Here is a 57,671-nt window from a genome sequence, read left to right as displayed (position 1 = left end):
CTGGGGAAAATCACCGTCGATGCAGTGCTGGGCAAAGATTTACCGGTGGTGCTGGCGGTGGCTATTTTTTCCGCACTGGTGTACGTGGTGCTGAGCACGCTGGTGGACGTTCTCTATTTATTCATCGACCCGCGCCTGCGCGATACTGACGGGGAAGAAAACTCATGAGCCAGACGATTGCCGCGTTGCGGTTTACACGCCGTTATTCCGCCGGTTATGTGCTGGCGGTGTTGTATCTCTTTCTGGTGGTGCTGGCGGTGATTTTCCCCGCGTGGCTTACCCATTACGATCCGCTGAATGCCGATCCGGTCAATGCACAGCTGCCGCCCTCCGCTGAACACTGGCTGGGCACCGACCAGCTGGGGCGCGACGTGCTGGCGCGCATTATTTACGGCAGCCGTTATTCGCTGCTGATAAGCCTCGCGGCGATGGCCGTGGCGGTGAGCATCGGCAGCCTGCTCGGTTTGCTGGCCGGTCTGCTGAAAGGGCCGCTGGATGAACTGATCAGCCGCGCGACAGACGTCGTCTCCGCCTTCCCCGATTTGTTGCTGGCCCTGATGCTGATCGCCTTTACCGGCCCCGGCACCACCAATCTGATTTTTGCACTCGGCGTCGCTTCCGTACCGCGATTTACCCGCGTGGTGCGGGCCCAGACCTTCGTGGTGATGTCGTCGGGGTATGTGGAACAGGCGCGCACATTGGGCCTCAAACGTCATGTTTTGGTCTGGCGTCACGTTCTGCCTCATGCGATTGCCCATGTTCCGGCGCTGGCGACGCTCGGTTTAGGGACCGCGATTATCGGTACCGCCGGGCTGAGTTTTCTCGGCATGGGACCGCAGCCGCCAACCGCCGAATGGGGGCTGATGCTGGCCGAAGGGCGTAACTATCTGCGCAATGCCTGGTGGATCGGCGTCTGGCCGGGCGTGGCAATCACTCTGACCGTCATTTCGGTGAACACGCTGGGACGTTACTGGCAGGCTACTTTTGAAGGGAAACAACCATGAGCGGCGAACTTTTCATCGATATCCGTAATCTCTCGATCTTTTTCCCGTCGGCGGACGGCGAGAAAGCGGCAGTCAGCGGCCTGAATCTGCAACTAAAACGCGGGGAATCCCTCGCCTTTGTCGGCGAATCCGGCTCCGGAAAAACCGTCACCGCGCGCAGTTTGTTAGGTTTGCAGGATGCCAAAGCGCGCATCACCGCTGACAGGTTTGTGATCGACGGGCAAAACATGCTCGGCGCCAGCCAGCGCCGCTGGCGCAAAATTCGCGGCAGCCAGATTGGCTACGTGTTGCAGGACGCGCTGGTGTCACTCGATCCGCTGCGCCAGATTGGTCAGCAACTGCGCGACGCACTGACCGCCAACCGCAACGCCGACCTGCGTAAACTGAATGTACAGACCCTCGCGCTGCTCAAATCCGTCGGCATTCCCGATGCGCAAAACCGCCTGAGCACCTATCCGCATCAGCTCTCCGGCGGGCTGCGTCAGCGGGTGCTGATCGCCACCGCGCTGGCCGGTAATCCCGGTTTACTGATTGCAGATGAACCCACCACGGCGCTGGACATGACCGTGCAGAAACAGATTCTGGATCTGCTGCAACAGCGGCGCGACAAAGGTGAAAGCCTGCTGCTGATAAGCCATGATTTGTCGGTTGTCGGGCAACTGGCCGACCGGATACTGGTGATGCATCAGGGCAAGGTGGTCGAAGAAGGCACCGGCGAAAAACTGCTGAACGAGCCGGAGCATCCTTACACGCAACAACTGCTGGCCGCCGTGCCCAGCCCCGCCACGCGCGGACTGCGCCTTTCCGGTCAGCGCGGCATTCCGCTGCCCGCCAAGAATATCTCGCACGATGTGCCGGTGCTGGAAGCAACAAATTTATCCAAACAGTACGCCGGTAAAACGGTGGTGAATAACGTCAGCCTGCGGCTTGCAGCGGGAGAAACGCTGGGGATCGTCGGGGAATCGGGTTCGGGCAAAACCACGGTCGCGCGCATGGTGCTCGGGCTGGTCGAGCCCGGCTCGGGGACCATCACTATTCAGGGGCGACGCTGGAGCCAGACGCCGGAATCTGAGCGGCGGCTGCAACGCAAAGGCATCCAGCTGATTGCGCAGGATCCGCTGAGTTCCTTCGATCCGCGCTATAACGTGGAAAAAATCATCGGAGAGAGTCTGGACAGCGTCGGGGTTTATGGCGATGAACGCCAGAAACGTATCCGTCAGCTGCTGGAGGAAGTGCAGCTCGGCGCGAGTTTCCTGCGGCGTTATCCGCGCGATCTGTCCGGCGGACAGCGCCAGCGCATCGCCATCGCCCGCGCCTTTGCACCCAATCCAGCGCTTTTAGTGGCCGATGAACCGGTCAGCGCACTGGATGTCTCCATTCAGGCTCAGGTGCTGGATTTGCTGGCCGAGATGCAGGCGGAACACCGCACCGCCCTGCTGTTTATCTCACACGATTTAGGCGTGGTGCATCATCTGGCCGATCGCGTCGTGGTGATGAAAGACGGCAGCGTGGTGGAACAAGGGCAGGTCGATGATGTCTTCCACCGGCCTGCCCATCCCTGGACGCAGCAGCTGATCAACTCGCTGCCGGTGATGGGATCAGCGCGCAGCCTGACGGCGGCGCTTTAGCCCTTTTCCCGCCACATACGCCAGCGAAGCGCACAGCAGGTAGTACATCAGACCGACAAACAGGAAAATCTCCGCCGGGTAAATTTGCACCCGGTTATTTACCTGTCCGGCGACGGTGGTCAGCTCCGGCACGTTGACGATAAACGCCAGCGAGGTATCTTTGACCAGCGCGATAAACAATCCCAGATACGACGGCAACAGATTCGGCCACGCTTGCGGCAAAAGGATGTTGATAAGCACGCTGATTTTGCCAAGCCCCGATGCAATACCGGCTTCGGTTTGCCCGGCGGGTAAGGATTCAAGCCCCGAAAGCGTGGTGTGCATCACCGCCGCCGAGGTAAACCACGCCAGCGCCACAATTACCGTTAAGGGGCCTGGGATCGAACCGCCGAACACCACGGGCAGCAGGAAATAGAGCCAGAAGATGACAAAAATCAGCGGGATGCCGCGAATAAACGATGCCCACACAAACAGCACTTTGCGCGTCCAGCCGCCGAACCGCCATGCCAGCGCGGCCATCGCCACGCCCAGCAACAGCGCCAGCACACCCGCCGAGACGGCCATGATAAGCGTCAGTAATACGCCGCCCGGTTCGCCGTCCGCCAGTCTTCCCCACAGCATGTAGGTGAAGTTATCCTGCAAAACCGACCAGTCAAATTCCATCTTTTGGCGTCTCCGTTAACATGCCCTGCGGCCGCCGCTGTGGCCGTTTCGGACCCAAAAGCGTCATCAGCGCGCCGAGGATCAGGCCGAGCGCCAGATACAGCAATGTCCCGATCGCAAACCCTTCGAACGCATGGGCGTTATAGCTTTCTATCTGGCTGACCTGATAGGTCAGTTCGGCAAAACCAATGCCGGTCGCCAGCGAGGAGAGCTTCATCAGATTGAGGTACTGGCCGGTGATCGGCTGCCACGCGTTGGTCAGCGCCTGCGGAAGCAGGATGGACTGTAGCAGCGCCCACCGGCTGAAGCCCTGCGAGACTGCTGCCTCCGTCTGGCCTTTCGGCACGGAGTTCAGCCCCGCCTGCACTTCCTCAACCAGAAACGCGGCGGTAAACAGCGCCAGCCCCCAGGCCGCGCACAAAAATTCCGGCGTCAGCCATGCGATATTGCCCGGAAACACCGCCCAGGGATGGTTATCGCCGATGTAAAAGCGCCAGGTTTGCGGCAGTGCGCCGTAGGCCGCGAAATACCAGAACAACAGCTGCACCAGCAGCGGCGTATTGCGAAAGACGGAGACAAACACCGACACGCCGCCGTGCGCCACGCGCGAGTTGCTCAGCCGCAGCGCCAGCAGCAATACCACCAGCAACGTGGCCAGCACGCTGCCGATAATACTGACGTACAGCGTGGTCAGAAAGCCGGAGATGATCCACTGCAACGGCTGCCCGGTGAGGACGCCCGCCCAGTCCGGATGCCAGATCATAACGTCGCCTCTTTTTCAGGATGCAGCGGGAACAACACCTTTTGCAGGAACCGCTGCGCACGCGGATGCTTTGGCCGCAGGAAAAACTCTTCCGGCGCGGCCTGCTCAAGAATTTCGCCGCCGTCCATAAAAATCACCCGGTCAGCGATTTCACGGGCAAAACTCATTTCGTGCGTCACCACAATCATCGTGATGCCGCTTTTCGCCAGCTCCTGCATCACCAGCAGCACTTCGCCGATCATTTCCGGGTCGAGCGCCGACGTCGGTTCATCAAACAAAATGATGTTCGGATCAGTCACCAGCGCCCTGGCGATCGCCACGCGTTGCTGCTGCCCGCCGGAGAGTTGCTCCGGATAATGCAGTGCTTTGTCGCGTAAACCGACGCGGGTCAGCAGCGCCAGCGCTTTTTCGCGCGCTTCGCTTTTCTTCCAGCCATGCACTTTGATCAGCGCCAGACTGACGTTGTCCTGCGCAGTGAGGTGGGCGTAAAGGTTGAACTGCTGGAACACGAAGCCGATGTGCGTGCGCAACTGGCGCAGCGCCGCGCCGCTGAGGTTGCGGGTGGGCTGCTGATCAATAAGGATTTCCCCGCCGCTGACGGTTTCCAGCTGGTTGATGAGGCGGATCAGCGTCGATTTTCCGGAGCCGGAAGGCCCGCAGACCGCCACCACTTCCCCGCTCGCGACCTGTAAATCGACATTGCGGATCACCTCGTGATGACCAAAGGCTTTACTGACCTGCCGGAATTCCACCGCGACGGTTTTGTCAGGCGATGGATGTGAAAAAACCGCAGACGCCGCTGCGGTTGATAAAGTGTCTTGTTGCATGTGCCTGCCCTGAGTCAGTGACGCTTATTTCGCTTGAATCTTGAACAGACGCGGCTGCGGAGACTTAGTCTGCGGACCGAACCAGACGTTATAAATACTCACCGCCTGCCCGTTTTTCTCCAGATTCAGCAGCTCGTCATTCACCACTTTCAGCAGGCTGGTTTCGCCTTTTTTCACGCCAACGCCGATCTCTTCTTTACTCAGCAATTCAGGTAAGACTTTGTACTTGGCTTTGTCCGGCGCGCGTCCAGCAATCCGGCCAGAATGGTGCTGTCCTGGGTGATCGCCTGCACGTTACCGTTACGCAACGCCGACAGCGCCAGAGGAATGTCGTCATACGACAGCACGCGCGACTGCGGGAAGCGGTTATGCAATTCCTGCTCGCCGGTGGTGCCTTTCACCGCGCCGATACGCGCCGTGGCGTAAGCATCCAGCTTATCCGGTGAACCGGCTGGCACCAGGAACTGCTGACCGGTGACGAAGTAAGGAATAGAGAAATCGACAACTTTCGCGCGCTCCGGCGTGATAGTGATATCTGCAACGATCAGATCCGCTTTACCGGACTGCAACAGCGGAATACGGTTGGCCGGGTTGGTCGGCACCAGCTGAAGTTTCACGCCCAGCGTTTTCGCCAGGGCTTTAGCAAAATCGACGTCATAACCGACGATGTCATGAGTTTTGGCATCAACAGAACCAAACGGCGGATTGGAATCGAAAGTCGCCACTTTTACCACACCGGCTTTTTTGATATCCGCCAGTTGGTCCGCGTGAGCAGCAAAAGTGGTGATGCTGGTCAGCGCCAGAAAAAGACCGGCGGAAAGCGTGCTTTTCTTGAAGTTTAAAACGGTCATAGTTTTTCCTTATAAGTAGTCTTAAGAGGGCTCACGCCCTAAATATTCAACCTGACGGTAAATAGTGTTTTTCTTTTGTGGGTCAGAGAATTGCATAAGGAGACGAGCGGCTGCTACGAATATAAAAGTATAAATATGGGTGGAATCGATATAAGGAAAAATGATGGATAAATGGGTGGGCTTGAGGTCAAGGTCATGGACGACGGACCACACCAGACTAAGGGGCGTAAACGCGCCCTCAATAATCCTGCGTTATCCTCTGCTGTTGATAGCGCAGGTCGCTCATCACGAATGATTATCATTTAATAATCCACATCCCGAAATTTTATGCGTAATATAGGCATCGCCGCCACCATCCCAGAGAATCACGTGCCTGCTTTCGAGAAGTATTACACTGAATTATATCGGTTTATAAACCGGAAGTTGCGTGACCGTGAACATGCAGAAGACATGGCGCAGGAAACCTTCATCCGGGCGCTGACGGTCACCGCGCCTGTCCGCTCGCACCGCAGTCTGCTGTATCGCATCGCTAAAAATTTACTGGTCGATCACTATCGTCGCCCGGACATTTCATCCACTGATGCCTCGGAAGAAACGGATGCTGAGCATTTTGCTGCGCCCTCTTATCTTCAGCCTTACGAATTAATTGAAGAAAATCAGTATACTGAGCTGATGACTAACACTATAGAAGCCTTGCCGCCGCGATGTCGCGAAGCCTTTATCCTGCATCGCTTTGACGGGCTGTCACAAAAAGACGTCGCCCGCCAGATGGGGATTTCTACCAACATGGTAGAGAAGCATATTATTCGCGCCATGATGGCCTGCCGGACCAGTAATGACCTCTGGCAGCAGGAGCACAGCGGAAGGAACGCCAGCCACAAAAATAAGGATGGCCGCGATGAATAGCGCCATTAACGAGCTAATGTCGCCGGAAGAACAGGCCGTACGCTGGCTGACCCGGCAGCAGGACGGATTGTCCACCCGCGAGCAGCGGGAGTTTACCGCGTGGCTGGCGCAGGCGGATAACGCCGCGCACTATGCGTCCACGCAGCAGTTGTGGCAGCGTGTAGGGGAATTGCCGCAGGCAAACGTGTCGCGTTTGCGGGCTTCATTGCCAGCTGCGCCGCGAAAAATTCCACGCCGCGCCTTCTGGCAAAGTGCCGGTCTGGCCGCCTTACTGTGCGCTGTGCTGATCTGGCCAGCGTGGCAGATGTTCGCGCCACCGGTCATGACAACCGAACTGCATACAGGCCGCGGTGAATCTCAGCAGATCACCCTGCCCGACGGCACCGTGCTGAGCCTCGATGCCGAAACGCAATTGCAGGTCGTTTATTACCCGCAGCGGCGCGAAGTCACCCTGAGCAAAGGCCAGGTCTGGTTTCAGGTTCAGCATCTGGAAGATAAGCCGTTTGTGGTGCTGAGCGGCCCGTCGCGGGTGACCGTGCTGGGCACCCAGTTCAGCGTGCGCTATATCCCGCAATCGATGAGCGGTGAGGGTATCGACGTGGCAGTCAGCAGCGGAGCGGTGCGCGTTGGTCCGCGCGCCTGGCTGGAGAATCTCCGCTGGCGGGCCATGGCGCGGCTGGATATGAACGGCCATGACCGGCATCTGCTGGTACTGCGCGCCACCCAGCGGGTGACCAGCGATGCCCGCGGTAACCTGACCCGTCAGCAACCGCTCGCGCCGGACGCTGTCGCTGGCTGGCGGCAGTCGCGCATTAATTTCGACAACACACCGCTAAATCTGGCACTGGCTGAGTTCTCCCGCTACGGTGACGTGCCTTACACCCCGGCCTCCGCGGACGTTGCTGCCCTGCGCGTCAGCGGCAGTTTCAACGTACATCGCCCGGACAGCTTTGCCCAGGCGCTGCCAAAAGTGCTGCCGGTGAAAATCACTACGCAGGCGGGCGAAACGCAGATCCAGAAGCGCTGACCGGCCCCGGTAAAAAAAAAGTAAAAATATTCATAAGACGACGTCAGGGTTTTGGCGTCCGTCACGTCTTCAGAAAGGATAATGATTCTTATTTGATTTATTTCTGGGGAAAATTGCATGACCATGTTTACTTTTTATCAGGGTGCCCGCGTTAAATCTGGCCTTGCCGTACTGGCGTTAGGCATCGGTTCACCGTTCGCCCTGGCGCACGCCGCCGCTCTTCAGATCTCCCTTCCGGCACAGCCGCTGATCAAGTCGCTGAATGCGCTGTCGCAGCAGGCCGGTGTTCAGCTGATTGCCGCCCCTGACGCCGTTGCCAATAAAAACGCGCCCGCCCTGCAGGGCGATATGACGCTGGAAGCCGCGCTGGCCCGCCTGTTAGGCGGCAGCGGTTTAGGTTACAGCATCGAAAATGGCACCGTGGTGGTCGCGCCGCAGCCTGCCGGAGCCGATACCCTGACCGTCACCGGGCAATCCAGTCCCTATTCCAGTGTGCCGCAGCAAACCAGCTCCGCCACCAAAACAGACACGCCGCTGCTGGAAGTACCACAGTCGGTCTCGGTCGTGACCCGTGAACGCATGGATCAGCAGAACGTGCAAAGCGTCACTGAAGCGCTGCGTTATGTGCCGGGCGTCAAAACCGAAACCTACGGCGTCGACCCTAAAGGGTATGACTGGATTTACATCCGCGGATTCAACGCCCTGACGACCAACGATTATCGCGACGGTCTGCGCCAGCTCAACAACAGTTACAGCTATTTCCGCACCGAACCCTATGCGCTGGAGCGCATTGATATCGTGCGCGGGCCGTCGTCCACCTTGTTTGGGCTGGGTGATGCGGGCGGGATCGTCAACCGCGTCAGCAAACTGCCTTCCGCACAGGGCGTGCATGATGTGGAACTGGAACTGGGTAATTTCAACCGCCGTCAGGCGCAGTTCGATATGAGCGACAAAATTGACGACGACAGCCATTATCTGTATCGCGTTATCGGCGTTGCCCGCGACAGCGATACGCAGTTTCAGTATCGCGACGGCCCGGATGTGGAAGACAACCGCGTGTACCTCGCGCCCTCTTTTACCTGGTTACCGGATGCCGACACCAGCCTGACCGTGCGTGCCGATTACCTGCGTGACACTTCCGGCGGCACCATCGCCGTACTGACCAAACCGGGCGGAAAGGTCACCGATACCCTGCTGGGCGATTACAACTACAACCGTTTTCGTCAGGAGCAGTTTACCCTGGGCTATGAGCTGAGCCATCAGTTCAACGATATGTTCCAGTTCCGCCAGAATGTGCGTTACGGACAAACCGATACCATTTTGAATAACCTGCTGCCCGGCTCGGTGAATTTCACCACGGGCACGGTGTCGCGCAACGCGATTCGTTTCGATGAACACATGAACGCGTTCAATATCGATAACCAGTTGCAGGCCGATTTCTCTACCGCCTCCGTCACGCACCGCCTGTTAACCGGACTGGATTACAGCCGTCTTGACGGCAACGCCAAACGCTTCGGCGCGGTTGCTCCGTCGCTGGATATCTACAATCCGGTGTACGGCATGAATATCGCCGATCCGACCTACGCCCTGAACAATAATGACCAGACCACCGCGCAACTCGGCTTGTATATGCAGGATCAGATTTCACTGACGCCAAAATGGCTGCTGACCCTGGGCGGTCGCCACGATGACATCAGTATGCGCACGCAAAATAATCTCAATGACAATACCAGCTGGCTGGATAAAAGCGCCTGGACCGGTCGCGCCGGGCTGACCTATCTGGCCGACAACGGCCTCGCGCCGTACATCAGCTATGCCGAATCGTTCGTACCCAACAGCGGCACCGACAGCAAAAACCGCACGTTCGATCCCAGCAAGGCGCACCAGTATGAAGTCGGGGTGAAATATCAGCCGGACGCCAGCATGCTGCTGACGCTCGCCGCGTTTGATATCACCAAAAGCAACGTGCTGACCAACGAGATAGTCAACAACCTGATCACCGGTTATCAGGTGGCCTCCGGTGAAGTCCGCTCACGCGGGATCGAGGCCGAAAGCACGGTGAAACTGACGCAAAATCTCGATGTGCTGGCGTCGTACACTTATACAGAAACCGAAATCACCGCCAGTAATAATGGCGATCGCGGTAACGAGCAGGCCAACGTGCCGAAACATATGGCCTCAACCTGGCTGAATTACGGGTTTCATCAGGGTGTACTGGACGGCTTGATGCTAAGCACCGGTGTACGGTATGTCGGCAGTATGTATGGCGATAACGCCAATACTGTGCCGGTGAAAAACTTTGCACTGGTCGATGCAGGCGCGAAATATCAGGTGAATAAGCATGTTGCGGTGGGATTCAACATTCAGAACCTGCTGGATCATGACTATGTCGGCACCTGTGACGACGACACCAGCTGCTATCCGGGGCAAGAGCGCACGTTCATCGGCTCACTGAAATACAGCTTCTGATGTCAGGTCTGTTACTCAGTCGTCGTAACTGCCTGAAGGCGTTGCTGGCGCTGCCGTTGCTCAATGCACCGGCGGCGCTGGCCGCCGCATCAGCGCACCGCATCGTCGCCATCAACTGGCTGGCCGCGGAGGCGTTGCTGTCGCTGGGCATTCCCCCTCTGGCGGTCTCCGACGGTGGCTATTTTCGCCATCGCATCGCCACGCCAGTTTTACCGGCAACGGTTCAGGATATCGGCCCGTATTGGGAGCCGAATATCGAGATGATCGCCGCGCTCAGGCCGACGCTTATCCTGAGCGATATGCTCGCCCCCGCCATTCAGGACAGCCTGCGCCGCATTGCGCCGGTGCAGGTGGTTCCGGTCTATCCGCCCGCCGGTCCGCTCTGGCCGACGTTACTGGCCTTTTACCGCAGTCTGGGGCGACAACTCGGTGTAACGGCAAAAGTTGAGCAGCTTATCAACCACGCTAATCACGCCATCGCGCAATACAAACAACAGCTTAAACAGGCCGAAGGACAGCGGGTGCTGGTCGTCGTGCGCAGTCAGGACGGTAAATTCGTCACGGTCTACGGTGCGAACAGCCTGCCCGATGCGCTCCTCACGCAGCTCGGTTTGCGCAATGCCTGGACGCTGCCGGTGGGCGCGATGGGAACAGCCAACGTCGGCGTCGAGAGGTTGTTTTCCCTGCAGGCGGACTGGCTGTTTTACACTGAGTTGCCGACCACGCTGACCCGCGTTTCCCGCCTGCGCCAGCCTGACGGCCTGTGGCAGCAACTGCCGCTGGTGGCCGCTGGCCGCGCGCGAGAACTTTCACACTTCTTCCCGTTTGGCGGGCTCGCCACCGCCGTCAGTCTGGCGCAGCACATTGCGGCGGCGCCCGGAGAAGGTAATCGCCATGCATAAACCTTCCCGCTCTGTGTTTCCGTGGCTTTTCGCCCTGTTGCTGATGCTGATATGCGCGTTTTTGCTGTTCAGTAATCTTTCGCGGCTCCAGCATAACTCCGGGTCCACGGCCAGCCTGCTGATGCACTACAGTTTTCTGCCGCGTCTGGCGATCGGCATCCTTAGCGGAATGGCGCTGGCGCTTGCCGGACTGCTGTTTCAGCAGGTACTGCGTAATCCTCTGGCGGAACCGGCGACGCTCGGCATTGCCGCCGGTGCCAATCTGGCGATGTCTGCCAGCATCATTGTGTTCCCCGGCCTGCTGGTGTTCGGCCTCACGAACCTGGCGCTGGCGGGTGCCGCGCTGACCGCGCTGTTGCTCTATTTTCTGATTGCCCGCCAGGGGCTGGATCCGCTGAAAGTGATCCTCACCGGCATGGTAATAAGCCTGTACGGCAACGCCATCAACACGCTGATGGTGCTGTTCAATCACGATTATCTTAGCGATTTATTCAGCTGGCAGGCCGGTTCTCTCAGCCAGAGCGGCTGGCAGCCGACGCAGTTTTTGCTGCTGCCGGTGCTGGCGCTGATAGCGATGAGCGCCCTGCTGGCCAGGCCACTGATGCTCATCGGGATCTCAGACCAAAATGCCGGTGCGCTGGGCGTGCCGGTGGTGAAAGTGAGGATCGCCACCCTTGCCGTCGCCGTGGCGCTCAGTGCGCTGGTGACCAGCCAGATCGGGATCATTGGCTTTATCGGACTGGCCGCGCCAGCGCTTATCCGCCTGACCGGTGTTCGCTCGTTCCGGTTTCAGCTGCTGTTTGTGCCGCCGTGCGGCGCGTTGCTGCTGACGCTTGTCGATCAGCTGGCGCAGTTTCTCTCGCCTGCCGGAGGAGATTTGCCGACCGGAGCACTTTCGGGGTTACTCAGTGCGCCGCTGATGCTGATTTTGTTGTTCCGCCAGCGCAATCCGCTGATCACGCCCTCGCCTTTCGGCGCGCAGCCCGCCAGAGTGCTGACACGGGCACATCTGACAGCGCTGGTACTTATCCTCACCGGCGGCATCGCCGTCTCGCTGTTCCTCAACCGGTCGCCGGAGGCATCCGCGTTCTGGCCGCTTTTGGAATGGCGCTGGCCGCGAATGCTCGGGGCGCTCAGCGCAGGCGCGATGCTGGCGGTAGCAGGCGTGCTGATCCAGCGCCAGAGCGGCAATCCCCTTGCCAGTCCGGAGCTTCTCGGTATCAGCAGCGGTGCTTCGCTGATGGTGGTACTGATGGTCATTTTGCTCAATCAGCCGCTCTCAGATCTTTTTCCGGCGGCGCTGGCGGGCAGTTTACTGGCGACGTGCCTGCTGTTTATATTCGGACTGCGGTCGCGCTTTCAGCCACAGTCCATGGTGATGGTCGGGCTGTGTCTCACCAACCTGAGTATGGCGCTGAGCATGTTGCTGCTGATGAGCGGTGATCCGCGCGCGATGATGCTGCTCAACTGGAGTACTGGCTCCACGGCGGGCATCACGGCAAATCGCGCATTATGGGGTGCGGCGCAGGCACTGGTGCTTATCCCGCTGGCGTTGCTGCTGCACCGCTGGGTGCAACTGCTCAGCCTGGGACACCCCACCGCACGGGCACTGGGCGTCGGGCTGCGGCGCAGCAATATGCTGATTTTACTGCTCGCGGCGGCACTGACGGCGGGTGGCACGTTACTTATCGGCCCGCTGAGTTTTGTCGGGCTGATTGCGCCACAGCTGGCGCGCTACAGCGGTGCGTTCCATTTCCGTTCGCAGTGCCTGGTCGCGGCATTGTATGGGAGTTTGCTGATGGTGACAGCCGACTGGCTCGGTCGTAACATCGCCTGGCCCTGGCCGGTTTCCGCCGGACTGCTCTGCGCACTGATCGGCGCACCGTGGTTTTTATGGCTGCTGATGAAATCGGGGGGAAACAGGGACAGGTTTTAGGAAAATGCACAGACCCCGGCAGCCGGGGTCTCCCGACGTCAGTCGGCTTAAACTTCCAACGGTTTTTCGCTCACTTCGCCCGGTTCTTCAAACACTTCACCCGATAACAGGCCGATAATCATCATCATCACCACCGTCGCCATAAAATATCCGTGATCGTCAGACGCCGGTGCGAAAAAAGCGGTCAGGCGCGGGCGACAAGAAATATCGTACTCGCCGCCAGCGCGGAAATACCCAATACGTCGGTATAAAAATAGTTAATAAAGGAACCGACTAAACCGAAACTAAAACACTGCCCCAACCCGTAACCAAAATAAGACCCTAATTCCCTGGAAGGGATTTTCATTGAAATCGTCATTATTCATTGCCTCGCACATCCCTGTGCTGCCTGTTAAGAAGGATTATTTCATGCGTGTTAAACGGCGGACCAGATCCATTTCGGCACGACGGAATGGAATACCGTACTCATCCAGCACATCGTGGAACCAGAGATGGGCATAATCATGATTACCCTTACGCACCACCGGCCACGGCAGCGTGGTCTGGGTTTTACCGCGCACCAGCCCCCACTGATAGCAACCGGCGTTGAATGCGCAGAACAGCGGCAGTTGCTCTTCGAAAACACTGCCTACATGACGCGCCAGCCATTCGGTGCACAGCATCGGACGATTGAATTTTTGCCAGAAACGCAGCGCCTGAAGCAGTTTCGGCGTCGCCACATAGGCGTGGAAACTGATGATGTCCGAGAGTTCTGCCGCCGCGACGTCTATCGGATGGGTGAAAAATTCACTTTCCGGCTGATCCAGATCCTGTGAGAAATGCCATGCACCGACGGTCAGCGGTGCGACAGGATCTTCCTCCCTAGCCCACACAAATGCCTGGCGCATCAGCTCCAGCGCAAAAACTTCCAGCTTTTCGTCATACAACACTTCTTCCAGCCCGGTGGCGAAAGTGCCGCGATTCCCGGGTTCGTTGTACAAATCCCAAATCGCAATGCGCGGATCGGTGCGGAAATGGCGGATCACGTCACGTACATACCGTTCCACTTCCGGCCACATGTCGCGATTGCACACCACATCGCGCCCCGGACTGGCTGCCGCCTGACTGTTATGCTTGCCCGGTTCCGGCGCTTTTTGCGGCCCGAGGAAAGGCTCATCACCGGAGAAGCCGCAGTCATCCATCAGCGTCAACATGACTGCTATCTGATGTTTATCGGCGAGGCTCAGAAACTGTTCAATGCGTGCCAGCAAACCATCGCGATCCGCCTGCCAGACAATAAACGGCAGATTAATACGCAGCTGGTTATACCCCGCCGCGTGCGCCCAGCTGAGCTCCTGATCGATAGTCGGCACGTCAAACGTTTCTTTCTGCCAGAGTTCCGTCCAGTTAACGGCCGTGCGCGGCAGATAGTTGAATCCGCAAATCCAGCCTTGTTCTTTTCCCCATTCAGCCGCCTGCTGCTGGCTCCACTGCTCTTTCATGGTGATCTCCTGTTCGTTTTAAGAGGTAAAATGCAACAACTAATATTATTAGCTAATTTTTATTATCTACCTGCATTGCCTGCAAATCGCACGTTCAGGTTATGCAATTCGGATCACACTCTTTTTAAGCAACGCATGCGGCGGTCTGGCAAAATACGGGCTGTGATATAGTGCAAAGGAAGAGAAAAATGGGCGATGGGAAAAGGGAAATGGAGAAGAAAAACAAAGTGACGATGAGTGATATCGCGCGGGAAGCAGGCGTTTCCCAAGCGACGGTTTCACTGATATTAAACAACTCACGTTCCATAAAACTCAGTGAAGAAACCCGTCAGCGGGTGATCAGCACCGCCCTGACCCTTGGGTATAAAAAAATGCCCGCGCCGCATCGCGATAACGGTCAGGAAGAGATAGCCCTGCTGATTAACGTTATGCCGAGTTACGATCCCTTTGTCGATGCTCTGAGTGAAGCCCGCGAAGCGGCGTGGCGCCACGATACGCTGCTGACCCTCTATGATTACGGTGATGATCCGGAGCTGGCGGTGCGCATTATCCATCAGCTGAGTCAGCGTCGCTGTGCCGGTATTATCATCGCGTCGCCGGTGACGCAGGCGATTGATTTCTCAGTTTTTGCCCATCAGACTGAGCTTCCCGTCGTGCTGCTGAATGTTTACGACCGCGCTTTTCCGCTGCTGCCCACCTTCCTGCCCGACGACCGCGCCAACGCCTTGCAGATAACCCGCCATCTTATTGATCAGGGAGCGACCCGTATCGCCCACATCATGGGCGATCACTGGATGGAGGCGTGCGAAATGCGCCTCGAAGGCTATCGTCAGGCATTGTTACAGGCCGGAATGCCCTTTGATGAACAACGGGTGATGGCCACCAACTGGTCGCTGAACGAAACTTATCAGGCCACGCTGGCACTGATGAAACTCCCCGAACCGCCCGATGCTATTTTCTGTTCCAGCGACTGGATGACCCTGGGCTGTTATCAGGCACTGACCGAACTTCATCTGCGCATTCCGCAGGACATTCTGGTGGCCGGTTACGACGATCAGCGCATCGCCGATCAAATGACGCCGAAACTGACCAGCGTACAGCTGCCGTATATCGAACTGGGACGAATGGCGGTGGAGTATATTTGTTCCGGCGAAGACGCCGCCACACGCGTTCGGATGGCCGGAAGACTGAAGTTGCGGGCGAGTACGGCGGTTTAAAAACCTCGCCTTTATGCTGAAAAAAGCGGAGCTTTTTAAAATGAGTTTTCCCGGTTGCAGCCATTACTGCATGACCAGAATTAGTGTGAAATAGTAACAGGCAGACCGGCGTAATCCCGGCCTGCTTATTCACTGTATTCCTTACGCCAAATCCCCGCCGTTACTGGCAATGACCTTTTTATACCACCAGAACGATTGCTTCCTTTTTCTGTCCAGCGTGCCGTTTCCGCTGTCGTCGCGATCGACATAAACAAAGCCGTAGCGTTTGCTCATTTCGCCGGTGGAGGCAGAAACCAGATCGATGCATCCCCAGGAGGTATAGCCGATGACAGGAATACCGTCCCTGATCGCTTCGCCCATGGCATGGATGTGTTCGCGCAGGTAGCTGATACGGTAATCATCAATGATTTCGCCCTGTGCGTTAATCTCATCTTTCGCGCCAAGGCCGTTTTCAACCAGGAACAGCGGTTTCTGGTAGCGGTCATACATCATATTCATGGTGATGCGCAGGCCGAGTGGATCGATCCCCCAGCCCCATTCACTGACTTCGATGTGCGGGTTTTTCAGCGATTTAACGATATTGGCCGCGCTGCTGTTGTTGTCATTCATATCCGCCGAGGCGCAGCGGGAGGCGTAATAGCTGAATGACACAAAGTCGACGGTGTTTTTGAGGATCTGGTCGTCGCCCGCTTCTTTGGCAATGACGATACCCTTCTCAGCGAACACGCGTTTTGTATAAGACGGGTACGCGCCGCGTGCCTGTACGTCGATGAAAAACAGATTCTCGCGGTCTTTTTGCAGCGCCGCCCAGACATCTTCCGGTTTGCAGGTGCGCGGATAAAAATTACCGCCCGCTAACATGCAGCCGACCTGATTTTCAGGGTTCACTTCATGGGCGATTTTGGTGGCCAGTGCACTGGCGACAAGCTCGTGATGGGCGGCCTGATATTTGACCTGCTCCTGATGCTCACCCTCTTCGAACACCAGACCCGCGCCGGAGAACGGGCTGTGCAACAGGATATTGATTTCATTGAACGTCAGCCAGTACTTCACTAATCCGTCGAAGGCTTCAAAACAGGTGCGCGCATAGCGGGCGAAAAACTCGACCATTTTGCGATTGCGCCATGAGCCGTACTCAACCACCAGATGCATCGGGACATCGAAATGGCACAGAGTCACCAGCGGTTCGATGCCGTATTTTTTACATTCGGCAAAGACGTCGCGGTAAAAGGCGATACCCTCCGCGTTTGGCGTCATCTCGTCACCGTTCGGATACAGGCGGCTCCAGGCAATCGAGGTTCTGAACACGGTGAACCCCATTTCTGCCATCAGCGCGATGTCTTCTTTATAACGATGGTAAAAATCAATTGCCTGATGGCTCGGGTAGAACTCGTCTTCTTTGAGCTGAAAACGCTTTTCCTGCCCGGTTTTCACCGCCAGACGGTGCGCGCCGTGCGGTATCATGTCCACCGTCGTCAGGCCCTTTCCGCCTTCAAAACTGGCGCCTTCGGCCTGATTGGCGGCAATCGCGCCGCCCCATAAGAAACCGTCAGGGAATGGTGATGCTGCCATGAGAAAGTCCTCTTCTGTCTTCAATGTGTTTTTACTGCACTTTGCGCAGCGGCAAAGGGTGTGGAAATCGCGGCATCTGTTGCCTGGTCTTCTTTCGGCTGCGGCGTTTCGACCGGAATATCTTCAAAACCCAGCAGCAGCGTGGTGAAGAAGGAAATCACAATCGCCAGAATCATCACGCCAAATACCCAGACGATGCTCATCGGATTCGACGGGTCGAAGAACTGCACGCTGGTGAACAGCCCCGGTGACGCCATCGAATGGCTGGCAAGCCCGCCGAGACCGGCGACGCCGCCGCAGATAAATCCGCTGATGAGACAGGCGATCAGCGGGCGTTTAAGGCGCAACGCGACGCCGTACAGTGCCGGTTCTGAAATCCCGGCAATGATCGCCGAAGCCGCGGCGGCCAGAGCGGTCTGGCGCAGTTCGGGATTTTTAGTACGCCATGCTACGGCCAGCGAGGAGCCGCCGAGGGACAGATTCGCACCAATTTCCGACGGCATCACCATGCCCTCTTTGCCGGTTTCGGCGATGGTCTGAATGATGGTTGGCGTAAACACGCGGTGCATGCCGGTCATCACCAGCAGCGGCCACGCCGCGCCCATGATGGCGACCGAGAGCCAGCCGAGATAGCTATGAACGGTATACACCACCGCCGAAATCCCGGTGCCGATCCAGATGCCCAGCGGGCCAATAATCACAATCGCGATCGGTGCGGCAATCAGCATGATCAGCATCGGTTTAAGGAAGTTTTTAGTCACTACCGGCGTAATGCGATCAACCCATTTCTCGATGTAGGACAGCAGCCACGTCATACACAGCGCAGGAATGACGGTGTAGGTATATTTCACCGCCGTAATGGAAATGCCGATGAACTCAACTTTTTGCCCCTGCGCGGCTTTGGCCATCAGATCGATAAATGCCGGATGCAGCAGTACCCCGGCGATCGCAATCGCCAGCGACATATTGGTTTTGAATTTGACCGCCGCCGAGGCCGCGACCATCACCGGCAGGAAGAAGAACGCGCCGTCGCCGATGGTGTTGAGGATCACCAGCGTTGATGCGCCCTTCTCGAAGACGCCCGTCATATCGAGGATCATCGCCAGCAGTTTGACCATTGAACCGCCGATGATCGCCGGGATCAGCGGGGACATCGTGCCGATCAGCGCGTCGAGAATGCCCGCACCTATGCGTCGTAACGTGAGTTTGCTTTTAACCGGTACGCCGCTGGCGCCAGAGAGCCCTTCCGGCAACAGTTTAAGGACTTCGGCGTAGGCGTGAGACACGTTGTTGCCGACGATCACCTGACACTGTTGCTCATTGCGCACCACACCCATTACGCCGGTGATGGCTTTGAGTTTTTCGCCGTCAACCAGGGAGGCGTCGTTGAGAACAAAACGCAGACGGGTCATGCAGTGCGTAACCGCCGCGACGTTCCCTGCGCCGCCGATAGCACTGATAATCGACTGCGACATTGCTGCAAAATTCTTAGACATGAGGGTAACTCTCTCAGATTCATAGGGTTATGAACGATGCTGTTTGCGAAAATTGGCCGGAACGCGCTTTTGTAATGTGTTTCTGAAACGATAGGTAACCGGTTACATACGAGAATGTGCAGATCTGACGCCGACTTCAATAAAAAGTCACAACCCTGTTTCATTTTTGTGATGATGATCTCCATGCACAGGCTTAGCGCGGCGAAATCCGCGAAAATCCGCAGAAATGTGTAGAATGACGCAACATTTTTTCTCTTTCAGGTGTGCCTGATGTCGACAATGCAGGAAGTGGCGTCCAGAGCAGGCGTCTCCAAAGCCACGGTGTCCCGCGTGCTTTCCGGGAAAGGCTATGTGAGCCAGGAAACGAAAGATCAGGTGTTCAGGGCCATTGAAGAAACCGGCTATCGCCCGAATTTACTGGCGCGCAATCTGGCGACCAGTAAATCCATGTGTATCGGGCTGGTAGTGACCAATACGCTGTATAACGGCAATTATTTCAGCGAGTTAATCTCACAGGCGGCCAAGAAACTTGATGCCAACGGGCGTCAACTGATTCTGGTGGATGGCAAAAACAGCGCCGCTGAAGAGCAGGAAGCTATCGAGTTTTTGCATGATTTACGCTGCGACGGGATCATTATTTATCCGCGCTTTTTATCGGTCGATGAAATGGATCTGATCATCGATAAATATAAAAAGCCGGTGATGGTGGTGAACCGTAAATTGAGAAAACATCAGAGCCACTGCATATATTGCGATCATAAAGGCTCGAGTTATCAGGCAACGCAGGCACTGATCGCCCGCGGTCATCGGGATATTGCTTTTATTACCGGTTCGATGGATTCCCCGACGGCCATTGAACGCCTGTCTGGCTACAAAGACGCGTTAATCGCCGCCGGTCTGCCCGTGCGCGAATCACTGATCGTGCAGGGAAAATGGTCACCGGCCAGCGGCGCGGCGGCTGTCAGCGCTCTGCTTGCCGCAGACCACTCGTTCAGCGCCATCGTCGTCAGTAACGATGAAATGGCGATCGGCGCGATGAAGCAACTCAGCGATGCCGGAATTAAAGTGCCTGATGCGGTTTCGGTGATCGGGTTTGATAATATTCCGACCGCGCCGTTTTTAATTCCCGCACTCTCCAGCGTAAAAGATCCGGTGAGTGATATGGTCAGTGAAGTCATTAATCAGATTATTTCGATGCTCGACGGCGGATATTTATCAGAAAAAAATCAGTTTACCTCTGACCTTATTTTGCGGGATTCAGTGGCAGACGGACCCTTTTATTCCCCCGATAAAAACCGCGCCTGACCCGGTCTAAGCACTTCCCCGATAAATAGCCGCACTCTGTTGCGGCTTAGTCTTTTCTGGCCGCCAGTCCCCTTCTTTCCTCAGCGCAAAATCCTTAAGCTTTTTGTGCCATCACATTAAAGCTCCTGAGACAGCTGCCGATAACCATTACGCCTATTTAAACCCAAAAGTGGAATTTAACTTAAGGCCGATCTTTTTGCTAAAAACGCTTAATTTTAAGCATCTTAGAAGCAAAATTTGACGAACTAAGAATTATCTTATGCTAACGTTTCATCACACATCACAGCAAAAATGCGTCGGGAACAGACGCACTATTCAGCCGGACTCTGATTTGGGAGGACCCCGCACAGAGGCGGCCAGCTAGCAGGCAAATTAAAATGAACGAAGATTCTGACGTACTGTATCGGTTGCTGGTTCAACGCGTTGAAGATTACGCAATTTATATGCTGAAACCCGATGGCACCGTGGCGAACTGGAATGCCGGTGCGCAGCGAGCCAAAGGTTATGCGCCTGAGGAAGTGGTCGGGAAACATTTCTCCTGTTTTTACACTGAAGAAGATAAAAAGAGCGGCTGGCCACAGCACGGGCTGGAAACAGCGCGCGAAACTGGCCGTTATGAATCTGAAGGCTGGCGTCAGCGCAAAGACGGCTCGCGTTTTTGGGCGCACGTCATCATCGAAGCCCTGCGCGAAGCCGGTCAGATCATCGGGTTTGCCAAGATAACCCGTGACGTCACCGAGCGTCGTGAAAACGAACAGGCGCTGATGTACGCCAAAGATCTGGCCGAATCGAACAGCGAGCAGCTCTCCGCCCTCACCCAGTTTCTCAATACCGTGATCGCCAATATTCCTTCGTCGGTGATCGTCGAAAATGCGGTATCGCGGGAAATTCTGCTGGTGAATCGTCAGGCTGAGCGTCTGCTCGGGATTTCGCGCGAAGAAATGCTTGGTAAGCGCCCTCAGGACTGTATGGGCGTCGGCCTGAGTTCGTTTATCAATAAACAGTCAGACGAATGTCTGCGCGCCGAAGGCGTGCATAAAAGTGAGCAGCAGTTGCTGACTGCCATCGGTGACCGCACGCTGCAAACCACCAGTTCGGTGATCCGCGGGCACGATCCACAAACCAGCTACGTAATGATGATTGCCGATGACGTGACCGATCAGCACGCAGCGCACGCGCGCATTCACCACATGGCGCATCACGACAACCTGACCAGCCTGCCCAACCGTATTCTGTTCAGCCAGCGCCTGAGCGAAGCCTTGCAGCAAGACAGCTACACCCGCACCCACACCGCCACGCTGTGTCTGGATCTCGACAACTTCAAAAACGTCAACGATGCGCTCGGCCATCAGGTCGGCGACGAGTTGCTGCGCGCGATTGCCAAACGTCTGCGCATGACGCTGCGTGATGACGATACGCTGGCGCGCATTGGCGGGGATGAGTTCGCCGTGGTACTGCCGGGTCTGAAAGATATCGCTGCCGCGCATCAGATCTCAAAACGCCTGATAGAGTCCGTGCGTCCGCCGGTGATGGTCGACGGCCATTCGCTGTCGGTCGGCCTGAGCATCGGCATTGCATTGGCGGATTCACCGGACAACACGCCGGATCAGCTGCTGCGCTGTGCAGACATGGCGCTGTATGAGGCCAAACGCAATGGCCGCAACCGTTATGAGGATTTTCGCATTGAGATGGACGCCGCCGCGCGCAAACGCCGTCTGGTGGAACTGGATTTACGCGATGCGATTACCTGTAATCAGCTGCGTCTTTACTATCAGCCGATCACAGATGCCAAACATGATGCAGTGATCGGTTATGAAGCGCTGATGCGCTGGCACCATCCGCAAAACGGGCTGATCATGCCGATCGATTTTATTCCCATTGCCGAAGAAACAGGGCTGATCCACAGTCTGGGATCGTTCGCGCTGCATGAAGCCTGCCGCGAAGCGACCACCTGGGCGGGGAACCAGACCGTTGCGGTGAACCTCTCGCCGATCCAGTTCAAAAACAGCGGTCTGGTCTCGGTTGTCGAATCCGCACTGGCCTCGTCAGGGCTGTCGCCGGAAAGGCTGGAAGTGGAAATCACCGAATCGGTATTACTGGATAACACGCTCGGCAACGTCGGCACGCTGCGTAAACTTAAGGCACTGGGCGTGCGCATTGCGCTGGATGATTTTGGCACCGGTTATTCATCGCTGAGCTATCTGCGGTCGTTCCCGTTCGACAAAATCAAAATTGACCGATCGTTTATCAATGATATGCAGGACAGCCCGGAAGCGCTGGCGATTATCCGCGCCATCACCGGCATGAGCCGCAGTCTGGCTATTCAGACCACTGCCGAAGGCGTGGAAACCGACGAGCAGTTCAGGCGTCTGAAAGAAGAAGGGTGTTCATTGTTCCAGGGGTATTTTTTTGGACGGCCTCAGCCCTCAGAATCCCGCCTGCTTGGCTTTGCACCTGTCTGATGCTATTCAGTAGACCAGAAATCGGTAAGACCCGATCGGGGAATAAAGGGGTGTTTTGCGGTTTAATTCAGGCGATTAGCCTTTCTTAAATCGCGTAACGCGCCCGGATAAAAGGAAAAAAGCCCGCTTCACGGTTAACGCGAAGCGGGCTTTTGGCTTTCAGAACCGCATCAGATCATTGGCAAGTTTAGCCCGTTGCGCTCTGCGCAGGCTGCCGCCTGTTCATAGCCGGCATCGGCATGACGCATTACGCCGGTCGCCGGATCGTTCCACAATACGCGCGCCAGACGGGCATCCGCCTCTTTGGTGCCATCTGCCACAATCACCATACCCGCATGTTGTGAAAAGCCCATACCGACGCCGCCGCCGTGATGCAGGCTGACCCAGGTCGCGCCGCCTGCGGTGTTAAGCAAAGCATTGAGCAGCGGCCAGTCGGAAACCGCGTCGGAACCGTCTTTCATCGCTTCGGTTTCCCGGTTGGGAGAGGCAACGGAGCCGGTGTCCAGATGGTCGCGGCCAATCACCACCGGCGCTTTCAGCTCACCGTTGCGCACCATTTCGTTGAACGCCAGCCCGGCGATATGACGCTCGCCCAGCCCCAGCCAGCAGATACGCGCCGGTAGCCCCTGAAACGCAATGCGCTCGCGCGCCATGTCCAGCCAGTTGATCAGGTTGGCGTTATCCGGGAACAGCTCTTTCAGTTTGGCGTCGGTTTTGTAGATATCTTCCGGATCGCCGGAAAGTGCCACCCAGCGGAACGGGCCTTTACCTTCGCAAAAGAGCGGACGGATATACGCCGGAACAAAGCCGGGAAAATCAAAAGCGTTGGCCACACCCTGGTCTTTCGCCACTTGCCGGATATTGTTACCGTAATCGACGGTCGGGATGCCCATGGCGTGGAAATCGAGCATCGCCAGCACGTGTTTGGCCATCGAGGCTTTGGCCGCGTTGATAACTGACTGCGGGTCAGACTGACGCGCTGCCTGCCATTTTTCTACGCTCCAGCCTTCTGGCAGATAGCCGTTCAGCGGATCGTGCGCGGAAGTCTGGTCGGTGACGATATCCGGGCGCAGGCCACCTTCTTTCGCGCGCGCCACCAGCTGCGGCATCAGCTCGGCCGCATTGCCCAGCAGGCCAACGGAAATCGCTTTTTTCTCGGCGCAGGCTTTCTCGATCAGCGCCAGCGCTTCATCAATGCTGTGCGCTTTATGGTCGAGGTACCGGGTACGGATACGAAAATCAATACGCGATTCCTGACATTCAATCGCCAGCACGCAGGCTCCGGCCAGCACACCGGCCAGCGGTTGCGCACCGCCCATGCCGCCCAGACCGGCGGTCAAAATCCACTTGCCGCGCAGGTCGCTGTTGTAATGCTGACGCCCCGCTTCAGCGAAGGTTTCGTAAGTGCCCTGCACGATGCCCTGAGCACCGATGTAAATCCACGAACCGGCGGTCATCTGGCCGTACATCATCAGCCCGGCTTTATCCAGCTCGTGGAAATGTTCCCAGTTCGCCCAATGCGGCACCAGATTGGAATTGGCGATCAGCACCCGCGGCGCGTCGGTGTGAGTGCGAAATACGCCGACCGGTTTGCCGGACTGCACCAGCAGCGTTTCGTCTTCGCGAAGCCCGCGCAGGCTGGTGAGAATGGCTTCAAACGCCGGCCAGTTGCGCGCCGCTTTGCCTATTCCGCCGTACACCACCAAATCGTCCGGGCGCTCGGCGACGTCCGGATCGAGATTGTTTTGCAGCATGCGGTAGGCCGCTTCGATCAGCCAGTTCTGGCAACTGATTTCTGTGCCGTGCGGGGCACGAACAACGCGGGCAACGGCAGTTTTTTGTGGAGCGTTCATTTTCGGTTCCTTTATCGGGTCAGGAGAATCAGGCAAAACTCGGCAACAGCGCTTCAACCGCCGCTGGCCAGCGTTCACGGGTGGCCCACAGGCGCATCATTTCAACGTCCGGTGCCATCAGGCGGTCATGTTCAAGGAACGGCACATCGGCGCGGATGGATTTCAGCTCGTTTTCCAGTACCGGCGAACTTTGCAGCGGACGGTGGAAATCAATGCCCTGCGCGGCGGCCATTGCCTCAATGCCCACCACGACGCTGGTGTTAAAGCACATGTCGCCCAGACGGCGCGCGGCGTAGGTCGCCATTGAGACGTGATCTTCCTGGTTGGCCGAGGTCGGCAGGCTGTCCACGCTGCCCGGATGCGCGAGGGATTTATTCTCAGAGGCCAGCGCGGCGGCGGTCACCTGCGCAATCATAAAGCCGGAGTTCACGCCACCGTCGTTGACCAGGAATGGCGGCAGGCCGGAAAGCCCGGTATCAAGCAGCAATGCCATCCGGCGCTCGGAAATCGCGCCGATTTCAGCAATCGCCAGGGCGAGGATATCAGCAGCAAAGGCCACCGGCTCGGCGTGGAAATTGCCACCGGAAATCACATCGCCGTTTTCGGCGAACACCAGTGGATTATCGGATGCCGCATTGGCTTCGATACGTAAAATACGGGCGGCGTGATGAAGGTTATCCAGACACGCGCCCATGACTTGCGGCACGCAGCGGATGGAATACGGATCCTGCACGCGGCCACAGTTTGAATGCGACGTGACAATGTCACTGCCTGCCAGCAATTCGGACACCGCCGCCGCCACGGCGATTTGCCCCACCTGACCGCGAGCCTGATGGATGCGTGCATCCAGCGGTTTCACCGAGCCTTTGATGGCTTCCAGCGACAGTGCGCCCGCCACCAGACCTGCCGCAAAAACGCGTTCGGCTTCAAACAACCCGGACAGCGCCAGCGAGGTTGAGACCTGCGTGCCGTTGAGCAACGCCAGCCCTTCTTTCGGACCCAGCTCAAACGGTGTCAGCCCGACCGTTTTCAGTCCTTCCACCGCTGACACTTTCTCCCCCTTAACCGTCACCTGACCTTCGCCTATCAGCATCAGGGAAAGATGCGCCAGCGGCGCTAAATCGCCGGACGCGCCCACGGAACCTTTCTCAGGAATACACGGATAAACACTGGCGTTGAATAAGGCGATCAGCGCATCGATCACTTCAATGCTGATACCGGAATGCCCGCGCGAGAGGCTCAGCACTTTGGTGGCCATCACCAGACGCACCACGTTATCGGCCAGATCCTTGCCAATGCCGACGCTGTGCGACAGCACCAGATTGCGCTGCAATTCAGCCAGCCTTTCCGCCGGAATGCGCGTTTGCGCCAGTTTGCCGAAGCCGGTATTAATGCCGTAAACCACTTTGCCGGATTCGACGATGCGCGTGACCGTCTCCTGAGAAGCCTGAACATCTGCCCGCGCGTGCTCCGCCAACTCGAGGCGGACGTTACCCTGATAAATCTGGCGCAGCGTCGGTAGATCAACCTGACCCGGTTGCAGATGGCAAAGGGTTAATTCTGAGGATGAAGAAGCCATAATCTATTCCTGTATAGACAAGTTAAGCTAAACGTAAACCCGAACAAAATCTGTCGGGCTGTTGTTTGCGACCGTTAATCCGTAATGACTGACGCCCAAAGCAGCAGGCCGTCAGGGTGTTCTGTGCTGACGATAACCGGGTTTATCTCCAGAGTTGCCGTCCAGTAAAAGCCGTCGCCCTGCCCGATTTGCGCGCCGTCCGGCAGTTGCCAGTCACCACTCAGGACGTAAATCACGCCGCCGTTTTCAGGCAAAACCGCCAGCGTTTGGCGGGCAGAAATCACCTTCGCACGACAGACAGTTCGGCGGGTCATGATGTTGAAATCAGTGGTGACGCCGCCGTGCAGCCGGGCGCTCACCGACTCTTCACCACGAAACGAATAGGGTTCCCCAACACGGCTGAGGGAATGGCGGATGTCCGGCGAAGCCAGCAAATGAACGCCCTCACCGCTGAGTAACGTTATCGAACGGTCAATGCCGGGGAAAACCGAGAACGGGCCGTCCTGTGCAATGGTCGCGATGCTGGCGCGCCAGTCAAAATTCGCGCTTCCTGCCGGAACGCTGATGATTTCGCGTGTTTCGCCGCCGCCGTTGTGCCACGGGCTGACCGGCAGCCCCATCAGGCTAAATGGCTGCCAGCCGTTCATGCGCCACCCTCCGCCAGCTGATTCAGTACTTTCAGGAAATCTGCCGCCGCGGCCTGTTGCTGTTCATGCTGGCCTTCGACAATGCGCGCGATACCGCCGACATAAACATCGCGGATTTGCCCGCTGTGACCGGCAAACAACCAGCGGTTAAGAATTTCGCTATTTTTGGCCGCTGCAAGATAGGGATCGCGGCCATCCAGCACCAGCCAGTCGGCACGATAGCCCGCGGCCAGCTTGCCAGTCGCGACGCCGCATGCCTGTGCGCCGCCCTGTAAGGCGTGGGAATAGAGCACATCGCCGACGGAATGCTGATTCTGATGCGGCAGCGTCAGGCGGTTGCGACGCTGATCGCGCAGACGCTGGCCGTATTCGAACCAGCGCAGTTCTTCCACTACGTTGAGCGAGACGTGGCTGTCGGAACCAATCCCCCATCGGCCGTTGTGCCCGAGATATTCCACGCCGGGGAAAATACCGTCGCCTAAGTTAGCTTCGGTGGTCGGACATAATCCCGCTACCGCGCCGCTTTTCGCCATGCTGGCTAATTCAAAACGGTCGGCGTGCGTGGCATGGATCAGGCACCAGCGGCTATCAATATCCAGATTGTCATACAGCCAGGTGATGGGCCGCTGGCCGCTCCAGCCGAGGCAATCGTTCACCTCTTTTTGCTGTTCGGCGATGTGAATATGCACGGGAGAATTTTTGTCGCCCGCCGCCAGCACCTCGCGCATTTGCGAGAGCGTCACGGCACGCAGTGAATGGAAGCACAGACCGGCGTTTTGAAAAGGTTTTCCGCCAATCTGCTGGCGGATCACCTCCTGCTGTTGCAGATAGCTATCGACGTTCTGAATAAAGCGTTTTTGCCCGTCCTGCGCGGGCTGCGCGCCAAATCCGGCGTAGCTGTACAGCACCGGCAGCAGCGTCAGGCCGATGCCCGCCTGCTCCGCCGCCGCGCTCAGCTGTGCGGTCATTTCGCCGCGATCGGCATACGGCTTCCCGCTGATGTCGTTATGCAGATAGTGGAATTCGGCGACCTGCGTATAACCGCCTTTGAGCATCTCGATATACAGCTGACGGGCGATGATGCCTGTCTGCTCAGGCGTAAGGCGCTGCACCATGCGATACATCAGGTCGCGCCACGTCCAGAAGCTGTCCTGCGGATTTCCGGCAACTTCCGCCAGCCCGGCCATCACCCGCTGAAAAGCGTGCGAATGCAGATTCGGCATGCCCGGCACCACCGGCCCGGACAGCGGGATACAGCCCTGCGGGTCGCCACCCGGCGTCACCGCCGTCAGCATTCCGGCAGCGTCAACCTCCAGACGAACATCGTGCGCCCAGCCGTCGGCAAGTAACGCGCGTGAAGCAAAATAAGCAGCCATGACTTCGTTCCTGAATCAACATGGGGAAACATAAATGCAATTTTTGATAAACAACTGCTACTGTTTTAATCAACTTGTCTATACATATACATATGCCTGATTGCGCTGTAAACTTGCAACAGGAATTTTTTTGATTTTTGTTTCCGCCGTCCTCTTTTCGTTTGCCTGCCCGTGGGGGACACTACGGGGCTGTGAACGGATAACAATTCAGCAAGATCAACGAGCGAGGTACGAGACATGTCGGAGCCGACACCACTTTTTCATTCTGGTGCAGCGCAACAGGGAGTGTCCCAGCAGACATTGTCCGAACTGGCGGCCGCAATGAGCGACACCCCCGCCCCTATCTATCAGCGCGTGAAACAGGCGATCGTCAGCCAGATCCGTGCAGGCGTGTGGAAACCGCACCAGCGCGTGCCTTCCGAGAGCGAGCTGACCAACGAGCTGGGCGTCAGCCGCATGACCATCAACCGCGCGCTGCGGGAGCTGACCAGCGAAGGTTTTCTGATCCGCATGCAGGGTGTTGGCACCTTCGTGGCCGAAGCCAAGGCCTATACGCCGATGCTGGAAGTTCACAACATCGCCGATGAAATCGCTGCGCGCGGCCATCAGCACGACAGCAAAATTCTGCTGTGCGAAGCCCGGCTGGCGGATGCCGCACAGGCGCAGCAGATGGACGTTGCCCTCGGGCAAATCCTGTTTTATTCACAAATCGTGCATTACGAAAACCATGTGCCGGTACAAATCGAAGAGCGTTTTGTGAATCCGGAAATGGCCCCGGATTATCTGCAAGAAGTGCTGAACAAGCAGTCGCCCTACACCTATCTGATGACCATCGCACCGCTGACCGCCGGTGAGCATCGCGTGGAAGCCGTCAGCGCCAGCGACGAGCAACGCGAACTGTTGCAGCTTAGCGAGCACGAGCCTTGTCTGCTGATCCACCGCCGTACCTGGAGCGGCAGCCGCGTGGTTACGTCGGCGCGGTTGATCTACGCCGGTTCCCGTTATCAGCTGTTCGGACGCTTCACCAGTCACGGTTAAGACCCTTTTCGCTTGCCGGTTTTCGGGTTATGCGCTAGGTTGACTTTAGTTGTCTATACAAGATCAACCTTGTCCGGAGCCCGTCATGCCCTTAACGCTGTCCCCGCATTTCTCTTCTGAACCCTCCTCGCAATGTGACAGCGTCTGGCGCGGCGCCACACTGGTCACCATGCGGGACGGGAAATACAACCTGATCGAAAACGGTGCGATTGCCGTCAGCGGCGGCCAGATCCTGTGGATCGGCCCTGATGCTGACTGCCCGGATTACCCGCATGCCATCGAACATGAATTCGACGGCGGGATCATCACGCCGGGGCTGGTCGACTGCCACACACATCTGGTGTTTGGCGGTAACCGCAGCGCCGAATTTGAACAGCGACTGAACGGCGTGAGTTATGCAGAGATTGCCGCGGCGGGCGGCGGAATTTTATCGACGGTTAACGCCACCCGCGCCGCCAGCGAGGATGAACTGCTGGCGCAGGCATTATTCCGCCTGCAACCGCTGCTGGCAGAAGGTATCACCTGCGTGGAGATTAAATCAGGCTACGGTCTGAGCGTGGAAAGCGAAATTAAAATGCTGCGGGTAATCCGCAGGCTCGGCCATATGCTGCCGGTCGAGGTGAAATCCACTTGCCTTGCCGCCCATGCGCTGCCGCCTGAATTCAAAGACCGGCCAGATGATTATATTCAGCTAATTTGTGACACCCTGCTGCCGGCGATTGCGCAGGAAAACCTCGCGGACGCCGTGGATGCATTTTGCGAACATCTGGCGTTTTCGCCAGAACAGGTCGACCGTGTGTTCAATGCCGCAAAATCCCTCGGCCTGCCGGTAAAACTCCACGCCGAACAGCTCTCCTCCCTGCACGGCAGCGCGCTGGCCGCACGCCATCACGCGCTGTCTGCCGACCATCTGGAATACGCCACCGAAGATGATGCCAAAGCGATGGCCGCCAGTGGCACCGTCGCGGTGTTGCTGCCCGGCGCATATTATCTGCTGCGCGAAACGCAGTGCCCGCCGGTGGAACACTTCCGCACTCACGGCGTGCCGATGGCGCTGGCCAGCGATGCCAATCCGGGGACATCTCCGGCGCTTTCCCTGCGCTTAATGCTGAATATGGGCTGTACGCTGTTTCGCCTGACGCCGGAAGAAGCGCTGGCCGGTGTGACCTGTCACGGCGCACGGGCGCTGGGGTTGCAGGATTCCCACGGCACGCTGGAAGCGGGCAAGGTCGCCGATTTTATTCACTGGCCGCTGTCGCGTCCGGCGGAACTGGTTTACTGGCTGGGCGGACAATTGCCCTGCACCGTTATTTTTCGTGGTCACCTGCGTGGAGAAGTTCGTTTATGAGCCTTTCAGCTAATTCTGTTATTGCCGAACCGTTACATTTCGTCCGGGGAACTGCCCCGTTGCTGATCAGCATTCCTCACGCCGGAACGCACCTGACGCCGGAGGTCGCCAGCGGACTGACCGACGCCGCGCTGCCGCTCTCAGACACCGACTGGCACATTCCGCAACTGTATGATTTTGCCCGTGCGCTCGGGGCCAGCATTCTGGTCGGGCAATATTCGCGCTTTGTGATTGATCTCAACCGTCCTGCGGACGATACCCCGCTCTACGCTACTGCGACGACCGGCCTGTTCCCCGATACCTTGTTTGATGGCCGCCCGACGTTTAAAGCCGGGATGGAGCCGACCGTGGTTCAGCGCCAGCAGTATCTGGAGCAAATCTGGCAGCCGTATCACCAGACCATTGCGTCAGAACTTGCGCGGATGAAAGAGGCATTCGGCTACGCGCTGCTTTTTGATGCACATTCTATTGCCTCACAAATCCCGCGTCTGTTCGATGGCAAACTGCCGGATCTCAATCTCGGTACCAAAGGTGGCGCGAGCTGTTCGCCCGGTTTAAGCGGCGTGGTGGAAGGCGTTTGCCTGCAACAGACGCGCTTTAGCCACGTACTTAACGGGCGTTTCAAAGGCGGCTACATCACCCGTGAATATGGTCAGCCGGATATCCATCAGCACGCGGTTCAGCTGGAACTGGCGCAGGTGAATTACATGGAAGAAATCGAGCCATTCGCCTATGACGAAGAGAAAGCCCGTGAACTGCAAAGTATCCTGAAACCACTGCTGGCAGGCATGCTGGCGTGGGGCGAACAGCAATATAAGCAATAAAACAGTCATACGATGATCCGGTGCCGGTTCCCCGCCTGCACCGTCAAATCTCTACATTCACAAACCTGTCATGTCTGCGTCACACACTCTCTTTAGGCTCAGCTGCACCAATAAGTCCCAAAGAGGATAGTACCGTCATGAACATTCCAGCTTTTACAGGCGGGAATGCGCCCCCGCGCATTGCTTCTCCTCCCGCTATCGCCCTCCATCAGGTGTCTCATTTTTTCGGGAGCACACCGGTACTCAATCACGTCAATCTGACTGTCCCCAAAGGCACGATCCTCGCCCTGCTCGGCCCCTCGGGCTGCGGCAAAAGCACGTTGCTGAAAATGCTCGCGGGTTTACTGCACCCCGCCTCCGGGCAGATCAGCTTCGACGGCGAAATCGTTGCCAGCGGCACCTTCAGCCTGCCCCCGGAGCGACGCAATCTCGGCATGGCCTTCCAGGATTACGCGCTGTGGCCGCACATGAGCGTGCGGCAAAATGTCGCGTTTCCGCTGCAAATGCGCGGAGTGCGTGGCGCGCTTTTGCAGGAAAAAGTGATGGCTGCGCTCGATCGCGTCGGGCTGGCAGATTTCGCATCACGACGCCCTTCTGAACTTTCCGGTGGTCAGCAACAACGTGTGGCGCTGGCACGGGCGATTGTCGCTGAGCCACGCATTCTGTTGTTCGACGAACCGCTCTCCAATCTTGACCGCGATCTGCGCGAAAGCCTGTGTGAAGAGATGGCGACACTGTTGCGCCAGCTCGGCACCACGGCGGTGTACGTCACCCATGACCGGCACGAAGCGCGCGCACTGGCGCACAAGATTGCGCATATGGATCAGGGCGCGATCGCCCGTATTGACCTGAATGATGCTTCCGTTGTTTCCCCTTTTGTTGCTTAACCTCTGATGGAATTGACTCAATGACTCGCACACATTTATCCAGAACCAAAACAGGTGTAATGACTGCAATGACTCTTTCTCTCGCAATGGCAGCGGGCAGCGCACAGGCGCTGACGCTTTATACCGCCGGGCCGGGTTCGCTGGCCAAAAAACTGGCGGCGGGCTATGAAAAACAGACTGGCGTAAAAGTCGATGTGTTTCAGGCCACCACCGGCAAAGTGATGGCGCGACTCGAAGCCGAACAGGCCAATCCGCGCGCCGACGTGCTGATATCAGCGTCATGGGATACCGCGACCGATCTCAAACAGCGCGGCTGGTTGCTGGAATATCAGAGCCCGAACGCGGCGCAGGTTCCGGCGCAGTTCAAGACGCCGTATTACGTGGCGCAAGGCATTTCCGCGCTGGGGATTGTGTGGAACACCAAAAGCGGGACGTCTGAGCCGAAAGACTGGGGTGACCTGACCAAACCCGAGTTCAAGGACAAAGTCACCACGCCGGATCCCTCCCTGTCCGGCGCCTCACTGGATCTGCTAATCGGGTTGCAGAATGCCCACGCGCAGCAGGCGTGGAAATTGTTTGATGACCTGAAAGCCAACGGCATGATCATCGCCGGGCCGAACGCGCAGGCGCTGACGCCGGTGTTACAGGGCGCGAAAGCGGCGGTGTTCGGCGCGGTGGATTACGTCTCATACGCCAGCATGCAGGACGGTGAATCCGTCAAAGTAATTTTCCCGCAGAGCGGCACTGTGATCGCCCCGCGCCCGATGATGATCCTTAAATCCAGCCAGCAGCAAAAAGAGGCTAAAGCCTTTATCGATTACGCCCTGTCGCCGGAAGGCCAGCAGCTGGTAGCCGAAGCCTGGCTGATGCCTGCCCGCACGGACATCGATGCCAAACGTCCGCTGTTTAAATCCCTGAAACTGCTGCCGGAAGACCCGAAAGCGTCCGCCTCACGCAAAGACGTTCTCGATCGTTTCGCTAAACTCTTCGCCCAGCCATAACCGCCCGCCGGGCTGCGCACGTGCTGTGCAGCCCGTTCTGAGAACCGAATCATGAATAAGAACGCTTTTCTGCCGGGCGTGACCGGCCTTGCGCTGCTGTTGCTGGTCGCCGTGCCGGTCAGCTTTGTGGTGTTGCAGGCGATTTTCCCGCATCTGGACACCAGCAATTATTCTGCACCATTCACTGCCTTTTCCCGTGTGTTCACCGAACCGCAGATGCTGGCTCTGGTCGCAACAACGTTAAAAGTCGGGCTGGGCGTGGCGTTGTGCAGTGCTCTTATCGGCGTGCCACTCGGTGCATTGCGCGGGCTGTTCCGGCTGCCGGGTGCTGCACTGTGGGACGTGCTGTTTCTGGTACCGTTTTTGCTGCCGCCGTATATCGCCGCGCTGTCGTGGATGCTGGCGTTACAGACCAACGGTTATGTGCAACAGCTCTTGCCGTGGTTACATCTCAACGCGTTTTTATTCTCGCTGCCGGGCATGATTGCGGTGATGACGCTAAATATTTTCCCGGTGGTCTATTTCGCGGTTTCGCGCAGCATGGCTGCCAGCGGCAGTCGGCTGGCGGATGTCGCGCGGATCCACGGCGCGGGCGCAGTTCAGGCCTTTATCCGCATCACCCTGCCAATGGCGTTACCGGCGATGGCGTCGAGTTTACTGCTGGCATTTACGCTGTCGATTGAGGAATACGGCGTGCCCGGCGCGCTGGGGTCGCGCAGCGGTATTCTGATGCTGACGACCGGTATCGAGCAGCGGCTGGCAGACTGGCCAATAGATTTGCCGGGCGCGGCGGTGCTTTCGCTGGTGCTGGTGGCGATGGCGTTATGCGCTTACAGCGTGCAGCGCGCGGTGCTGGCGGGGAAAAATGTCGAAAGTCTGACCGGCAAACCGGCGGACGTCACACCAAAGCCGCTGTCCGGCTGGACGTTTCCGGTGCTGGCGCTGTTTTCACTGGTGGCGCTGATTGCCGTCGCGCTGCCGCTGGCATCTATGCTGGCAACGGCATTTTCCGGCACGCTGTCAGGCGGACTGGCGTTTTCCAATCTGACACTTCGGCACTTCGCGGCGCTGTTTGACGTCCACGGTGACGCGCTGAGTGCGCTTTCTACCAGCCTCAGTCTGGCGTCAGCGACCGCGCTGATTGCTGGCGCAACCGGATTTCTGGCGTCGTGGCTGGTGGTGGTGCGGAAAATTCGCGGCGCGGCCATGATCGACGGGCTTTCACTGCTGCCCGCCGCTCTGCCGGGCATTGTGGTCGGCGTCGGGCTGATTCTGGCGTGGAACCGCAGTTTCTGGCCGGTCACGCCTTACAACACCTGGGGGATCTTGCTGCTGGCCTACTGCTGCCTGCTGCTGCCTTATCCGGTGCGCTACGTCAGTGCGGCGCTGAAACAGATTGGCGGCAATCTGGATGCCGCCGCCCGCGTTCACGGCGCATCGGCGGCGCAGACGTTGCGGCTGATCCTGCTGCCGCTGGTGCTACCGAGTTTGCTGGCCTCAATGATGATGGTGTTTGCGGTCGCGTCGCGCGAACTGGTGACTTCCCTGCTGCTTTCTCCGGCGGGCGTGCAGACGGTGTCGGTGTTTGTCTGGCGACAGTTTGAACAGGGCTCGGTGGGTGATGGGATGGCGATGGCGTCGGTCGCCGTATTACTGAGCCTGACGCTGATGTTAGCCGCGTTCAGGCTTTCGCAACGCCAGGCATGAATTAACTTTCGCGCTGAGGTTCTGCGTGCGGGCGGTCACCTGCCGGGATCAATAAACCGGCACCGACGGCCAGCACGGAAATCACCGCCGACACCACAAACACCCAGTGCAGCGAGGCCGCCACGCTGTTAGTGAGCGCGCCGAGCTGGTCATTACCCATCGCGCTGCGGGTGGCTTTCTCCATCAGTTGCTGCACCGGATCGGCAATCTCCGGCAAACGGTATTGCAAATTGAGGTTAAGCGTCGCGCCGAGTAATGCAGTACCGATGGCGGAGCCGAGCATCCGCGTAAACAGCGTGGATGCCGTGGCAATCCCGCGGATTGCAGGGCCGACACTGTTTTGCACTGAGACGATAAACGTGGTGTTACACAGCCCCATTCCCGCACCAATCGAAAACGCCGCCAGACGCGCAACCCACAGGCCCGACGTCGGTGAAAGCAACAGTAACGCCAGGCTGCCGCCGACCAGCAAAATCCCGCCGAACACCGCGGTGGCGCGGTAAGAGGTCGCCTGCATCAGACGGCTGCTGAGCATACTTGCCAGCGGCCAGCCGATGGACATCAGCGCCAGCGTGGTTCCCGCCTGAAGCGGCGTGCCGCCGAGCACGCCCTGCACGTAGGTCGGCAAAAATGCGCTAATTCCCATCATGGTCGCGCCGATAATCAGGCCGCCGATATTCCCGGCGATAATCACCTTGCTTTGCCACAGCTCCAGCGGGAACAGCGGCTCCGGCGTCCGTCGTTCCTGCCGGATAAGCAACAGCGCGCTGCATACCGCCAGCGCAATCAGCCCCAGCGCCCAGTAACCGAGCACTTCGGCCTGCAACAGCGCCAGCAGCAATGCGGCCACTGAAAGCGTCAGATATCCGGTTCCCGCCAGATCCAGCTGATGTTGTTTACGCTGGCCGTCCGGCGGCAGGTATTTGATCAGAATGCCCATCGCCAACAGCCCGATCGGCACGTTAACCCAGAACACCACCGCCCAGTGAAAATGCGAAACGATAAACGCGCCCATCAGCGGGCCGACGATCGCCGAAACGCCCCACACGCTTGATAGATAACCTTGCGCTTTGGCGCGCTCCTGCGGGCCGTAAACATTGGCGATAAGCGTGGTGGCAATCGGCGTGATTGCCCCGGCACCCAGCCCCTGCAAGGCGCGAAAACCGATCATCCAGCCGAGCGAAGGCGCAAAACCACACAGCACCGAGCCAATCAAAAACAGCGTAGTGCCGATGAAAAACATCTTCCGGCAACCGTACAAATCCGCCAGTCTGCCATACACAGGCACGGTGATCGCCTGCGTCAGTAAATAGACTGCAAATACCCAGCCAAGCAGCGAGAAACCGCCGAGATCGCCAATAATGGTCGGCATCGCGGTCGCGACAATCGTCACTTCTACGGCGGCCATAAACATCGACAACATGCAGGCGATGAGGATCAGCGGGCGGTGAGCATTTTTAACGACGGGTGAGTGTTCAGATGAGTGCGTAACGGCCATGTTCTCTTTTTTCTTCAGATTGATGCATTAAAGCTAATCCTGAATTATAGACAAAAAAAACGGCTCCTGGCGAAGAAGCCGGAACCGTTTAATCGGTGTCGAACGTGGCGACGCAGCCAATCAGGCTTTGGTCAGCGTTTTCAGATTAAAACTCGAGAGATCGATAAACTTCGCCATATCGCGGCTTTCTGCCCGTGGCAGATAAGGAATTTCACCGAGCAGCGGCGCGGAAATATTCGCGGTAAGCGCTTCGATAGTCTCCTGATAATGAGCAAGGCATGGATTAATTCGGTTTGCCACCCAGCCTAACAACGGTAATCCGTCGGCAATAATGGCCTGCGCGGTTAATAACGCGTGGCTGACACAGCCTTCCTGAATACCGACAACCAGCACTACCGGCATATTTTGCTGGCGTACCCAGTCGGAATATAAAAGATGTGGAGTAATCAAGGTTCTCCAGCCGTCACATCCTTCAACCACTACCGAATCAGCCTCTTCACGCATAAAATTGAGGCCGTCTGTCATTATTTCAAACACGTTTTTCGGTATTTCACTGGCATAAATATCTTCATCTGTTAATGCCAGCGGCGTTATTTTCTTAAAAGGATAAGCAATAGAAGATGACTGCTGAAGAGTTACCGCATCTTTATTTCGAACCCCGTCGGCCAGCTCCTGGCTGCCAGTCGCGATAGGTTTATAGCCCAGAACGCAGCGATCCTGCGCGGCTAAAGCCTGAAGCAAGGCACGTGTGACAATGGTTTTACCTACACGAGCGTCCGTACCCGTGACGAAAAAGTGCGTTAACATGGAATTCAGGCTCCGGGATCTCTCCGTTTTATTGAAAGATAGTCTCCGGAAAAACACGCCCAGAGACAAAGTAACGACGGAAAGTCTAGGCGATGCGAGATGCGAGCAGTTTGCGTTAGCGCAATGTTTTGTTTACCAGCGCGAGAAAGCTTATTCCGATTTATTTTAAATCAGTTTTTAACGTTATAAGAAACTTAGCCTTGTAAGAGTTTTATCAGCAATGACCCGCTGTACAGCGCGTCTTTAACTAATGCCGCGCCAGGCATAGTCCCCTGATTATAAAATTGCGTGGATTCGAGTTTGATATTTTCGCTATATGCGGGAAGGGATTGCTGTTGAATACAAGACATTATTGCCGGATGAAGAATATCCTGCGATAAATTAAGCGGCGAACCGATCAGCACTTTTTCAGGATTGAACAGATTGACCATGATCGCCAACATCCGCCCGACGCTCTGCCCCACGCCGATGATGACGTCACGCGCCAGCTGGTCGCCACGGTTAGCCGCATCACACACCGCTTCGATGGTCAGTGATACCCCGTGCAATAAACTCGCGGGGGCTGAAGCGGTCAGTCGCTGACGCACCAGTTCCAGAATGCTGTCGGTACTGGCGACGGTTTCCAGACAGCCGTGATTGCCGCAATAACAGCGTTTACCATAAGGATCGACCTGCGTATGGCCGATTTCCACCACGCTGCTGCTGCCGGCGTGCAAAACGCGTCCGCTGGTAATAACCCCCGCGCCGACGTTGTGATCGATAACAATTTGCACCACGTTTTTGCAGCCGCGCGATGCGCCGTACAGGGCTTCCGCCAGCGTCCACGCGCTGATGTCATGCTGCACGTAGACCGGCAAGCCCGTATGGGCGGAAAGAGTATCGCCGAGCGGCATATCGAACACATCGTGATAAAACGGCATACGGTGAACGATGCCGCGCCGCGCGTCGATCATCCCCGGCAGGGTAATGGCGATGGCAGTAAGGCGTTCAAGTTTGCGCTGATGGCGGATAAAGAACTGATCGATTTCTACGATGATGCGCTGCATCAGCGACTGCGGAGCCTCTTCGGGCAGTGGCAACACTTCTTCCACCACCAGTTTACTGCTCAGATCGCGTAACCCCAGCGTGATAGAACCGAGGCTGATGCGGGCAGAAAGATAGTGCCAGGCTTGCGTGTCGAGCGCTAAACCGATTGCCGGACGCCCGCGACTGCCGGGATCCTGAAACTCCGTTTCCAGCACCAGGTGCGCCTGAATCAGTTCACGGACAATTTTGGTGATACTGGCAGGTGCCAGCTGGGCTTTTTTGGAAAGCTCAATGCGCGAAATGGGACCAAACTGATCGATCAGGCGATACACAGCACCGACGTTAGTTTGTTTGATTTGATCAATATGGCCGGGCTGCCCATCGGGGATCACTCAAGGAACTCCTGTTATTTTCGCGCTTCAAAATAAAGATTAGAGGCTTATGGTGGAGTTTTTGCTATATGTCGTCAACTATTTGATTCGTTATGTGATTTGGTGCACACATTGCGCGAAAACACGTTCGGAATTGACTGGAAATACAGCAGCTTTTATCTTATGTCAAACGCCGTCCTCTTCCATCATCAGTTCCATAAACGCCCTGGTCGCCGCCGTCATCGGCCTTTCGGCGTGATTCACCAGCCAGAGTTCTGTGGTGCCTTGCATATTCCCGAAGCGTAAATACCTCACGCCGTCGACCTGAATGCGCAGATAGGACGCCGGTAAAATCGACACGCCCAGCCCCGCTGCCACCAGCCCGATAATGGTCAGCGGCTCGCCCACTTCCTGTGTGATATACGGTGTGATCCCCTGTGCTTTCAGCTGGTCGAGGATATCGTCGTACAACGAGGTGCCGACATCTTTGGAGAAAAACACGAACGGCTGATCGGCCAGATGCTGAAACGTCAATTCACCCGCGGCCAAATCATTTAGCGGATTGTCTTTATGTACCACGGCAATCAGCGGCTCCGACCATATCAGCTGATGCGCCAGCTGCGGCGGAAGATCGCCGTTGCGCATAATCCCCAAATCCAGTTTGCCTTCCAGCAGCGGGTCGATCTGCTGCTTGCTGTTGAGCTGTTCAATACGAATATTCACGTCGGGATAGGTTAAGCGGAAACGGTGCAGCGTGCGCGAAACCCGGCGTAAAAATGGTGCCGAGGAGGTCAGTCCGAGCGTCAGATTGCCGGACTCACCGCGATGGATCCGCGCTGCCTGCTCTGAGGCTTCTTCTACCCGCTGCAAAATTTGCCGCGCTTCGTGCAGAAATGCCACGCCCGCCTGCGTCAGCCGAACCGTGCGGTTACTGCGATAAAACAACGCCGCACCGACGTGCGCCTCCAGCGCCTGTATTTGTTGGCTCAGCGGCGGCTGAGAGATGTGCAGCCGCTCCGCCGCCCGCCCGAAATGCAGCTCGTCAGCGACGGCAATAAAATAACGCAGATGACGCAGTTCTATGTGGCTCATGGCGCGGGTGTAACTCCGATTGATATCTTATAAATATCGTTTTCATGAAATTAATATATTAGACAATATAAAGCCCACTGTTAAAATTTTCATACATTTTCAAATAGTTTTTATTATTACCTTCGTTAAGGATTTACAGTGAAAACCACCCAGCGGAATGCCGCTGCACCATCCGGATCGCCCTTTGACAAAAGTCTGATCAACGACGACGAACTCAATCCTGACACCCCCGTCGCCCGCACTCATCCAAAATCGCCCTTTATCAAACGTGGTACACCGCAGTTTATCCGGGTAACACTCGCCCTGTTCTCCGCGGGTCTCGCGACCTTTGCGCTGCTGTACTGCGTACAGCCGATCCTGCCCGTGTTGTCTCATGATTTCGGCGTGTCACCGGCGACCAGCAGCCTCTCGCTGTCGTTATCTACCGGACTGATGGCTATTGGTCTGCTGTTTACCGGGCCGGTTTCGGATGCGGTCGGGCGGAAATCGGTGATGGTGGTAGCGCTGCTTCTCGCGGCAGGCTGTACGCTGGTCTGTTCTTTTATGCAAAGCTGGGATGCCATTCTCGTCATGCGCGCCCTGATTGGCCTTTCGCTCAGCGGCGTTGCGGCGGTGGCAATGACCTATCTGAGCGAAGAAATTCACCCGAGCGTGGTGGCCTTCTCGATGGGGTTATACATCAGCGGCAACTCCATTGGCGGCATGAGCGGGCGTCTGGTCAGCGGTGTACTGACCGATTTCTTCTCATGGCGCATCGCGATTGCGGTAGTCGGCCTCTTCGCGCTGGCGGCGGCCATTATGTTCTGGCGAATCCTTCCGCCTTCCCGGCATTTCCGCGCCAGCTCGCTGAAACCGCGCAAGTTGCTCATTAACTTTAAACTGCACTGGCGCGACAGCGGCCTGCCTTTGTTGTTCGTTGAAGGTTTTCTGCTGATGGGCAGCTTCGTGACGATGTTTAATTACATCGGCTATCGCCTGCTCGGCACGCCCTACAACATGAGTCAGGCCATCGTCGGGATTTTGTCAGTGGTGTATCTGATGGGCACCTACAGTTCGCCGAAAGCGGGCGTGCTGACCGGCGTCTATGGCCGTGGCCCGGTACTGATCGGCGCAATCATCATCATGCTGGCCGGTATTCTGCTCACTGCCTTTTCGCCGGTCTGGCTGATTTTCATCGGGATGATCCTGGTCACCGGCGGCTTCTTCGCCGCCCACTCCGTCGCCAGCGGCTGGATAGGCAGGCGCGCACGCCGTGCGAAAGGACAAGCTTCCTCTCTGTATCTGTTCTGTTATTACGCCGGTTCGAGTGTGGCCGGCACGCTGGGGGGATTCTTCTGGCATGCGTACGGGTGGAATGGGATCACGGTGTTTATTAGTTTGATGCTGGTGGTGGGTGTAGGCGTAGGGGTTAGGTTGATGAGGCTGGCGGAGGCTAAACCGGCATAATTTTTATTGGGCGGGCTGCCCAGTGGCCTGCTGTTGAAAATCAACTTCCATGTCAAAACCGTGGGTTGCCACCCACACGGGCCTTAAGGGGGAGGCCGGGAGGGGGTATCGCTGGTAATACCTTTGTAAATGTACACTTCGACATATTCATTTACGTTAATACCCCACCCCAACCCTCCCCTTCGCAGGGGAGGGAGCAAACAAAATTGTCTTTGAGTTTTTAGCGGCCTCTGCAAAAAATCAATTTTCCCCTTGTTTCGCCAGCCGCCTCTGACTCCCCCCCTCAAACACCTGCACCCTCCCGGTATCAATCGTCACCCACACTCTGTCCCCCGGCGCAGCCCCCGATCTCACCATGCTGTAAACGCTCAGTTTTTCACCCCCCAATGTCCCGTGAATAAGCTCACTCAGACCGGTCGGTTCAATCAAGGTCACATCCAGCGGCAGCGCGCCGGGCGCGTCTGGCGTGCAGAGCACAATCGCCTCGGGGCGAACGCCGTAAATGACTTTGGCGCCGCTTTGCAGGCCGGTAATGGACGGATCTACCGGCAGCGTCAGGGTGGGATTGATACGCAGCTGCGGGGCGGAATCGCCCATCTCTATCGTGCCGTCGATAAAGTTCATCGATGGCGAACCGATAAAACTGGCGACGAATTTATTGGCGGGCGTGTCGTATAGCTCAAGCGGCGTGCCGACCTGTTGGATAAGGCCGTGGTTGAGCACCACAATGCGATCGGCAAGCGTCATGGCTTCGACCTGATCGTGGGTCACGTAAACAATCGTGTTACGCATTCTCTGATGCAGACTTTTAATTTCAATGCGCATCTGGCCGCGCAACTGGGCGTCGAGGTTGGAGAGCGGTTCGTCGAACAGGAACACCTGCGGTTCGCGCACAATCGCCCTGCCCATCGCCACGCGCTGACGCTGCCCGCCGGAAAGCTCTTTCGGGCGGCGATGCAATAACGCGGTCAGGCCGAGAATGTCGGCGGCTTTATTCACGGCGGCGTCGATTTCCGCTTTCGGGCGCTTTTGCACTTCCAGGCTGAACCCCATGTTGCGCGCCACCGTCATGTGTGGATAGAGCGCGTAACTCTGGAACACCATCGAGATATCCCGGTCTTTCGGCGCAACCTGATTCATCAGCCGCGTACCGATGTGGATGTCCCCCGCCGTCGCCAGCTCCAGTCCGGCGATGGTGCGCAGTAAGGTGGATTTACCGCAGCCGGACGGGCCGACCAACACCACAAACTCGCCGTCTTTGATGGTCAGGTTGATGTGCCGCAGCACTTCGACATTGTCGTAACGTTTTTGGAGATCGGAAATCGTAATCTGAGCCATAAAATTATCCTTTTACCGCACCGGCAGTCAGCCCCTGAACCAGGTAACGCTGAATAAACGCAAAGAACAGACAGGCAGGGATCAGCGCCAGCACCGCCGCCGCCATCATGTCGCCCCAGGAAACCGCAAACTTCGACACAAAACTCAGCAAACCCACCGGGAAGGTCATCACGTCATTTTTGTTGATTAACATCAGCGAGAACAACAGTTCGCTCCACGCCGCGGTAAACACAAATCCCAGCGTGGCGGCCATGCCCGGCAAGGTCAGCGGGATGATGACTTTACGCAGCGCCATAAAACGGCTGCACCCTTCCAGCATCGCTGACTCTTCGAGATCTTTCGGAATGCTGTCGAAAAATGACTGCATAAGAAAGGTCGCGAACGGCACGTTAAACGCGGTGTAGATCAGAATTAACCCCAGCAGGCTGTTGGTCAGCCCGAGCGGTGCCATCACTTTGTAAATCGGCGCGAGGATCATCACCAGCGGGAACATCTGGGTGAACAGCAGCAGCGCCGCCATCACCGTTTTGCCTTTAAAGCTGAAGCGGGAAAACGCAAAACCCGCACCAGCGGCAATCACCGTGGTCAGGAATGCCGTGCCGAATGAGACAATCAGGCTGTTAAAGAAATACAGCGGAAACTGGCTTTCGGTAAACACGCGCTGAAAATGCACCAGCGTCATCTCACCCGGCCACATCTTGACGCCTTCGCTGTAGAGCAGTTTGTCCGGCGTGATCGAGATTTTGATCAGCCAGTAAATCGGGAACAGTGAGAAGATCAGGTAGAACAGGATCCCCAGCCGGTGGCCGCCTTTGCGCAGCCAGAGTCCTAATGACAATGCATTCATGTGGCGCTCCTTTATTTCAATAACTGATGGCGGATGCGCAGAAGAACCAGCGCGTAAAGCGTCATCAGCACCAGCAGGAAGACCGCCATCGCCGAGGCATAGCCAAAGTCGAGTTTGCGGTAGGCTGTCGTGAAAATGAAACTCGAGAGAATCGATGTTGAATTCGCCGGACCGCCGTCGGTCATCACCACAATCAGGTCAGCGAAATTGGCGATCCAGATGGTACGCAGCATCACCGTGATGGCAATCATCGGTGCCAGAAACGGCAGCGTTACTTTGCAAAATTGCTGCCAGCCGGACGCACCGTCCATCGCCGCGGCTTCGTATAAATCTTTCGGGATCGACTGCAACGCCGCCAGCAAGGTGATCGCAAAGAACGGAATGCCGAACCAGACGTTGGCGACCACCGGCCCGTACAGCGCCAGTTGCGGATCGGACAGAATGTTGTAAGGCTCGGAAATAATGTGCAGATCGGTCAGCCAGTACGGCAACACGCCGATCACCGGGTTGAGCAACCACGCCCAGGTCAGGCCGGAGAGAAATGCCGGTACTGCCCACGGCAGAAACACCAGTGCCTGGACCCAGCCGCGTCCGGCGAATTCGCGGTTAAGCAGCAACGCCAGCCCGAGACCCAGCGCGAACTGCAGGACTAAGGACGTCAGCGTCCAGTTGAAGGTGTGACGCAGCGCGGCGTAGAAATGCCGGTCGTCAAACATGGTGCGAAAATTATCCAGCCCGACCCAGCCGGTGTCGGAAGGGTTAAGCAGCTGAATATTCTGGAACGCATAGGAAATGCCGATCGCCATCGGAACAAAAATAAACAGCGCGATCAGCACCAGCGTCGGGCTGAGGTACACCCAGGGTTCCAGCAGCGCCCGCAAACGGGGAAAGCGCGGCGCGGCAGCGGTGTCTGGTGGTGAAACTTCCAACATCATGACGCGTCTCCAACAAAGTGAAATTTGCGCTCCGGCAGCAGTTGCCGGAGCCGGTGAACCTTACTTCTGCGCGGCCAGCCACGCTTTTTGTTCTTTGGTCAGGTACTTCGCCCAGTCTTTCACCATGCTTTCGGTGTCGTTCTGGCCGAGCAGCGTTTCCTGCGAACTGTCTTTGACGATGACCGAGTTAAAATAGCCCCAGCCTTTGAGGTGCGTCGGCATGGTCAGCGGAATGTAATCCGGGCTGTTCAGCTCGGCAAACCAGCCGGCAAACTGTGGTGCGTGGTAATAAGCGTCCTGCTCCGCGCCTTTATAAATCGGCAACGTGCCAACAAATTTCGACCACGTCAGGTTGTTCTCTTTGTTACTGAGAAATGAGATCAGATCCCATCCCTGATCCTGATTTTTGCTTTGTTTGAACATTGACCAGCCGGTATAACCGATGGTCGGATAGGCTTTGCCGTTCGGCCCGAGCGGCATCGGCGCGACCGAGAAATCGTCCGGATTCATGCTGTTTTTGATGGCAATTAACGCATCGGGATCCTGATCGAGCATCGCGCACTTGCCGGAGTAGAAGCTGGAGACGATTTCATTGAAGCCCCAATTGACGCTGTCTTTCGGCGCATAGCCTTTCTGATACATGTCCACCAGGAACTGCGCGCCCTTAATAGCGCCCGGTTGCGTCAGCGTACTGTTGCCCTCTTTGTCGAAGAACTCCGGCGAGCCGTTCATCGCCGCCATAAACATCATCCACGCGTTGGTGCCGCCGACGCCACCGCGCATACAGTAGCCGCTGATGCCGTTGCCGAGGGCGCTAATTTTCCTGGCATCGGCCATAAACTCATTCATCGTTTTCGGCGCTTCGGTAAGCCCGGCCTGCTGGAAGAGTTTCTTGTTCCAGAACATTGCCCGCAGGTAGAAACCATACGGAACCATCGTTGCCGTGCCGCCGGAAGAGCGCGCCATGGTCAGCGTTTTGTCGGTTAAGTCTGGCGTGCCGTTCCAGCTTTTCAGACGCGGTTCAAGATCCGCCAGCATGCCGTTACTGGCGTACAACCCCTGCCAGGTGTCCGGCATTTCCACCACGTCCGGGTATTGCCCGCTCTGGATCATGGTGCCCAGTTTTTCAAACGCCTGCCCCCACGGCAGCGACACCACTTCAATCTCAACGTCCGGATGTTGCGCTTTGTAGGCGGTGAGCATTTTTTGCAGCATTTCGGTACGCGCCGGGCTGGTGATCACTTCCACCAGCGTCAGTTTGGTGGCGGCGAAGCTGGCGCAGGAAAACAGGCTGACGCTTAAAGCCAGCAGGCTGAGCACATGACGTTTCGGGTGTCGCATAATCTTGATTCTCCACGGAGCTAAGGGTCGGATCACAGGAACAGTCTTTGAGAAAAATCTTCAGAAACAGGCGCTTTCAATGGCGTTTTTCAGGTCGCGCCACAAATCTTCGGTATCTTCCAGGCCGATGGAAATGCGGATCACCCGCGGCGATACGCCGAAATCAATCGCCGAATTGAATTCACCCGCCTGATTGAGCACGGAGACAGCCGGCATCACCAGGCTTTCGAAACCGCCCCAGCTGACGCCCATGCGGAATAACTTAAGCGCGTTGCAGAACGCAGGAATGTCGATGCCGTCGCCGAGTTCGAAGGAAAACAGGCCGCTGTAGCCGGTGAGGGTCGACGTCGGCAGCGGGTCTAAACCGGGATGATTGACCCTGGTGATGCGCGAATAACCTTGCAGGCGGTGCGCCAGCTGGAGTGCGCTTTCATGATGCTGACGCATCCGCAGCGGCAATGTGCGCAGGCCGCGCAGCAGCAGCCAGGCTTCATTGGCGGAAAGTTTGCCCCCCAAAAACGGGCTGATATTACGGCTGATGGCGCTGATGCGTTCAGCGCCGGAGATAACCAGTCCGGCCACCACGTCGCTGTGTCCGCTGATGTATTTGGACGCAGAGTGGATAACCAGATCGATACCCGCCGCCAGCGGTTTCTGGAAAATCGGCGACGCCCAGCTGTTGTCGATCATCGTCACCACACCGTATTTTTTCGCTAATTCAGCAATCGCCCGCAGATTTTGTTCGCCCATCACCCAGCTGTTCGGGCTTTCGAGATACAGCAGCTTCGCGCCCTGCATCGCGTCTTCCAGAACGGCCAGCGAACTGCCGTCGACAAACTGAGATTCAATTTGAAAACGGGTGCAGAACCCGCGCAGGAAACGGTAGGTATCCGGATAAACGTGATTGACGCACACCACTTTGTCGCCGGGACCGGCCACGCTGAGAATGGCGTTACTGATCGCCGCCATGCCGCTGCCGAACGCAAGACAGGCTTCGCCGCCCTCCAGCTGCGCCACCTTTTTCTGCAATTCCACCACCGTCGGGTTATCGACGCGGGAATAGAGCGCGTGGTCGCTGTCGCCGCGAAAACGGGCGATCATGCTGTCATAATCGGTGAAACTGAAAAGTGACGACTGGTAAATCGGCGGCGAGATCGCCCCGCGGTCGTGCCGCGCGTCGTGGACTAAACGGGTACTTTCCGACAATTCATCGTGCTGGCTTTTATCATCTTGCTGCATTGATCACTTCCTTCATGTCGCGTTCAGTTATGTTCAGAATGTCGTTGCTCAGCCTGCGTGCGGTTTCCGGCTCACGGCGCGCGATGGCTTCAAATAACGTGCGGTGCAGCGGGAACGAATCGCTAAACAGCGCCTGTTCCGGCGGCGATTCGAAAAAGGCATGCAGCAGGTCGTAGATACCGCCGACCATCTGCAACAGCAGCGGATTGTGCGCGGCGGTGTAAATTGCGGCGTGAAACTGCCAGTCTTCAGCCCCGGCGGAGCCGACGCTCAGGTGGACTTTTTCCATCACATCCAGCTTATGTTCGATGAACAGCAAATCGCTCTCCGTCGCGCGCACCGCCGCCAGCGCCGAGGCTTCGCATTCGATGATCCGGCGCACTTCCAGCGCGTGCAGCATGGTCGCGGAATCATTTTTGAAGCGCAGCGACAGAAAGCTGTCGTTGGCAGTGACTTCCGATTGCAGGAAAGTTCCGCTGCCCTTTTTACGCAGGATTATTCCCAGTGCTTCCCAGCGTTTGAGTGCCTCACGCACCGTGTTGCGGCTGACCGCCAGCCCTTCGGCCAGTACGCGCTCCGGCGGTAATTTCTCCCCCACGCGGGTGCCGGACTGCGCCACATACCGGGTCAGCGCATCCAGCACCAGCGTGTCACTCTGCTGTGGCGCGATCGGGTGCAATAAATTCAGTTCACCGTGCATCTGTGTCTCCGCGCATCTGCCAAAATTGGCCCAACAACTCAACCTGTGGACCACTTTGCAATTTGTCTGCCAGTTTTGCGCGCAGAGTTTAACCGCATGATTTATAGGCACATTGCTTGTTTTACATTCAAAACGGACGTGAACGGAAAAGATCGTCGTGGTGCAATTTGCAGGCGAAACGGGCGTGAAACGTGCAGGCGTTGTTCCGGCGTGGCGCATTCCGCCAATGGTAATGAGAGGTCAGGTCGATTGACGCGCATCGGCGCAAATGATAATTGTTATCATGTGAATTCATTTTGACAGGCAGGTTGTTATGTCACCGAATACTGAGTCCGCCGCGGCGTCATGTTGCATTGTGGGCGGCGGCCCGGCGGGTTTAATGCTGGGCTATTTGCTGGCACGTAAGGGCATTGACGTGACGGTGCTGGAAAAACACCGGGATTTCCTGCGTGATTTTCGCGGCGACACTATTCACCCTTCGACGCTGGACATTATCTGGCAGCTCGGCTTTCTCGATGAATTTCTGAAACTGCCGCATCAGCGCGCCGAAAAGCTCTACGGTGAAATCAACGGCAAGGAAACCACGCTGGCGGATTTCAGCCATCTTCCGACGCAGTGCAAATTCATTGCGTTTATGCCGCAGTGGGATTTCCTGAACTTCATAGCCGGTAAAGCCGCCGTGCTGCCCAATTTCCGTTTGATCCACAACGCGCAGGTGTTGTCCTTGCAGGAAGATAACGGCAAGGTCACCGGCGTGATGGCTGAGGTGGATGGCGAACAACAGGCTTTTCATGCAGATCTGGTGGTCGGCTGTGACGGGCGAAATTCTATTGTGCGTGAACAGGCTGGCATGGAAATCCGCCGCTTCGGCGCACCGCGCGACGTGCTGTGGCTGAAAATCAACAAGCGCCCGGACGACCCTGAGTGGTCAATGGGGCATCGCGGGCCGAAGAAAAACTTCATCATGATCGACCGCGGCGATTACTGGCAGTGCGGCTACTCGATCGCAAAGGACAGCCTCGACGCCCTCAAGGCGCAGGGCATTCCGCCATTTATCGATTTGCTGGCCGAGGTTTCGCCGTTCGGGCGTGCGCGTTTGCAGGAAGATATCGCCAGCTGGGACGACGTGCGCCTTCTGGTGATCCGCATTGACCGCCTCAAAGAATGGGCAAAACCTGGCCTGCTGTGCATCGGCGATGCGGCGCACGCGATGTCGCCGATTGGCGGCGTGGGCGTAAATCTGGCAATTCAGGACGCGGTGGCGACAGCCAATATTATTACGCAGCCGCTGAAATCCGGGGCGCTGACGTTGCGGCATCTGAAACGCATTCAGCGCCGCCGGACGTTTCCGACGTGGGCGACACAGTCATTGCAGATTATGATCAGTCGTGCGGGGCAGAAGAAAAGAACTAAACCCCCATCCCGAATGGAGGCGTGGCTGCGCGGGCGAAAATTTATTCCGTTCTTGTTTGGCAGGCTGATAGGCGTTGGGTTTTATCGGGAAATCCCGAAACTTTGAGATTTTGCAAAAGATGGCACTTTGCTCCTCCCCCTGCGAAGGGGAGGGAGCGGCCCGCGTACTGATGCCAGCCCCCCATCACATTTCCCAATTCCCCACCCCCTTTCAATCCCAATCATTGATGGGCGTCATAACACGCACCGCATTTATTGTTCACAGTGCCCGCCTTTGTCCAAATTTAACTTCCGGGGAGTCTGTGTATGTGGGAATTGCTGATCGGGCTGATGGTCGCCGTGTTTGTCGGGCGATACATCATCAAAGGGTATTCACCAACCGGCGTGCTGATGGTAGGCGGGTTGTTGTTGCTGGTGATAAGCGCGCTGATGGGCCACAGCGTACTGCCGGAGGGCGCGAAGAGCACCGGCTGGAATACGACGGATATCGTCGAGTACGTCAAAATTCTGCTGATGAGCCGCGGTGGCGATCTCGGCATGATGATCATGATGCTGTGCGGTTTCGCGGCTTACATGACGCATATTGGCGCAAACGACGTGGTGGTCAGGCTGGCATCCCGCCCGCTGCGGATGATCAACTCCCCGTATATCCTGATGGTCGCGGCCTATATTCTGGCGTGCCTGATGTCACTGGCCGTCTCCTCAGCGACCGGACTGGGCGTGCTGCTGATGGCAACCTTGTTCCCGATCATGGTCAACGTCGGCATCAGCCGTGGTGCGGCAGCGGCGATTTGTGCGTCGCCTGCGGCGATCATTCTTTCTCCGACCTCCGGCGACGTGGTGCTGGCGGCGCAGGCGGCGAACATGCCGCTGGTGGATTTCGCATTTAAAGTCACCCTGCCAATTTCTATCGCCGCCATTGTGGCGATGGCCGTCGCCCACTTCTTCTGGCAGCGCTATCTGGATAAACGCGATACCTCTGAACTGGTGGGTGCCGTGGATTCGAATAAAGATGACGTTGTGGAAACCAACGCGCCCGCGTTTTACGCCATTCTTCCTTTCACTCCCATCATCGGCGTGCTGATTTTCGACGGCAAATGGGGACCGAATCTGCACATCATCACCATTCTGGTGATTTGTATGCTGCTTACCGCACTGATTGAAACCGTGCGCAACCGCAGCGGGAAAATCGTGTTCGCCGGTCTGGACGTCGCCTATCGCGGCATGGCGGATGCCTTCGCCAACGTGGTGATGTTACTGGTCGCGGCAGGCGTCTTCGCGCAAGGGCTGAGCACCGTCGGCTTCATCAGCAGCCTGATCGGACTGGCGCAGAACTTCGGTTCCGGCAGCATTATTATGATGCTGGTTCTGGTGGTGATCACCGTGCTGGCCGCCATGACGACCGGTTCCGGTAACGCCTCCTTCTATGCCTTCGTTGAACTTATCCCGAAACTGGCGGCAAAAATGGGCATTAACCCGGAGTATCTGGTGATCCCGATGCTTCAGGCCTCTAACCTCGGACGTACGATTTCACCGGTCTCCGGCGTGATCGTCGCCGTCGCCGGTATGGCAAAAATCTCCCCGTTTGAAGTCGTCAAACGTACTTCCGTGCCGGTTCTGGTTGGCCTGATTGTGGTGATCGTCGCGACGGAAATTTTGGTGCCTGTGCGTTAATCCGCCATTCATTGCAAATCCCCTTCCGAAATGAAGGGGATATTGATCACATAAATACGATAACGAGAAATTATCTCTCAGGTTAAGCTACTGCGCCTTGAAGGTGGGGAAAGACTCCCTGTGCTGTCCGGGTGGAAAAACCCGCGTAATAAAGGTTTTTTATGTCGAATATTCCGGGCTACAAACGTATTGGCGGATGGTTACTGGCTCCGATGGCGTATCTGATTGTGACACTGATGAGCGTCGTATTAATGCTGGCGTTGTTTTCCATGGCATTATTTATGCCGGAATCGCGGGATTATTTGCTGACCAATTCGCAGGCATTTACCCTGCAGTGGTATTTCTCCGTAGTGACCACGTTGGCGATGGGGTTATTTACCGTCGCTGTACTGTGGCAATTCTGCAAGCGCGCCAAAGCCTTGCCGAAAATGTATATTATTTGGTTGTTGTGTACCGTATTACTGGCGGTAAAAGCCTTTGCTTTCTCGCCGATTACCGACGATCTGGCTGTCCGTAACTTATTGTTACCGTTATTAGCCGCTGCGGTGTTTGTGCCTTATTTTAAGCGCTCACTGCGGGTGAAAGAAACCTTCACGGAATAACCCTGAAGTTTTAATGTTTATTATGTCCGGGCTATTGTCATGACCTCATACTTATTACTGTTTGTTGGCACCATGCTGGTGAATAACTTCGTTCTGGTGAAGTTTCTTGGCCTGTGCCCTTTTATGGGCGTTTCCAAGAAGCTCGAATCGGCTATTGGCATGGGGCTGGCGACCACGTTCGTTATCACCCTGTCGAATATCTGCTCGTGGATGGTCAACACCTTCATCCTGATGCCGCTGGAGCTGGTCTATCTGCGCACGATGGCGTTCATTCTGGTCATCGCTGTGGTGGTGCAGTTCACTGAAATGGTGGTTCGCAAAACCAGCCCGTCACTGTATCGCCTGCTGGGTATCTTCCTGCCGCTCATTACCACCAACTGCGCCGTACTCGGCGTGGCGCTTTTGAACATCAATCAGCAGTTCGGCTTTATGGAATCTGCGCTGTACGGCTTCGCCGCCTCGCTCGGCTTCTCACTGGTCATGGTGCTGTTTGCCGCCATCCGTGAGCGTCTGGTGGTCGCTGACGTCCCTGCACCGTTCAAAGGGTCGTCCATTGCGCTGGTCACCGCCGGTCTGATGTCACTGGCCTTTATGGGCTTCACCGGTCTGGTGAAATTCTGATGTTTGAATTATGGGTAGCGATTGCCGCACTGACCGCTCTGGCGCTGGTTTTTGGCCTGCTGCTGGGCTACGCCTCGCGCCGTTTTGCCGTCGAAGGCAATCCGGTTGTCGATCAGATTGACGATATCCTGCCGCAAAGCCAGTGCGCGCAATGCGGCTATCCCGGCTGTAAGCCTTACGCCGAAGCCGTCGCCAATGGCGACAGCATCAATAAATGCGTGCCGGGTGGCGAAGCGGTAATGCTGAAACTCGCCACGCTGCTCAACGTCGAGCCGCAACCGATGGGTGAAGACGCCGCTGCCGCCGCGCCCGTACGCCGCGTTGCCTACATCGATGAGAGCAACTGCATCGGTTGCACCAAGTGCATTCAGGCCTGCCCGGTCGATGCCATCGTGGGTGCCACCCGCGCCGTGCATACCGTTGTGACCGATTTATGTACCGGCTGTGATCTGTGCGTCGCGCCGTGCCCGACGGACTGCATCGAAATGCTGCCGATCAAAACCACCACAGCAAACTGGAAGTGGGATATGCAATCCATTCCGGTTCAGGTCATCCATGCGGAGTAACATGTTTAATCTGTTTGCCGCGCTCAAAAAAGACAAAGTCTGGGACTTCGATGGCGGGATCCATCCGCCGGAAATGAAGACTCAGTCAAGCCACGTTCCGCTGCGCAACGTGCCGCTGCCTGAGCGCTTTATCATTCCTATCCAGCAACATCTTGGCCCTGAGGGCGAGCTGTGCGTGCAGGCGGGCGACCGCGTACTGAAAGGTCAGCCGCTGACCACAGGCCGTGGCCGGACGGTACCGGTGCATTCACCGACCTCCGGCGTGATCACTGCCATCGAGCCGCACATCACTGCTCACCCTTCCGGGCTTAAAGAGCTTTGCGTACTGATTGACGCCGATGGCCAGGACACCTGGTGCGAGCGCGAATTTATCGCCGACTACCGCACGCTTTCCGCCGATGAGCTGAATCAGCGCATCAGTCAGGCCGGTATTGCCGGTCTCGGCGGCGCGGGCTTCCCGACCGCCAGCAAACTCTCGGGCGGACTGACCTCTACCCGCACGCTTATTCTCAACGCCGCCGAGTGCGAACCTTACATCACCGCCGATGACCGGCTGATGCAGGAGCATGCGGATCAGATCCTCGAAGGCACCCGCATTCTGTGCCATATGCTGCATCCTGAACGCGTGCTTATCGGTATCGAAGACAATAAGCCGGAAGCCATTGCTGCATTTAACGCTGCCATCAAAGCCAACGCGGAGCGTGATCTCGCCGCTGGCGTGCGCTTCCAACTGCGTGTGGTGCCAACCAAATACCCCTCCGGCGGCGCCAAACAGCTGACCAAAATTCTGACCGGACTCGAAGTGCCGAAAGGCCATCACTCGTCGTCTATCGGCGTGCTGATGCAAAACGTCGGCACGGTGTATGCCATCAAACGCGCGATTATCGACGGCGAACCGCTGATCGAACGCGTGGTGACGCTGACCGGCGAAGCGATGGCGAAACCGGGCAACGTCTGGGCGCGTCTTGGCACACCGGTAGCGCATCTGATGCAGGAAGGCGCATTGCAGCCGCAGGGCGACAAAAAGATGGTGATCATGGGCGGGCCTCTGATGGGCTTCACCCTGCCATCGCTTAACGTGCCGGTGGTTAAAATTTCCAACTGCCTGCTGGCCCCGTCTGAATCCGAACTCGGTCAGCCTGAGCAGGAAGAAGCCTGCATCCGTTGTAGCCTGTGCGCCGACGCCTGCCCCGCCGGTTTGCTGCCACAGCAACTGTATTGGTTCAGTAAAGGTCAGGAACACGAGAAAGCCCGTAACCATAATTTGTTCGACTGCATCGAATGTGGTGCCTGCGCCTATGTCTGCCCGAGCAACATTCCGCTGGTGCAATATTACCGGCAGGAAAAGGCCGAAATCCGCGCCATCGACACTGAAACCGCCCGTGCGACCGAAGCCAAAGCCCGCTTTGAAGCCAAACAGGCGCGTATGGAACGCGAGAAGTTAGCGCGTGAAGAGAAACATCAAAAAGCCGCCGTGAAGCTCGATGAAACGCCGGTGGAAGACGCGCCGGTTGCTGACGTGGCGACAGAATCCGCCGATGCCGATCCGCGTAAAGCCGCACTGGCTGCGGCCATTGCCCGCGCGAAAGCTAAAAAGGCCGCCGCTGAGCAGGAAATTCCGGTCGCGTCTGAACCGGTCCCGCAAACTGCCCCGACCGCCGGTGACGACCGTAAAGCCGCCGTCGCTGCTGCCATCGCCAGGATGAAGGCTAAAAAAGCCGGAACCGGCGTGGTGGTGGAAGCGACGGACAGCGAGCTGCATATCGCTGCGCCCGAAGAGGCCGCAGATGACCGCAAAGCCGCCGTGGCCGCCGCTATTGCCCGTGTGAAAGCCAAAAAAGCGGCTGCCGCGCAGGGTGTCAGTGAAGAAGCCGCCGTGGAGAAATCAGTGACAACGTCACCGGCAGAACCTTCCGCTGACGATAAACGTAAAGCCGCCGTCGCTGCGGCCATTGCCCGTGCGAAAGCCAAAAAGGCCGCCGCGCTGGAATCCGCCGCTGGCGAAGAGTCAGAACAAAAAGAACCATCACAACAAGAAAGCGATCCACGCAAAGCCGCCGTCGCTGCTGCGATCGCCCGAGTTAAGGCCCGTAAAGCCGCTCAGACCATGTCGAACGAGGAATAAATGGCCTTCAGGATCGCAAGTTCACCTTTTACGCATAACCGCCAGAACACCAGCACCATCATGATGATGGTGATTCTGGCGTGTATTCCCGGCCTGATAGCTCAGGTCTGGTTCTTCGGTTACGGCACGCTGGTTCAGCTCGCGCTGGCAATCACCATTGCGCTGCTGGCGGAAGGCGCAGTATTGCAGCTGCGCAAACAACCGGTAAAAAAACGGCTGGGCGATAACAGTGCCCTGCTGACTGCGGTACTGCTGGGTGTCAGCCTGCCGCCGCTCGGCCCCTGGTGGATGGTGGTGCTCGGCACCATTTTCGCCATTATCATCGCCAAGCAGTTGTACGGTGGTCTGGGTCAGAATCCGTTTAACCCGGCGATGGTCGGTTACGTCGTGCTGCTGATTTCCTTCCCGGTGCAGATGACCACCTGGCTGCCACCGGATGCGTTGCAGCATCATCACGTCAGTTTTACCGACACGCTGCTGACCATTTTCACCGGTCACAACAGTCAGGATCTGAGCGCGTATCAGCTCCAGATGAACGTCGATGGCGTGACGCAGGCGACGCCGCTGGATGCGTTTAAAACCGGTTTACGCTCAGGCCATTCTGCCGATCAGATCCTCGCCACCCCGCTGTTTGGCGGCTCGCTGGCCGGTCTCGGCTGGCAGTGGATTAACCTCGGGTTCCTGGCCGGTGGCCTGTTCCTGATGTGGCGTAAAATCATCAGCTGGCACATTCCGGTGGCGATGCTCGGCATGCTGGCGTTTTGCGCTGCGCTCGCCTGGGGTCTGGCGCCGGAGAGCTACTCCTCGCCGTTGGTCGGCCTGTTCTCAGGTGCAACGATGCTGGGCGCTTTCTTTATCGCGACCGATCCGGTAACAGCATCGACGACGCCGAAAGGCCGTCTGATATTCGGTGCATTGATTGGTTTACTGATTTGGCTCATCCGCACTTACGGCGGTTATCCTGACGGCGTGGCCTTTGCCGTTCTGCTGGCCAACATCACCGTACCGTTGATTGATCACTACACGCAGCCGCGCGTTTACGGGCATCGCTGAGGAAGAATTATGTTAGCTACAATGCGACGCCACGGCCTGATTCTGGCTTTCTTTGGCGCACTGATGACCGGGATGACCGCCATCGTCAACCTGTTGACCAAGCCGACTATCGAGCATCAGGCACTGTTACAGCAAAAGACGCTGTTTGATCAGGTCATTCCTGCCAGCGTGTATGATAACAACCTGCAGGATGAATGTTACAACGTCACTGATGAATCACTGGGCACTGCCACCCCACACCGGATGTATCTGGCGCGCAAGGCGGGTAAGCCGGTGGCCGCCGTGGTAGAAACCACTGCACCGGATGGCTACTCTGGTGCTATTCAGTTACTGGTTGCCGCGGATTTCAACGGCAAAGTGTACGGTTCCCGCGTGCTGGAACAGCATGAAACACCGGGGCTGGGCGACAAAATTGAAGTGCGTATTTCCGACTGGATCAAGCATTTCGCCAATCAGACCGTCAACGGCGCGGCAGACGCGCGCTGGGCAGTGAAGAAAGACGGCGGTATGTTTGATCAATTCACCGGCGCGACCATTACCCCGCGCGCCGTGGTGCGTTCCGTTAAGCGGACAGCGTTATTTATCGGGACGGTACCGTCTCAGCTTTCCCACCTCACCCCTTGTGGAGCCCGTGATGAGTGAAGCCAAAAAGATAATCGTTCAGGGTCTGTGGACCAATAACTCCTCTCTGGTGCAGCTGCTGGGGCTTTGCCCGCTGCTGGCCGTGACGTCCACCGCGACTAACGCCTTAGGCCTGGGGCTGGCGACCACGCTGGTACTGACCTGCACCAACGGCATGATTTCGGCGTTCCGTAAGTGGATTCCCGATGAAATCCGTATTCCGATTTACGTGCTGATTATCGCTTCGGTGGTGAGTACTGTCGAAATGCTGATCAACGCCTACGCGTTCGGCCTGTATCAGGCGCTGGGGATCTTCATTCCGCTTATCGTAACCAACTGTATTGTGGTCGGGCGGGCGGAAGCCTGCGCGGCGAACAGTCCGGTGCATCTGGCGGCGCTCGACGGCGCGATGACCGGACTCGGCGCGACCTGTGCGATGTTCGTGCTCGGTTCCATGCGTGAAATTCTCGGCAGCGGCGTGTTATTTAACGGCGCGGATCTGCTGCTCGGTCCGTGGGCAAAAGTCCTGCGCATCGAAGTGATTCATCTGGATAACCCGTTCCTGCTGGCGATGCTGCCACCGGGTGCCTTTATCGGCCTCGGCCTGCTGCTGGCGGCGAAATACCTGATCGATCAGCGCATGAAAGCGCGGAAAGCCGTGCAACACGTCGCGGCCGAAGAAACGTTGCCAAAAGGAAGTGTGCATGAATAAGGAAAAACGCATCGCGATCCTCAGCCGTTTGCGGGATAACAACCCGCATCCGACCACTGAACTGGTGTACACCACCCCGTTCGAGCTGCTGATTTCGGTGCTACTTTCCGCGCAGGCCACGGATGTCAGCGTCAATAAAGCGACCGCGAAGCTGTATCCGGTCGCCAACACACCGGCTTGCGTTCTGGCGCTCGGCGTGGACGGCGTGAAGGAATACATCAAGACCATCGGTCTGTTCAACTCGAAAGCCGAGAACGTGATCAAAACCTGCCGCATTTTGCTGGAAAAACACAACGGTGAAGTCCCGGAAGACCGCGCTGCGCTGGAAGCCCTGCCGGGTGTTGGCCGCAAAACTGCTAACGTGGTACTCAACACCGCTTTCGGCTGGCCGACCATCGCCGTCGACACGCACATATACCGCGTCTGCAACCGGACGAAGTTTGCGCCGGGAAAAACCGTCGAGGACGTCGAAGATAAATTGCTGAAAGTCGTCCCGAAGGAATTTATGCTCGATTGCCATCACTGGCTTATCTTGCACGGGCGATATACCTGTATTGCGCGTAAGCCGCGGTGCGGGAGTTGTTTGATCGAGGATTTGTGTGAGAGTAAAGAGAAGGTCTACGCGGAGTAGTTGCAGAGGCTGCTGCAAAGACCGCTGCTGAAATCGCTTAAAATCTGACTGAGAAAGTTTCGGTTTCTCAATGGCAGTGATCGCTTAACGCCCTGCGCCGAAACCGCCAAAGAGGGAGGAAAGCACCTCCCTCTTTGATATACCACGCTTTTTTAAACACGCCATCCCATCATTATAAAAAAAAGCACTGAGCAGGTTTGCTTTGCTCCTCCCCCTGCGAAGGGGGAGGCCGGGAGGGGGTATA

At 57.0% G+C, this 57,671-nt stretch carries 48 protein-coding genes and 2 pseudogenes (1 of these 50 running past the window's edge); 28 read left to right on the top strand and 22 right to left on the bottom strand.

Features of this window, described 5'->3' with window-relative positions; genetic code table 11:
• The 3 genes in view from TU92_RS13125 to TU92_RS13115 are tightly spaced (each overlapping or abutting the next) and all read left to right on the top strand, a layout consistent with a single transcriptional unit that may run on beyond the window.
• Positions 1 to 168, top strand: the final stretch of a protein-coding gene (locus tag TU92_RS13125; protein WP_112167666.1) for an ABC transporter permease. Its footprint begins 822 nt before the window's first position; the window shows 168 of its 990 coding nt (coding positions 823–990); its start codon lies beyond the left edge, outside the window; its stop codon occupies positions 166 to 168.
• Positions 165 to 1,004, top strand: a complete 840-nt coding sequence (locus TU92_RS13120; protein WP_112167665.1) for an ABC transporter permease — start codon at positions 165 to 167, stop codon at positions 1,002 to 1,004. The genes TU92_RS13125 and TU92_RS13120 overlap by 4 nt, the downstream gene beginning before the upstream one ends.
• Complete coding sequence (locus TU92_RS13115; protein ID WP_112167664.1) at positions 1,001 to 2,632, top strand: dipeptide ABC transporter ATP-binding protein; 1,632 nt, start codon at positions 1,001 to 1,003, stop codon at positions 2,630 to 2,632. Before TU92_RS13120 ends, TU92_RS13115 begins: the two co-directional genes overlap by 4 nt.
• On the opposite strand, the gene TU92_RS13110 is transcribed toward TU92_RS13115, so the two are convergent.
• From TU92_RS13110 to TU92_RS13095, 4 genes and pseudogenes are all read right to left on the bottom strand, one after another.
• The gene (locus TU92_RS13110) at positions 2,603 to 3,295 is read right to left on the bottom strand and encodes an amino acid ABC transporter permease (RefSeq protein WP_112167663.1); all 693 of its coding nucleotides are present in this window, start codon (positions 3,293 to 3,295) and stop codon (positions 2,603 to 2,605) included. The two genes, TU92_RS13115 and TU92_RS13110, sit on opposite strands and share 30 nt — an antisense overlap.
• Positions 3,285 to 4,058 carry an amino acid ABC transporter permease gene (locus tag TU92_RS13105; RefSeq protein ID WP_112167662.1) on the bottom strand — a complete coding sequence of 258 codons (774 nt, stop codon included), beginning with the start codon at positions 4,056 to 4,058 and terminating at the stop codon, positions 3,285 to 3,287. Before TU92_RS13105 ends, TU92_RS13110 begins: the two co-directional genes overlap by 11 nt.
• Positions 4,055 to 4,885: an amino acid ABC transporter ATP-binding protein gene (locus TU92_RS13100; RefSeq protein WP_112167661.1), complete on the bottom strand. Its 831-nt coding sequence runs from the start codon at positions 4,883 to 4,885 to the stop codon at positions 4,055 to 4,057. The genes TU92_RS13105 and TU92_RS13100 overlap by 4 nt, the downstream gene beginning before the upstream one ends.
• Before the next feature lie 24 nt (positions 4,886 to 4,909).
• Positions 4,910 to 5,736 (bottom strand): annotated as a pseudogene (locus TU92_RS13095) (ABC transporter substrate-binding protein).
• A 327-nt stretch (positions 5,737 to 6,063) separates the two neighbouring features.
• Here TU92_RS13095 and TU92_RS13090 point away from each other — a divergent pair.
• The 5 genes from TU92_RS13090 to fhuB all read left to right on the top strand — a co-directional run bounded on the left by TU92_RS13090 (position 6,064) and on the right by fhuB (position 12,976).
• Positions 6,064 to 6,642: an RNA polymerase sigma factor gene (locus TU92_RS13090; protein WP_244207844.1), complete on the top strand. Its 579-nt coding sequence runs from the start codon at positions 6,064 to 6,066 to the stop codon at positions 6,640 to 6,642.
• Complete coding sequence (locus TU92_RS13085; protein ID WP_112167810.1) at positions 6,635 to 7,669, top strand: FecR family protein; 1,035 nt, start codon at positions 6,635 to 6,637, stop codon at positions 7,667 to 7,669. The genes TU92_RS13090 and TU92_RS13085 overlap by 8 nt, the downstream gene beginning before the upstream one ends.
• Before the next feature lie 117 nt (positions 7,670 to 7,786).
• Positions 7,787 to 10,138 (top strand): TonB-dependent siderophore receptor, encoded by a 2,352-nt coding sequence (locus TU92_RS13080; protein ID WP_112167660.1) that lies wholly within the window; start codon positions 7,787 to 7,789, stop codon positions 10,136 to 10,138.
• Positions 10,138 to 11,040: an ABC transporter substrate-binding protein gene (locus tag TU92_RS13075; RefSeq protein ID WP_112167659.1), complete on the top strand. Its 903-nt coding sequence runs from the start codon at positions 10,138 to 10,140 to the stop codon at positions 11,038 to 11,040. Before TU92_RS13080 ends, TU92_RS13075 begins: the two co-directional genes overlap by 1 nt.
• Positions 11,033 to 12,976, top strand: coding sequence for a Fe(3+)-hydroxamate ABC transporter permease FhuB (gene fhuB, locus TU92_RS13070; RefSeq protein WP_112167658.1), 1,944 nt, complete (start codon positions 11,033 to 11,035; stop codon positions 12,974 to 12,976). Before TU92_RS13075 ends, fhuB begins: the two co-directional genes overlap by 8 nt.
• Positions 12,977 to 13,166: 190 nt before the next feature.
• Here the strand turns inward: fhuB and TU92_RS13065 are convergent.
• Both TU92_RS13065 and TU92_RS13060 read right to left on the bottom strand, forming a co-directional pair.
• A pseudogene (locus tag TU92_RS13065) lies at positions 13,167 to 13,334 on the bottom strand (MFS transporter); the annotation flags it as partial.
• A 43-nt stretch (positions 13,335 to 13,377) separates the two neighbouring features.
• Positions 13,378 to 14,457, bottom strand: a complete 1,080-nt coding sequence (locus TU92_RS13060; protein ID WP_112167657.1) for a cellulase family glycosylhydrolase — start codon at positions 14,455 to 14,457, stop codon at positions 13,378 to 13,380.
• A gap of 209 nt (positions 14,458 to 14,666) precedes the next feature.
• Here TU92_RS13060 and TU92_RS13055 point away from each other — a divergent pair, with 209 nt between their 5' ends.
• A complete protein-coding gene (locus tag TU92_RS13055) occupies positions 14,667 to 15,674 on the top strand; it encodes a LacI family DNA-binding transcriptional regulator (protein WP_112167809.1) in 1,008 nt (335 codons plus the stop codon).
• A gap of 141 nt (positions 15,675 to 15,815) precedes the next feature.
• Here the strand turns inward: TU92_RS13055 and TU92_RS13050 are convergent, their stop codons facing one another.
• Both TU92_RS13050 and ascF read right to left on the bottom strand, forming a co-directional pair.
• Positions 15,816 to 17,246, bottom strand: a complete 1,431-nt coding sequence (locus tag TU92_RS13050; RefSeq protein WP_112167656.1) for a 6-phospho-beta-glucosidase — start codon at positions 17,244 to 17,246, stop codon at positions 15,816 to 15,818.
• Positions 17,247 to 17,266: 20 nt separating this feature from the next.
• Positions 17,267 to 18,742 (bottom strand): PTS cellobiose/arbutin/salicin transporter subunit IIBC, encoded by a 1,476-nt coding sequence (ascF, locus tag TU92_RS13045; protein ID WP_112167655.1) that lies wholly within the window; start codon positions 18,740 to 18,742, stop codon positions 17,267 to 17,269.
• 270 nt (positions 18,743 to 19,012) lie between these two features.
• On the opposite strand from ascF, the gene TU92_RS13040 reads away from it, so the two are divergent.
• Together TU92_RS13040 and TU92_RS13035 are read left to right on the top strand one after the other, a co-directional pair.
• Positions 19,013 to 20,047, top strand: a complete 1,035-nt coding sequence (locus TU92_RS13040; protein WP_112167654.1) for a LacI family DNA-binding transcriptional regulator — start codon at positions 19,013 to 19,015, stop codon at positions 20,045 to 20,047.
• Positions 20,048 to 20,424: 377 nt separating this feature from the next.
• The gene (locus TU92_RS13035) at positions 20,425 to 22,509 is read left to right on the top strand and encodes a putative bifunctional diguanylate cyclase/phosphodiesterase (protein ID WP_112167653.1); all 2,085 of its coding nucleotides are present in this window, start codon (positions 20,425 to 20,427) and stop codon (positions 22,507 to 22,509) included.
• A 170-nt stretch (positions 22,510 to 22,679) separates the two neighbouring features.
• On the opposite strand, the gene hutU is transcribed toward TU92_RS13035, so the two are convergent.
• The 4 genes from hutU to TU92_RS13015 form a co-directional block, all read right to left on the bottom strand.
• Positions 22,680 to 24,362: a urocanate hydratase gene (gene hutU, locus TU92_RS13030; RefSeq protein WP_112167652.1), complete on the bottom strand. Its 1,683-nt coding sequence runs from the start codon at positions 24,360 to 24,362 to the stop codon at positions 22,680 to 22,682.
• Between the two features lie 28 nt (positions 24,363 to 24,390).
• The gene (gene hutH, locus TU92_RS13025) at positions 24,391 to 25,941 is read right to left on the bottom strand and encodes a histidine ammonia-lyase (RefSeq protein WP_112167651.1); all 1,551 of its coding nucleotides are present in this window, start codon (positions 25,939 to 25,941) and stop codon (positions 24,391 to 24,393) included.
• A 74-nt stretch (positions 25,942 to 26,015) separates the two neighbouring features.
• The gene (locus TU92_RS13020; RefSeq protein WP_112167650.1) at positions 26,016 to 26,588 is read right to left on the bottom strand and encodes a HutD/Ves family protein; all 573 of its coding nucleotides are present in this window, start codon (positions 26,586 to 26,588) and stop codon (positions 26,016 to 26,018) included.
• A complete protein-coding gene (locus TU92_RS13015; RefSeq protein ID WP_112167649.1) occupies positions 26,585 to 27,964 on the bottom strand; it encodes a formimidoylglutamate deiminase in 1,380 nt (459 codons plus the stop codon). The genes TU92_RS13020 and TU92_RS13015 overlap by 4 nt, the downstream gene beginning before the upstream one ends.
• Before the next feature lie 237 nt (positions 27,965 to 28,201).
• Between TU92_RS13015 and hutC the strand changes: the two genes are divergently transcribed.
• The 6 genes from hutC (at position 28,202) to TU92_RS12985 (ending at position 34,769) form a co-directional block, all read left to right on the top strand.
• Complete coding sequence (gene hutC, locus TU92_RS13010; RefSeq protein ID WP_112167648.1) at positions 28,202 to 29,002, top strand: histidine utilization transcriptional repressor HutC; 801 nt, start codon at positions 28,202 to 28,204, stop codon at positions 29,000 to 29,002.
• Between the two features lie 85 nt (positions 29,003 to 29,087).
• Positions 29,088 to 30,350, top strand: coding sequence for an imidazolonepropionase (hutI, locus tag TU92_RS13005; RefSeq protein WP_112167647.1), 1,263 nt, complete (start codon positions 29,088 to 29,090; stop codon positions 30,348 to 30,350).
• Positions 30,347 to 31,174, top strand: a complete 828-nt coding sequence (gene hutG, locus TU92_RS13000) for an N-formylglutamate deformylase (RefSeq protein WP_112167646.1) — start codon at positions 30,347 to 30,349, stop codon at positions 31,172 to 31,174. The genes hutI and hutG overlap by 4 nt, the downstream gene beginning before the upstream one ends.
• Positions 31,175 to 31,311: 137 nt before the next feature.
• The gene (locus TU92_RS12995) at positions 31,312 to 32,061 is read left to right on the top strand and encodes an ABC transporter ATP-binding protein (RefSeq protein ID WP_112167645.1); all 750 of its coding nucleotides are present in this window, start codon (positions 31,312 to 31,314) and stop codon (positions 32,059 to 32,061) included.
• Positions 32,062 to 32,081: 20 nt separating this feature from the next.
• Positions 32,082 to 33,062 carry an ABC transporter substrate-binding protein gene (locus TU92_RS12990; protein WP_112167644.1) on the top strand — a complete coding sequence of 327 codons (981 nt, stop codon included), beginning with the start codon at positions 32,082 to 32,084 and terminating at the stop codon, positions 33,060 to 33,062.
• Positions 33,063 to 33,113: 51 nt separating this feature from the next.
• Positions 33,114 to 34,769 (top strand): ABC transporter permease, encoded by a 1,656-nt coding sequence (locus TU92_RS12985; protein ID WP_112167643.1) that lies wholly within the window; start codon positions 33,114 to 33,116, stop codon positions 34,767 to 34,769.
• Position 34,770: 1 nt separating this feature from the next.
• On the opposite strand, the gene TU92_RS12980 is transcribed toward TU92_RS12985, so the two are convergent.
• The 4 genes from TU92_RS12980 to TU92_RS12965 form a co-directional block, all read right to left on the bottom strand.
• On the bottom strand, positions 34,771 to 36,267 hold the full coding sequence (locus TU92_RS12980) for an MDR family MFS transporter (protein WP_112167642.1): 1,497 nt from the start codon (positions 36,265 to 36,267) through the stop codon (positions 34,771 to 34,773).
• A 120-nt stretch (positions 36,268 to 36,387) separates the two neighbouring features.
• A complete protein-coding gene (gene bioD, locus TU92_RS12975) occupies positions 36,388 to 37,074 on the bottom strand; it encodes a dethiobiotin synthase (RefSeq protein WP_112167641.1) in 687 nt (228 codons plus the stop codon).
• A gap of 194 nt (positions 37,075 to 37,268) precedes the next feature.
• The gene (gene mlc / locus TU92_RS12970; protein ID WP_112167640.1) at positions 37,269 to 38,492 is read right to left on the bottom strand and encodes a sugar metabolism global transcriptional regulator Mlc; all 1,224 of its coding nucleotides are present in this window, start codon (positions 38,490 to 38,492) and stop codon (positions 37,269 to 37,271) included.
• A 165-nt stretch (positions 38,493 to 38,657) separates the two neighbouring features.
• Positions 38,658 to 39,563, bottom strand: coding sequence for a LysR family transcriptional regulator (locus TU92_RS12965; RefSeq protein ID WP_112167639.1), 906 nt, complete (start codon positions 39,561 to 39,563; stop codon positions 38,658 to 38,660).
• A gap of 195 nt (positions 39,564 to 39,758) precedes the next feature.
• Here TU92_RS12965 and TU92_RS12960 point away from each other — a divergent pair, with 195 nt between their 5' ends.
• Positions 39,759 to 41,009 (top strand): MFS transporter, encoded by a 1,251-nt coding sequence (locus TU92_RS12960; RefSeq protein WP_413534806.1) that lies wholly within the window; start codon positions 39,759 to 39,761, stop codon positions 41,007 to 41,009.
• A gap of 240 nt (positions 41,010 to 41,249) precedes the next feature.
• Here TU92_RS12960 and TU92_RS12955 read toward each other — a convergent pair whose 3' ends face one another.
• From TU92_RS12955 to TU92_RS12930, 6 genes are read right to left on the bottom strand one after another with little or no spacing between them, the layout of a single operon-like run.
• The gene (locus tag TU92_RS12955) at positions 41,250 to 42,347 is read right to left on the bottom strand and encodes an ABC transporter ATP-binding protein (protein WP_112167637.1); all 1,098 of its coding nucleotides are present in this window, start codon (positions 42,345 to 42,347) and stop codon (positions 41,250 to 41,252) included.
• A gap of 4 nt (positions 42,348 to 42,351) precedes the next feature.
• A complete protein-coding gene (locus tag TU92_RS12950) occupies positions 42,352 to 43,194 on the bottom strand; it encodes a carbohydrate ABC transporter permease (protein WP_112167636.1) in 843 nt (280 codons plus the stop codon).
• An 11-nt stretch (positions 43,195 to 43,205) separates the two neighbouring features.
• Positions 43,206 to 44,129, bottom strand: coding sequence for a carbohydrate ABC transporter permease (locus tag TU92_RS12945; RefSeq protein ID WP_112167635.1), 924 nt, complete (start codon positions 44,127 to 44,129; stop codon positions 43,206 to 43,208).
• Between the two features lie 60 nt (positions 44,130 to 44,189).
• Positions 44,190 to 45,470: an ABC transporter substrate-binding protein gene (locus tag TU92_RS12940; protein ID WP_112167634.1), complete on the bottom strand. Its 1,281-nt coding sequence runs from the start codon at positions 45,468 to 45,470 to the stop codon at positions 44,190 to 44,192.
• Positions 45,471 to 45,530: 60 nt separating this feature from the next.
• Positions 45,531 to 46,709 carry an aminotransferase class I/II-fold pyridoxal phosphate-dependent enzyme gene (locus tag TU92_RS12935; protein WP_112167633.1) on the bottom strand — a complete coding sequence of 393 codons (1,179 nt, stop codon included), beginning with the start codon at positions 46,707 to 46,709 and terminating at the stop codon, positions 45,531 to 45,533.
• Complete coding sequence (locus tag TU92_RS12930) at positions 46,696 to 47,409, bottom strand: FadR/GntR family transcriptional regulator (RefSeq protein ID WP_112167632.1); 714 nt, start codon at positions 47,407 to 47,409, stop codon at positions 46,696 to 46,698. The genes TU92_RS12935 and TU92_RS12930 overlap by 14 nt, the downstream gene beginning before the upstream one ends.
• A gap of 313 nt (positions 47,410 to 47,722) precedes the next feature.
• Here TU92_RS12930 and TU92_RS12925 point away from each other — a divergent pair, with 313 nt between their 5' ends.
• From TU92_RS12925 to nth, 10 genes are all read left to right on the top strand, one after another.
• Positions 47,723 to 48,928, top strand: coding sequence for an FAD-dependent oxidoreductase (locus tag TU92_RS12925; RefSeq protein WP_112167631.1), 1,206 nt, complete (start codon positions 47,723 to 47,725; stop codon positions 48,926 to 48,928).
• 200 nt (positions 48,929 to 49,128) lie between these two features.
• Positions 49,129 to 50,496 carry an anaerobic C4-dicarboxylate transporter DcuC gene (gene dcuC / locus TU92_RS12920; protein WP_112167630.1) on the top strand — a complete coding sequence of 456 codons (1,368 nt, stop codon included), beginning with the start codon at positions 49,129 to 49,131 and terminating at the stop codon, positions 50,494 to 50,496.
• A gap of 161 nt (positions 50,497 to 50,657) precedes the next feature.
• Positions 50,658 to 51,098, top strand: coding sequence for a DUF2569 domain-containing protein (locus TU92_RS12915; protein WP_112167629.1), 441 nt, complete (start codon positions 50,658 to 50,660; stop codon positions 51,096 to 51,098).
• Positions 51,099 to 51,137: 39 nt separating this feature from the next.
• A complete protein-coding gene (rsxA, locus tag TU92_RS12910; RefSeq protein ID WP_112167628.1) occupies positions 51,138 to 51,719 on the top strand; it encodes an electron transport complex subunit RsxA in 582 nt (193 codons plus the stop codon).
• Positions 51,719 to 52,285: an electron transport complex subunit RsxB gene (gene rsxB, locus TU92_RS12905; RefSeq protein ID WP_112167627.1), complete on the top strand. Its 567-nt coding sequence runs from the start codon at positions 51,719 to 51,721 to the stop codon at positions 52,283 to 52,285. The genes rsxA and rsxB overlap by 1 nt, the downstream gene beginning before the upstream one ends.
• Position 52,286: 1 nt before the next feature.
• The gene (rsxC, locus tag TU92_RS12900) at positions 52,287 to 54,410 is read left to right on the top strand and encodes an electron transport complex subunit RsxC (protein ID WP_112167626.1); all 2,124 of its coding nucleotides are present in this window, start codon (positions 52,287 to 52,289) and stop codon (positions 54,408 to 54,410) included.
• A complete protein-coding gene (gene rsxD / locus TU92_RS12895) occupies positions 54,411 to 55,463 on the top strand; it encodes an electron transport complex subunit RsxD (protein ID WP_112167625.1) in 1,053 nt (350 codons plus the stop codon). It abuts the gene before it with no gap.
• A gap of 9 nt (positions 55,464 to 55,472) precedes the next feature.
• On the top strand, positions 55,473 to 56,105 hold the full coding sequence (gene rsxG / locus TU92_RS12890) for an electron transport complex subunit RsxG (protein ID WP_112167624.1): 633 nt from the start codon (positions 55,473 to 55,475) through the stop codon (positions 56,103 to 56,105).
• On the top strand, positions 56,098 to 56,796 hold the full coding sequence (locus TU92_RS12885) for an electron transport complex subunit E (protein ID WP_112167623.1): 699 nt from the start codon (positions 56,098 to 56,100) through the stop codon (positions 56,794 to 56,796). Before rsxG ends, TU92_RS12885 begins: the two co-directional genes overlap by 8 nt.
• The gene (gene nth, locus TU92_RS12880) at positions 56,789 to 57,427 is read left to right on the top strand and encodes an endonuclease III (protein ID WP_112167622.1); all 639 of its coding nucleotides are present in this window, start codon (positions 56,789 to 56,791) and stop codon (positions 57,425 to 57,427) included. The genes TU92_RS12885 and nth overlap by 8 nt, the downstream gene beginning before the upstream one ends.
• The last annotated feature ends 244 nt before the right edge of the window (positions 57,428 to 57,671 follow it).

Origin of the sequence: Rahnella inusitata (genome assembly GCF_003263515.1) — a bacterium.
Lineage (GTDB): Bacteria > Pseudomonadota > Gammaproteobacteria > Enterobacterales > Enterobacteriaceae > Rahnella > Rahnella inusitata.
This window is presented reverse-complemented; position numbering and strand designations above follow the sequence as displayed.

Coding starts and splice junctions, on each gene's coding strand:
- TU92_RS13120 (WP_112167665.1), top strand. CDS start 165: ATGAGCCAGACGATTGCCGCGTTGCGGTTTACACGCCGTTATTCCGCC.
- TU92_RS13115 (WP_112167664.1), top strand. CDS start 1,001: ATGAGCGGCGAACTTTTCATCGATATCCGTAATCTCTCGATCTTTTTC.
- TU92_RS13110 (WP_112167663.1), bottom strand. CDS start 3,295: ATGGAATTTGACTGGTCGGTTTTGCAGGATAACTTCACCTACATGCTG.
- TU92_RS13105 (WP_112167662.1), bottom strand. CDS start 4,058: ATGATCTGGCATCCGGACTGGGCGGGCGTCCTCACCGGGCAGCCGTTG.
- TU92_RS13100 (WP_112167661.1), bottom strand. CDS start 4,885: ATGCAACAAGACACTTTATCAACCGCAGCGGCGTCTGCGGTTTTTTCA.
- TU92_RS13090 (WP_244207844.1), top strand. CDS start 6,064: ATGCGTAATATAGGCATCGCCGCCACCATCCCAGAGAATCACGTGCCT.
- TU92_RS13085 (WP_112167810.1), top strand. CDS start 6,635: ATGAATAGCGCCATTAACGAGCTAATGTCGCCGGAAGAACAGGCCGTA.
- TU92_RS13080 (WP_112167660.1), top strand. CDS start 7,787: ATGACCATGTTTACTTTTTATCAGGGTGCCCGCGTTAAATCTGGCCTT.
- TU92_RS13075 (WP_112167659.1), top strand. CDS start 10,138: ATGTCAGGTCTGTTACTCAGTCGTCGTAACTGCCTGAAGGCGTTGCTG.
- fhuB (WP_112167658.1), top strand. CDS start 11,033: ATGCATAAACCTTCCCGCTCTGTGTTTCCGTGGCTTTTCGCCCTGTTG.
- TU92_RS13060 (WP_112167657.1), bottom strand. CDS start 14,457: ATGAAAGAGCAGTGGAGCCAGCAGCAGGCGGCTGAATGGGGAAAAGAA.
- TU92_RS13055 (WP_112167809.1), top strand. CDS start 14,667: ATGGAGAAGAAAAACAAAGTGACGATGAGTGATATCGCGCGGGAAGCA.
- TU92_RS13050 (WP_112167656.1), bottom strand. CDS start 17,246: ATGGCAGCATCACCATTCCCTGACGGTTTCTTATGGGGCGGCGCGATT.
- ascF (WP_112167655.1), bottom strand. CDS start 18,742: ATGTCTAAGAATTTTGCAGCAATGTCGCAGTCGATTATCAGTGCTATC.
- TU92_RS13040 (WP_112167654.1), top strand. CDS start 19,013: ATGTCGACAATGCAGGAAGTGGCGTCCAGAGCAGGCGTCTCCAAAGCC.
- TU92_RS13035 (WP_112167653.1), top strand. CDS start 20,425: ATGAACGAAGATTCTGACGTACTGTATCGGTTGCTGGTTCAACGCGTT.
- hutU (WP_112167652.1), bottom strand. CDS start 24,362: ATGAACGCTCCACAAAAAACTGCCGTTGCCCGCGTTGTTCGTGCCCCG.
- hutH (WP_112167651.1), bottom strand. CDS start 25,941: ATGGCTTCTTCATCCTCAGAATTAACCCTTTGCCATCTGCAACCGGGT.
- TU92_RS13020 (WP_112167650.1), bottom strand. CDS start 26,588: ATGAACGGCTGGCAGCCATTTAGCCTGATGGGGCTGCCGGTCAGCCCG.
- TU92_RS13015 (WP_112167649.1), bottom strand. CDS start 27,964: ATGGCTGCTTATTTTGCTTCACGCGCGTTACTTGCCGACGGCTGGGCG.
- hutC (WP_112167648.1), top strand. CDS start 28,202: ATGTCGGAGCCGACACCACTTTTTCATTCTGGTGCAGCGCAACAGGGA.
- hutI (WP_112167647.1), top strand. CDS start 29,088: ATGCCCTTAACGCTGTCCCCGCATTTCTCTTCTGAACCCTCCTCGCAA.
- hutG (WP_112167646.1), top strand. CDS start 30,347: ATGAGCCTTTCAGCTAATTCTGTTATTGCCGAACCGTTACATTTCGTC.
- TU92_RS12995 (WP_112167645.1), top strand. CDS start 31,312: ATGAACATTCCAGCTTTTACAGGCGGGAATGCGCCCCCGCGCATTGCT.
- TU92_RS12990 (WP_112167644.1), top strand. CDS start 32,082: ATGACTCGCACACATTTATCCAGAACCAAAACAGGTGTAATGACTGCA.
- TU92_RS12985 (WP_112167643.1), top strand. CDS start 33,114: ATGAATAAGAACGCTTTTCTGCCGGGCGTGACCGGCCTTGCGCTGCTG.
- TU92_RS12980 (WP_112167642.1), bottom strand. CDS start 36,267: ATGGCCGTTACGCACTCATCTGAACACTCACCCGTCGTTAAAAATGCT.
- bioD (WP_112167641.1), bottom strand. CDS start 37,074: ATGTTAACGCACTTTTTCGTCACGGGTACGGACGCTCGTGTAGGTAAA.
- TU92_RS12965 (WP_112167639.1), bottom strand. CDS start 39,563: ATGAGCCACATAGAACTGCGTCATCTGCGTTATTTTATTGCCGTCGCT.
- TU92_RS12955 (WP_112167637.1), bottom strand. CDS start 42,347: ATGGCTCAGATTACGATTTCCGATCTCCAAAAACGTTACGACAATGTC.
- TU92_RS12950 (WP_112167636.1), bottom strand. CDS start 43,194: ATGAATGCATTGTCATTAGGACTCTGGCTGCGCAAAGGCGGCCACCGG.
- TU92_RS12945 (WP_112167635.1), bottom strand. CDS start 44,129: ATGATGTTGGAAGTTTCACCACCAGACACCGCTGCCGCGCCGCGCTTT.
- TU92_RS12940 (WP_112167634.1), bottom strand. CDS start 45,470: ATGCGACACCCGAAACGTCATGTGCTCAGCCTGCTGGCTTTAAGCGTC.
- TU92_RS12935 (WP_112167633.1), bottom strand. CDS start 46,709: ATGCAGCAAGATGATAAAAGCCAGCACGATGAATTGTCGGAAAGTACC.
- TU92_RS12930 (WP_112167632.1), bottom strand. CDS start 47,409: ATGCACGGTGAACTGAATTTATTGCACCCGATCGCGCCACAGCAGAGT.
- TU92_RS12925 (WP_112167631.1), top strand. CDS start 47,723: ATGTCACCGAATACTGAGTCCGCCGCGGCGTCATGTTGCATTGTGGGC.
- dcuC (WP_112167630.1), top strand. CDS start 49,129: ATGTGGGAATTGCTGATCGGGCTGATGGTCGCCGTGTTTGTCGGGCGA.
- TU92_RS12915 (WP_112167629.1), top strand. CDS start 50,658: ATGTCGAATATTCCGGGCTACAAACGTATTGGCGGATGGTTACTGGCT.
- rsxA (WP_112167628.1), top strand. CDS start 51,138: ATGACCTCATACTTATTACTGTTTGTTGGCACCATGCTGGTGAATAAC.
- rsxB (WP_112167627.1), top strand. CDS start 51,719: ATGTTTGAATTATGGGTAGCGATTGCCGCACTGACCGCTCTGGCGCTG.
- rsxC (WP_112167626.1), top strand. CDS start 52,287: ATGTTTAATCTGTTTGCCGCGCTCAAAAAAGACAAAGTCTGGGACTTC.
- rsxD (WP_112167625.1), top strand. CDS start 54,411: ATGGCCTTCAGGATCGCAAGTTCACCTTTTACGCATAACCGCCAGAAC.
- rsxG (WP_112167624.1), top strand. CDS start 55,473: ATGTTAGCTACAATGCGACGCCACGGCCTGATTCTGGCTTTCTTTGGC.
- TU92_RS12885 (WP_112167623.1), top strand. CDS start 56,098: ATGAGTGAAGCCAAAAAGATAATCGTTCAGGGTCTGTGGACCAATAAC.
- nth (WP_112167622.1), top strand. CDS start 56,789: ATGAATAAGGAAAAACGCATCGCGATCCTCAGCCGTTTGCGGGATAAC.